The organism is Pseudomonas sp. LAMO17WK12:I1 (genome assembly GCF_900177315.1).
Lineage (GTDB): Bacteria > Pseudomonadota > Gammaproteobacteria > Pseudomonadales > Pseudomonadaceae > Aquipseudomonas > Aquipseudomonas marginalis.
The window spans coordinates 1-56,096 of the sequence record NZ_FWZV01000019.1 but is presented as its reverse complement, the minus strand read 5'-3'; the positions used below and the strand labels follow the sequence as shown (position 1 = coordinate 56,096).

The following is a 56,096-nucleotide window of genomic DNA, read 5'->3' as shown; positions in this document are numbered from 1 at the left end:
GCGTCGCCGTAAGCAAAGTGGGCAAGATCCTCGCTCGCGACGATCAGCAGGCCGAAGCCGTTCGTGCGCAGCGCGATGCGGTCGAGGAAAGCGAATGGCCGCAGTGGCAGGCGCGGCTGATGCAGGCCGTCAGCGACTTCGATGACCGTCAACTGGAGCGTGTGTATGGGCAGGTCCTGGCGACCTACCCACTCGACGTAGTGTTCCAGGACATTCTGATGCCCCTGTGGAATGAGCTGTTGCGTCATCAGGGGCGTTTCGGCCAGGCCAGCGAGTGGCTGTTCTTCGACAACTTCCTGCGAGTGCGTGCCCTGGAGCGCCTGCAACTGGCGTGTGCTTCAACCGTGCCGCGGGTATTGCTGGCGGCCATGGCGGGTGAGTGCCGCAAGTTGGAGTTGCTGGTGGCGGCGCTCTTGATGAGCCGGGATGACCTGGCCGTGAAGGTGCTGGGCATGGGACAGCCGTTTGACGAGTTGACGCTGGTCTGCGAGAAGACTCACCCACAGGCGCTGATCCTCTTCTCCAATTACTCGCATAACCATGATCTTGCCGGGCGTTTGAACCGCTTGGCGTTGACCCTGGATTGCCCGCTGCTGCTTGCAGGTGCGGCGTCGGATCTTGCCGAGGACGGCCTGGCCGGCACGTCCATCGGCTGCCTGGGCAATGAAGGTCGCTTGATGCGGCGGCGCTTGCAACAGTTTCTCAGCGGCGCGCTGGATACCTGATTTCAGGCATGCATGTGCGGGTGGACCAGGCGGTGCTGGTGCAGGATGAACTGACGCAGGCGCTCGGTTTCATCCACGTCGCTTTGGCTCAAGCGGTAGGCAAACAAACCTCGCGCCGTTTCCCGCTCGAACGAGCCGCGCAGCGCGATGCGTTCGTAGCCCGACGGGCTGAACCACAGGGAAAAGGTTTTTGGCGGCTTGATCCGGCTGCGAATCTCCACCAGCACACCCTTGAATGACACTTCATGCACCCGCAGGGCTCCAGCAGCACCGCGGATGTTCTCCAGCGCCACCGGCGTTTCAAGCGCCAGGCGCCACGGGCGTATCATCGGCCCGTCTTCGAAAATACTCGGCACGCCCAAACGCAGATGCACCGCATTGAACTCATCCTCTACCAGATGCAGGGGGAAGGTCAGTTGCTGGTTGTCGAACTGCGCCTGGATGGTGAGGTGGTCATGGGCGGCCAGGCGGGTGAGCAAGTCGCGAATCTGTGCACCGCCGTTGACGGTCAGGCTCGACGAAGCATCCCGCAGGTTGAGTTGCGGGTTGTGCTGCATGCTCTGAATGAAATCCAGCTCATCCTGGGTCAGAAGCGCATTGCGTTGCATCGTGCTTGCTCAATGGAGGGGTATTAAAGTGCCATTATCCGCTGTTACGGCCGCAGTTTCTAAATTTTGTTTAATCCGCTTGTCGCTTTGAGCGCCGCCAGCTCGGCCTTGACCTCGGCCAGTTCACTTTCCAGCTGCGCGACACGCTGCTGGGCCTTGACCTGGAGCGTGACGTCCTTTTGTACACCGACGAAATACGTCTGCTTGTCCGCGGCGTTGTAAACCGTTGAAAGGGACAGTTCGTTCCAGAAATGGCTGCCGTCCTTGCGGTAATTGCGCAGGGTTTCCCGGCAGGCACCGCCGTTCTCCAGCGCTTCACGGATGGCCATCAGGGCCGGCTGGTCACGGTCGCCGGATTGCAGGAAGCGGCAATCCTGATAGAGGATTTCGTCGAGGGTGTAGCCGGTCAGCCGTTCGAATGCAGGGTTCACGTAGATCAGCGGCTTGTCCTTGCCTTCTCTTTCAGCGACGACGATGCCGTCGTTGGAAGCGTTGATCACCATTTGCATCAGCTTGGCGTTAATCATTGAGCGGTCCATGGCTTGTGGTTGGAGTGGGCAGTTTAAGACATGCCTTGAATCTTGCACGGCGGGCGCCGAAATATTTGCGCCAGCTGCTAATATCCCAGGCTTTCGCTCAACTACAGGATCAGATTGATGAAAGTCGCCATCCTTTCCGGCTCGGTGTACGGCACGGCTGAAGAAGTCGCGCGCCACGCCGCCGACCTCCTCAACAAGGCCGGCTTTGAGGCCTGGCACAATCCCCGTGCGACCTTGGCGGATGTACTAGCCTTCAGTCCGCAAGCCTTTCTGGCGGTGACCTCCACCACCGGCATGGGCGAATTGCCCGACAACCTGCAACCCCTGTATTCAACCATTCGCGACCAACTGCCCGCCGCTTGGCGCGGCCTGCCCGGCGCAGTGATCGGCCTGGGCGATGCCAGCTACGGCGATACCTTCTGTGGCGGTGGCGAGCAAATGCGCGAGCTGTTCGGCGAGTTGGGTGTGCGTGAAGTGCTGCCGATGCTGCGCCTGGACGCCAGCGAAAGCGTCACCCCGGAAGCCGACGCCGAGCCATGGCTGGCCGAGCTGGTCACTGCACTGCGCGCTTGACCGGAAACTCGCGTAACAACGCCAGCCAGGCCTGGGCGGCTTTCGACAGGTAGGCGCCCTCACGCCAGATAAAGGCAATGTCCCAGCGCAGGTAGTCGGGCGCCTTCAACGTCAGGCGCACCACCCCAGGTCGCACCAGCCCACGGGCGACCACGCTGGGCAGCAGCACCACGCCTTGGCCGGCGGCCACCAAGGCGGCGAGGAAATCCGCTTGGCCGCTGCGGCCGATTTCCTTCGGGGTAAAACCCAACTGCTGACACGCCTGCATCAGGCGGTCGTTAAGCACAAAGCTGCGCTGGTACATCAGGAACGGTGTGTCCGCCAATTCCTCGAGGCGCACCTGGGCGTTGTCCGCCAGGGGATGGTCAATCGGCAGCAGTGCGTCCAGGGGTTCATCGCAAAAGGCTTGCCAGGCAAACGCCGGGTCATTGGGTTTCAAGCTGCCGCCCACTTCCAGCTCACCGCTCAGGATGGCCTGTTCGATATTGCGGCTACCGCCTTCCAGCAGTTGGATGGTGACGTTCGGGTAGCGCCGGCGGTACTCGGCAAACAACCCGGCGAACAGCGTGTCACCCGCCAGCAGCGGCAGGCCCAGGCGCAACTCGCCGCGGGTGAGCTGCTGCATATCGTCCAGCTCGCTCAGCAGTTCGGCTTGCAGGCGCAACATGGCTTCGGCGCGTTGCAGTACGACCTGGCCGGCGGCGGTCAGGCGGGTCTGCGAGCCGATGCGGTCGAGCAGCGGTGTGCCAAGGCTTTGCTCCAGTTGCGCCACCTGTTTGCTGACGGCGGACTGGCTGATATGCAGGGTTTTCCCCGCCTGGGTAAAGCCCCCTCGGTGGATCACTTCGACAAAGCTGCGCAGCTGTTTGAATTCCATCGGCCTGATTCCAGTTTGGAATGGCTGGCAGTCTAACAATTCGCTGTGGGGATGGAAGGCCGCACTCTAAAATGGGGGCCTGCGAGGACCCAAAGCCCATGAAACGTTTTCCCTTCAAACACCTTGGCCGTTTGCTGACTGAACTGGTCGTGCTGCTCGCGATTTATCTGCTGGGCACCCAGTTGGCGAGCTGGCTAGCTTGGCCCATTCCCGGTGGCGTGGTGGGCCTGGGCCTGTTGCTGGCAACGTTCGCCAGCGGCCTGGTCAAACCGGCGGCACTGCAATTGGGCGCCGGGGTGTTGATGGCCGAGATGCTGCTGTTCTTCATCCCGGCCCTGATGAGCCTGCTCGATTACGGTGGCCTGCTGCGCAACGATGGCTGGCGCATCCTGTTGGTGATCGGCTTGAGCACGCTGGCGGTGATGCTGGTCACGGCGTTTACGGTAGAAGCGGTGTGCCGCTGGAGGTTACGCCATGAAGCTTGAGCTGATGCCGGTGTTCTGGCTCGCCTTGACCCTGGGCGCCTACGTATTCAGCCGCTGGCTCTACCGACGTACCGGGCGCTACCTGCTGTCGCCGCTGATCCTGGTGCCGGCACTGTTGCTGGCGGTGGCCTTGCCGATGCACACCGCCTATGCCGAATACGCCACCGACACCCACTGGCTGATGCTGGTGCTGGGCCCGGTGACTGTGGCGTTTGCCGTGCCGATCTGGCAGCAGCGCCGCTTGCTGGCGCGGCACTGGCCAGCGTTGTTGCTGGGCATGATGGCGGGCAGCGTGGCGTCGATCGCGACCTCGTTCGGCCTGGCAAAAGCCCTGGCGTTGGACAGCGCCGTGACGATGTCGCTGGTGCCGCGCTCGATCACCACACCGTTCGCCATGCCGGTGTCTTCCGACCTGGGTGGCGTGCCGGAGCTGACGGCGGTGTTCGTGATGTTCACCGGTGTGTTCGGCGCCATGCTCGGTGGTGTCTTGCTCAAATGGCTGCCGCTGCGGACACCCCTGGCACGTGGCGCATTGTTTGGCGTGGGCGCCCACGGTGCGGGTGTCAGCCGCGCCCATGAAGTGGGTGGCGAAGAGGGCTCGGTCGCCGGCCTGGTGATGGTGTTGACGGGGTTGCTCAACCTGTTTGCCGTGCCTTTTCTGGCGGCGCTTCTCTGACGCGCTTTAAACAAACTTCAACTATTCTCTGAACTGACCCGCTCGGTCATCAAGCTGGCTGCCAAGGCAACTCCGGCGGCCATGAGGTCTGACTAGACTGGCCCATCACACAAAAAAACAACAATAAGACAGTGCGCCAAGGAGGTCATCGCCGTGAGCCTAGCCCCCGTTCTATCGCCGCAGAATGTCAAAGACCAGGTCAGCGCTGCCGAATGGCAGACCCGCGTCGACCTGGCGGCCTGCTATCGCCTGGTGGCGCTGCATGGCTGGGATGACCTGATCTTTACCCATATCTCGGCCAAGGTGCCGGGCACCGATGATTTCCTGATCAACCCCTACGGGCTGATGTTCCACGAGATCACCGCGTCGAGCCTGGTCAAGGTCGACCTGGCCGGCAACAAACTGATGGACAGCCCCTACGACATCAATCCGGCGGGCTACACCATCCACAGTGCCATCCATGAAGTTCGCCATGATGTGACGTGCGTGCTGCACACCCACACGGCCGCGGGTGTGGCCGTCGCTGCGCAGAAGCAGGGCGTGTTGCCCATCAGCCAGCAATCGCTCTTCGTGCTGTCGAGCCTGGCCTACCACGCCTACGAAGGCGTGGCCTTGAACCACGAAGAAAAAGCCCGCCTGCAGGCCGACCTCGGGGATAGCAATTTCCTGATGCTGCACAACCATGGCCTGCTGACCTGCGGCAGTACCATTGCCGACACCTTTCTGATGATGTTCACCTTCCAGCGCGCCTGCGATATTCAGGTGCTGGCGCAGAGCGGCGGCGCCGAATTGATCGCCATCGGGCCGCAGATTCTTGCCGGTGCCAAGGCGATGGTGGCGGCTGTCACAAAGAGCGCCCAAGGCATGGGCGGCGCGTTGGCCTGGCCGGCCTTGCTGCGCAAATTGGACCTGCAAGACCCAGGGTATAACCGCTGATGCCACTCGCCGAAATCCCGCTCAGAGTCTGGCGCAAGCGTGGCCAGGATTTCGTCTTTCGCGGCCGTACCCTTCGCTATTGGGTGGCCGGGCAGGGCGAACCGCTGCTGCTGATCCATGGCTTCCCCACGGCCAGTTGGGACTGGCATTACCTATGGCAACCCCTGGCCCAGCGGCACCTGGTGATCGCCTGCGACATGCTCGGCTTCGGTGACTCGGCCAAGCCGCTGGACCACGATTATTGCCTGCTGGAGCAGGCGGACTTGCAACAGGCCCTGCTCGAACACTTGCGAGTGGAACAGCCGGTGCATGTGTTGGCCCACGACTACGGTGATAGCGTCGCCCAGGAACTCCTGGCCCGGCACTACGAAGGCCGGTTTGAGATGGCCAGCTGTGTGTTCCTCAATGGCGGGTTGTTCCCCGAAACCCATCGCCTGGCGCTGGTGCAAAAACTCTTGCTCAGCCCCCTGGGCTGGATGATCGGCCGCGCCTTCGGGCGAAGTGCCCTGTCTGACAGCTTCGGCCAGATATTCGGCCCCGACACCCGCCCCAGTGAAAGTGCCCTGGATGATTTCTGGAGCCTGATCAATGCCAACGGCGGCACGCGCATCCTGCACAAACTGATCGCCTACGTCCCCCAGCGCCGTCGCCTGCGTGATCGCTGGGTCGGCGCGATGCAGCGCGGCGAAGTGCCGTTGCGGGTGATCGACGGCGAAGTGGACCCGATCTCCGGCGCGCATATGGTCGAGCGTTACCAGCAACTGGTGCCCGACGCCGACACGGTGTTGCTGGCCAATATCGGCCACTACCCGCAGATCGAGGCGCCGGTGCAGGTGCTCAGGCACTACCAGGCCTTTCGTGATCGGCTCGGGCAGCCGGCCTCGCAAGTGGCCTATTCCTGATCCCGAATCCTTTTCTGTAGGAGCGAGCTTGCTCGCGAAAATCGTCAACGATAACGTGGGAATCCTGACACCGCGCGGCGCTCTGGGATTTTTCGCGAGCAAGCTCGCTCCTACAGAGAGACGAGTCATCATCCCCCAGCCTTATCGAGCACCATTCAGCCTCCGCCGTATTTATTGTGACCGCAGGCGCGTTGCCGGACACTCGAACCATTCCCATTGTCGCCAGCGGAGTTTGGTATGAGTGAGTCAGTGCAGTTCCAGGATAAGGTCGTGATCGTCACCGGTGCCGGCGGCGGATTGGGCCGGGCCCATGCGCTGCTGTTCGCCAGGCACGGGGCCAAGGTCCTGGTCAACGACCTCGGCGGTTCTACCCAGGGCGAGGGCGCCAATGCCTCCGCCGCCGATCGGGTGGTCGCCGAGATTCGTGCTGCGGGCGGTGTCGCCGAGGCCAACCATGACTCTGTCACCGACGGTGACAAAATCGTCCAGAACGCCCTCGACGTTTTCGGTCGCGTCGACGTAGTGGTCAACAACGCCGGCATCCTGCGTGATAAAACCTTCCACAAAATGGACGACGCCGACTGGGACCTGGTTTACCGCGTGCATGTCGAAGGCGCCTACAAAGTCACCCGCGCCGCCTGGCCCCACCTGCGTGAGCAAGGCTACGGCCGGGTGATCTTCACCGCGTCCACCTCGGGCATCTACGGCAATTTCGGCCAGTCCAACTACGGCATGGCCAAGCTCGGGCTGTACGGCCTGACCCGCACCCTGGCCCTGGAAGGGCGCAAGAACAACATCCTGGTCAATGCGATCGCCCCTACCGGCGGTACGCGCATGACCGAAGGCCTGATCCCGCCGCAAGTGTTCGAGCGCCTCAAGCCGGAACTGGTCAGCCCGCTGGTGGTGTACCTGGGCAGCGAAGCGTGCCAGGAAACGTCCGGGCTGTTCGAGGTGGGTGGCGGCTGGATCGGCAAGACCCGCTGGGAACGCAGCCTGGGCGTAGGCTTCGACCCTGAAGCCGGGTTCTCCCCCGATGACGTGGCGGCGCATTGGGCGCAGATCTGCGACTTTGAAGGCGCAGCCCACCCCACCGACAACATCGAAGCGCTGAAGGAGATGATGGCGAACTTGCAGAAGTACAGCCTGTGATCGTTGCTTGAAAAAGCTTGAATCCCACGGGGCGCTGATGGCGCCCCGTTTTATTTCAGGCAAAAAAAAGCCGCTGCAAACGCAGCGGCTGAAGTCAGACGTTGGATCAAGGAGCGACAAATCAACGTCAGTGAACACAGGTAACAGATTGAAAAAAGGCATCAATCCATTCAAGTCTGGCTGTTCTTCCCGAGGGGGAAGCGGGCTGTTTGCCCTGAAAGCCAGGCAAGAATAGTCGGTTGTTACAAAATGAGTAATCCCGATTCATGACAAGGACTGTTACTGAAAGCGCAACAGTTTCAGGGCAAGCCATCCATTCCCCTGATAGCCCGCCATCCACCCAATCCATGGGGCTGCCCGCACCCCGGCCAGAGCGGCTTGTCATCCTTTCGAGCGATAGAGCGAATCCCTCCTTGGTGCGCTTATCGCTCCTGATGCGCGGCAGTAGGGTGAGGCCTTCTGTCACTCACCGGGGAAGACGCATGACAAAAACAACAATGCGCGCCATCTTCACGCCACAGGCGCTGGCCGCTGCGGTTGCGTTGGGTTGCTGTGCCCAGGCACAGGCTGTTTCCTTCAACATCGGCGAGATCGAAGGGCAATTCGACTCCTCGCTGTCGGTCGGCTCGAGCTGGGGCATGCGCGATGCCGATAAAAAGCTCGTGGGCACCGTCAATGGTGGCACGGGCCAGGCTTCCACGGGGGATGACGGGCGTCTCAACTTCAAGAAGGGTGAGACCTTCTCCAAGATCTTCAAAGGCCTGCATGACCTGGAGCTGAAGTACGGCGACACCGGTGTGTTCGTGCGCGGCAAGTACTGGTACGACTTCGAACTCAAGGACGAAGACCGCGAGTTCAAGCAGATCAGCGACCACAACCGCAAGGAAGGCGCCAAGTCCAGCGGTGCGCAGATCCTCGATGCGTTCGTCTACCACAACTACTCCCTGGGCGACCTGCCGGGCACCGTGCGTGCCGGCAAGCAGGTGGTCAGTTGGGGCGAAAGTACCTTCATCGGCAACTCCATCAACAGCATCAACCCGATTGACGTGTCGGCGTTCCGTCGGCCCGGTGCCGAGATCAAGGAAGGGCTGATCCCGGTCAACATGTTGTTTGCGTCCCAGAGCCTGACCAACCAACTGACCGTGGAAGGCTTCTACCAGCTGGAGTGGGACCAGACGGTGCTGGATAACTGCGGCACCTTCTTTGGCAATGACGTGGCGGCGGATGGCTGCACCGGCAACTACACGGTGGGTAGTCCGGCGATTGCACCGCTCCAACCGATCGCAGCGGCTCGCGGCCAAGGCTTTGTGGTGACCCGCGAAGGCGTGGTGGTGCAGCGTGCCGGTGACCGCGATGCACGGGACTCCGGCCAATTCGGTGCAGCCTTGCGCTGGCTGGGCGATGACACGGAGTACGGCCTGTACTTCATGAACTACCACAGCCGCACCCCGACTGTGGGCACGATTACCGCCAACACCAATCTGGCGACCATCGGTGGTATCGCGGCGGCCGCTCCGGCGGGCTTCGGTTCGGCCCTGGCCCAGAGCACCATGCTCGGCCGTGGCCAGTACTACCTCGACTATCCGGAAGACATCCGCCTGTTCGGCGCCAGTTTCTCCACCACCTTGCCCACCGGCACGGCGTGGACCGGCGAGATCAGCTACCGCCCGAATGCACCGGTGCAGCTCAACACCACTGACTTGACCCTGGCCCTGATCAACCCGATTGCCGGCAATGCGGCATCGCCGATCCGTTCCTCCTTCGGTGCCGACAACAAGGGCTACCGCCGCAAGGAAATCACCCAGATCCAAAGCACCATGACTCAGTTCTTCGACCAGGTGCTGGGCGCTGAACGCTTGACCCTGGTGGGCGAAGCGGCCGTGGTGCATGTGGCCGGCCTGGAGGATAAATCCAAGCTGCGTTACGGCCGCGACTCGGTGTACGGCGCCTATGGTTTCCAGGGTGACACCGACGGTTTCGTCACCTCCACCTCCTGGGGCTACCGCGCGCGGGCGATCCTCGACTACAACAATGCGATTGCCGGGGTGAACCTCAAGCCCAACCTGTCCTGGTCCCATGACGTGGCCGGCTACGGGCCCAACGGGATCTTCAATAAAGGCGCCAAGGCCATCAGCGTCGGCGTGGATGCGGACTATCGCAGCACCTACACCGCCAGCCTCAGCTACACCGACTTCTTTGGCGGCGACTACAACACCCTGACCGACCGCGACTTCCTCGCCCTCAGCTTCGGCGTGAACTTCTGATTTGGCTTAAAGAAGGACAAGAATCCATGCGTAAGACAATTGCAGTATTGGCCCTCAGCCTGTTGGCCTCCCACGTGATGGCGGCGGTGTCGCCGGAAGAGGCGGCCAAGCTGGGCACCACCCTGACACCGGTCGGCGCCGAAAAAGCCGGCAACGCCGATGGCTCGATCCCGGCGTGGACCGGCGGTATCCCGAAAAACGCCGGTGCGGTGGACAGCAAGGGCTTCCTCGCCGACCCGTTCGCCAATGAAAAACCGCTGTTCGTGATCACCGCCGCCACGGTGGACAAGTACAAGGACAAACTCTCCGACGGCCAGGTGGCGATGTTCAAGCGCTACCCCGAGACCTACAAGATCCCGGTGTACCCGAGCCACCGTACGGTCAACCTGCCACCGGACATCTACGAGTCGATCAAGCGCAGCGCGCTGAACGTCAAGACGATCAACGACGGCAACGGCCTGGAAAACTTCACCGGTAACCGGTACTACGCGTTCCCGATTCCCAAGAATGGCGTGGAAGTGCTGTGGAACCACATCACCCGCTACCACGGTGGCAACCTGCGCCGCATCATCACCCAGGCCACCCCGCAGACCAATGGCAGCTACACGCCGATCCGCTTCGAGGAGGAAGTGGCGGTGCCCCAGGCGATTCCCGATATCGACCAGGCCAAGGCGGCCAACGTGCTGAGCTATTTCAAGCAATCGGTGACCGCCCCGGCGCGCCTGGCGGGCAACGTGCTGCTGGTGCACGAGACCCTCGACCAGGTGAAGGAGCCGCGCCTGGCCTGGATCTACAACGCCGGCCAGCGCCGCGTGCGCCGCGCGCCGCAAGTGTCCTATGACGGCCCGGGCACCGCGTCCGACGGCCTGCGCACCACCGACAACTTCGACATGTTCTCCGGCGCCCCCGACCGCTATGACTGGAAGCTGGTGGGCAAGAAAGAGATGTACATCCCCTACAACAGCTACAAGCTCGATTCGCCGTCGCTCAAGTACGACGACATCATCAAGGCCGGTCATATCAACCAGGACCTGACCCGTTACGAACTGCACCGCGTGTGGGAAGTGGTCGGCACGGTCAAGCCGAGCGAGCGGCACATCTACGCCAAGCGCCACATGTACATCGACGAAGACAGCTGGCAAGTCGCGCTGGTGGATCACTACGACGGTCGTGGCCAACTGTGGCGCGTCGCCGAAGGCCATGCGCAGTTCTACTACGACCACCAGGTGCCGGCCTACACCGTCGAGACCCTGTACGACATCATTGCCGGGCGCTACATCGCACTGGGCATGAAGAACGAGGAGAAGAGCAGCTTCGTGTTCGGCTTTGCGGCCAAGGCAGCGGACTACACCCCGGCGGCGTTGAGGGCTGAAGGCGTGCGCTGATCCCAATATGAAATGCAATCAAATGTGGGAGGGGGCTTGCCCCCGATGGCGGTGTATCAGTCAACCAATCCAGTGACTGACAGTCCCTCATCGGGGGCAAGCCCCCTCCCACAGTGGGTTTTGTACACATGGGGTTCTGTGCATGGCCCTCAATCACCCTGCTGAATACTTCTTCAACAACCACCCGCCACAGGACTAGGGTAAGCACCAGGTTGCATAACAATAAAAAAGCAGGATGCAGCAATGACTGCCATGACACGCTGCCTGGACCGTCCTGGATTCATGCCCCGGCTGTCCGCTCACCATTTGCTGCGCCCACGCCTGGCCGAGCCGTTGCTGACGGACCAGGCCAGGGTCAAATTACTCTGCGCCCCCGGCGGCAGTGGCAAGAGCGCGCTGCTCGCCGAATGTGCGTTGCAGGCGCCTGCGGGTTGCCAGGTGTACTGGTTGCCCCTCAATGGCGCGGTGCTCAGCCCCCTCGACCTGTGCCTGCGGCTGGCGCAAAACCTGGGCCTGACGTTTACCGATGAAACCACCTTGCTGCTCGACCTCAGCCGCTGGCAGGCCTCGGCGTGGCTGTTCCTCGATGATTTTTGCCGCTTGCCCACGCCCGACACCGACGCCTTGCTCGACCGCCTGCTCACCGCCAGCAGCCCGGCCCTGAGCTGGTGGTTGGGCGCACGACGGCGACCGGCGTGCAACTGGCCGCGCCTGCTGCTCGACGATGAGTTGCTCGAATGTGGCGCCGAACTGGCCTTCAGCCCTGGGGAAATCCAGCAGCTGCTCAGCCATGCCCCCGGGCATTCGGTCGACAGCGTGCAGCAGTTCAGCGCCGGTTGGTGCGCGGGCGTGCGCATCGCCCTGCTGGGGGATGGGCACCCCGACAAGACCTTGCTCGACTACCTGCAACACGAACTGTTCAGCACATTGCCGCCGGAGCTGGCGGAGGCCTGGCGCGTGCTGGCCCATCTGCCGCGCTTCAACGCCGGCCTGTGCGAGCACTTGTTCGGCGCGGGGGACGGTGACCAGTACCTGAGGGATCTGCAGGTGCTCGGCGCCTTTATCCAGCCGTGGGAAGACACCGACTGGCTGCAGGTTTTTCCGCCCCTGGCGCAGCTGATGCAAAACGAACCCTGGCCGGCCAAACGCTCCTGGCATCGCCGCGCCTGCCAATGGTTCTGCGCCGAGCAGGACTGGCAGGCCGCCTTCGAACAGGCGCTGCTGGCCGAAGAATATGAAATGGCGGTGAGCCTGTTGCAGCATTTCAGTTTCGAGGACCTGTTCCGCCAGCAGAACGCCGTCTTGCTGTTGCACCTGCATGAGCAGCATGGCGATGAATTGATGCTCGGCTCGGCACAACTGGTGGGGCTGGTGACGGCGGCGTTGCTGTTTGCCGGGCGCTTCGAACAGGCGGCGGTGTGCATCGATCAACTGGCCCGGTTTGCCCCGCAACCGACGGCGGCGCAGCAGCGGTATTTGTTGGCGCGCTGGCAGGCGCAATGGGGCTGGCTGCTGCATCTGAGCGGCGATGCCGAGGGCTCGCGCCTGCATTTTCTGGAGGCGCTGCAAGCCTTGCCCGACAGCGCGTGGACCTCGCGGCTGATGTGCCTGTCGGGCCTGACCCAGCAGGCCTTGTTGCGCGGCGAACTGGACGTGGCCCAACGCCTGAACCGCGAAGCGCTGTGCCTGGCGCGCGCCCAGGGTTCGTTGCTGCTGGAGGCGCTGCTTGAACTGGATCACGCTCAACTGCTGGAACAGCGCGGGGCACCGTACCGGGCCCAGAGCCTGCTGGAAAATGTACAGGTCATGTTGCTTGAACAGCGGCTCAAGGCCGGCCCCTTGGTGGGGCGTATCGCCTTGCGACGCGGGCACCTGGCCTTGCGCCAGGGCCAGGACAGCCTGGCCGCCGAGTGTTTCGACACGGGCTTGAAGATGTGCCTGCACAGCCAGGACAAGCGCGTGCTCTACGGCTTTCTCGGCCTGGCGCTGTTGGCTGCCAACCGTGGCGATTACGCCCAGGCTTTTGTCCAGTTGCGTGAGGCTGAGCGGCTGATGCAGCAACGCCAGGTGCCGGACACGGTGTACCGCGCGGTGCTGCTGTTGGTCAGCGGGCACTTCTGGTTGCAGCAGGGGCGCGCCGAATTGACCGTGGAAGCGGTGCGCCGCGTGCTGCGTCACTTCCGTGGGCCCCAGGCCAAACAAGCACCGCCGGCCACCCTGGAACTGATCCCGCGTCTTGAATACCTGTTGGTGCTGGCGGAGGTGAAGCTGGGCTGCGCCGAGCAACCGCTGGAACGGCTCCACGCGTTGCTGCAAGCCACCCATCAGCGCGGCATGCTGTGCCTGGAAATCGAACTGCACCTGGTGCTGGGCGAAGTCGCCTGGCAGTTGGGTGATCCGGCCTTGGCGCGCCGCTCGCTGCAAGCCGGCCTGGAGCTGGCGGCGCGTTGCCAGGTGCAGCAAGCGATTCGCGAATTGCGTCTGCGCGCGCCGGGACTGCTGAGTGAGCTGGGCCTGGAGCCTCAGGCATCAACCCCGGGCACGGTGGAAAACCCCTTGAGCCAGCGCGAACTGGAAGTGCTGCAACTGATCGCCCTCGGCAGTTCCAACCTGGAGATTGCCGACCGCCTGTTTATCTCCCTGCACACCGTCAAGACCCACGCACGGCGCATTCACAGCAAGCTCGGCGTGGAGCGGCGCACCCAGGCGGTGGCCAAGGCCAAGACCTTGGGCCTGATGGTTTAGATGAACGCCTGACGGTATTCGCCGGGCGTGGCGCCCATGGCCTGGCGGAAGCGATGGGTAAAGTGGCTGGCGCTGGAGAAACCACACAGCAGGGCAATCTCGCCCAACGGCAGGGCGCCGCCACGCAGCAGGTTTTGCGCGCGGGTCAGCCGGCGCGCCAGCAGGTACTGATGGGGCGGCAGGCCGAAACTCTGGCGAAACATCCGGGCGAAATGGTACTCCGACAACGCGCACAACCCAGCCAGTTGCCCAAGGCTGATGGGGTCTTCCAGGTGCTGGTCGATGTAGTCCACCAGCAACCGTCGTTGGTAGGCGGCCAGCCCGCCTTTCAACCGCAGGCCTTCGCGGGCGCCCACCTGGCTGAGCAGGGTGTGGCTGAGCATTTCATGGGCGAGGCTGCTGGTGAGCAGGCGTTCGGCGGGTTCGTCCCAGTTGAGGGCGATCAACTGGTGGAAGCGTCGGGCCAGGCGCTGGTCTTCCAGGAAGGTACTTTCCCGCAGTTCCAGCGCGCGCGGTTCGCGATCAAGCAGGGTAACGCAGCCCAGGGCAAATTGTTCCGGGCTGAAATACACGTGGGCCAGGCGGATTTCACCGTTGATCACCCAGGCCGATTGGTGCTCGGCAGGCAGTATGCACAGCTTGTCGGGGCCGCCCTTGGTGCCCGGCCGGTCGCGCCGAAACGTGCCGGTGCCGCCACCGACATAGCAGGACAAGGTGTGATGGCTGGGCGCCTGGTAGTCCTGGGAATCGTGATGGTTGCTCCACAAGGCCGCGGACAAGCCGTCACCGAGCTCGGCGCAGGCTTCCAGGCGTGCGTTGGGCGAGCGGTTAAGGGCTTGGAAGACTTGCAGGGATTCCAGGTCTGGCATGGTGTGTGTTCTCCGACGCCTTGCATCCTACTCCGCGAGGCTGGCGCTGTGATCCCATCGCCCGACAAAAGCGCAAGATTGTGCAAGAGCCTTGCCCGGGTTGAAGGCGACACTGTGGCTCAATCGATGGAGCCCGCTATGAACCTTTCCCTGTATCTACTTACCGTGCTGATCTGGGGCACCACCTGGATCGCCCTCAAATGGCAGCTTGGCGTGGTGGCGATTCCCGTGTCCATCGTCTACCGCTTCGGCCTGGCGGCCCTGGTGTTGTTTGCGTTGCTGCTGGTCAGTCGCAAGTTGCAGGTGATGAACCGGCGCGGGCACCTCATCTGCCTGGCCCAGGGGTTGTGCCTGTTTTGTGTCAACTTCATGTGCTTTCTCACGGCCAGCCAATGGATCCCCAGCGGCCTGGTGGCGGTGGTGTTTTCCACGGCCACGCTGTGGAATGCGCTGAACGCCCGGGTGTTTTTCGGCCAGCGGGTGGCACGCAATGTGTTGATGGGCGGTAGCCTGGGCTTGGCCGGCTTGGGCCTGCTGTTCTGGCCGGAACTGGTGGGGCATACCGCCAGCCCGCAGACCTTGCTGGGGTTGGGGTTGGCGTTGCTGGGGACGATGTGTTTCTCGGCGGGCAATATGCTCTCGAGCCTGCAGCAGAAGGCCGGTCTGAGGCCGCTGACCACGAATGCCTGGGGCATGTTGTATGGTTCGTTGATGCTGGCGACCTACTGCGTGGTGCGCGGTATTCCGTTTGAGATGGACTGGAGCGCACGGTACATCGGTGCGTTGTGGTACCTGGTGATTCCGGGGTCGGTGATCGGTTTTACCGCTTACCTGACGTTGGTCGGGCGCATGGGGCCGGAGCGTGCGGCGTATTGCACGGTGCTGTTCCCGGTGGTGGCGCTGAATGTGTCGGCGTTTGCCGAAGGCTACCAGTGGACCGCGCCGGCGTTGGCGGGGTTGGTACTGGTGATGCTGGGGAATGTGTTGGTGTTTCGTAAGCCCAAGGTGGCTCAGCCGGTGAATCCGATCCTTCAGGCAAAGCAGGTCTAGTGTGGGAGGGGGCAAGCTCCCTCCCACATTTTCTGCATTTCTCACATTTGACCGAGTTGTCTGGTTTATTTGAGCCCTAAACGCTTGGCCATCCGGCCGAGGTTGGCGCGGTCCAGGCCCAGTTCGCGGGCGGCGCTGGCCCAGTTGTGCTGGTGGCGTTCCAAGCAGGCGTTGATGACTTGGCGCTGGTAGTCCTCGGTGGCCTGGCGCAGGTCACCGGTGACGGCCAGGGCTGCTTCTGCCGGTGCTTCGATCATTGGCGTGCTGACGTCGGGCAAATCCAGGTCCTGGGCACTCAGGCTCAGAATCTTCGGGCGTTCGCGACAGTTACCCAGGGCTTTCAGCGCGCTGCGGCCGATCAAATGTTCCAGCTCCCGCACATTGCCCGGCCAGTTATAGGCCAGCAGCGCCGCCTGGGCATCGCTGGTCAGGCGCAGGCTGCCCAGGCCCATGCGTGAGCGGTTCTGCTCGAGGAAGAAGCCGGCCAGCAGCAACACATCACGCCCGCGCTCGCGCAGGGCCGGCACTTGCAGCGGGTACACGCTCAGGCGATGGTAGAAGTCGGCGCGGTAGCGGCCGTTGCGCACTTCATCGGCGAGGTCGCGGTTGGTGGCGGCGATCAGGCGCACGTCCACCTGGTGTTCCTTGTCCGAGCCCAGGCGCTGCAACTGGCCGCTTTGCAGCACCCGAAGCAGCTTGGCCTGCACGCTCAGGGACAGTTCGCCCACTTCGTCCAGAAACAGCGTGCCGCCATTGGCCAGCTCGAACTTGCCGCGCCGTTCATTCAGCGCGCCCGTAAAGGCGCCACGCACATGGCCGAACAACTCGCTTTCCACCAGGGTTTCCGGCAGGGCCGCGCAGTTGAGGCTGATCAGCGGTTTGTCCGCCCGGGACGACGCCGCGTGAATGGCCTGGGCCACCAGTTCCTTGCCCACCCCGGTTTCGCCGGTGATCAGCACCGTGAGGTCGCTGCCACCCACCAGCTTGATTTCCTCCACCAGGCGCTTGTGGGTTTTGCTCTGGCCGATCATTTCCTTGTGCTGCTGGCCGCTGGCCTGGCGGTAGATTTCGGCGCGCTGGTGTTCGTCTTCGGCGCGCAACGCCAGGCGTTCGATACGTTCGGCCACGTTGACCGTGGCGGCGGCGAGGCTGGCGAAGGCTTGCAGGGCGTCCAGTTCCACCCGTTCGAAGCGTTCGGTGTCCAGCGCGTCCAGGGTCAACAGGCCCCAGGGCAGATCGTCGACAAACAGCGGGCAGCCCATGCAGTCGTGGACTTCCAGGTGGCCGTGCACGCCATCGACCAGGCCGTCGTAGGGATCGGGCAATTCGCTGTCACTGTCAAAGCGTGTGGGCCCAGGGCTGCTGAGCAACACGGCGAAGCGCGGATGTTCGCTGACCTTGAAGCGGCGGCCCAGGGTGTCCGCGCTCAAGCCATCCACCGCCAGCGGCACCAGCGACTCGCCGTCCAGGCGCAGCAGGGCGGCCGCATCACACGGCAACAGGGCGCGCATGGCTTGCAGCAGGCGTCGATAGCGTTCGCCTTCGGGCAGTTCCCGCGACAGGTCGGCGACCAGCGGCAGCAGGGTGGTGAGCAGCGAGTGTGCAGTCATAATGACTCCTTGTAGTCCATATGACTATAAGGTGTAGGAGGTCATACTGACTACATAATTTTCAACTTATTGAAATTAAAGGATTTATAAGTTGGCATGAATACTGAGTAGCTAAGGGCAATCAGTAAAGAAGCCCAGGAGGCTCCCATGCTTAGTGCCCAAGACCGTGCCATCGTCAAATCCACCGTGCCCCTGCTGGAAAGCGGCGGCGAAGCGCTGATCACCCATTTCTACCGCATGATGCTCTCCGAGTACCCTGAGGTTCGCCCGCTGTTCAACCAGGCTCACCAGGCCAGCGGTGACCAGCCCCGCGCCTTGGCCAATGGCGTATTGATGTACGCGCGGCATATCGACCAGCTCGACCAACTGGGCGACCTGGTGGCGAAGATCATCAACAAGCACGTCGCCTTGCAGATCCTGCCGGAGCATTACCCGATCGTGGGCGCTTGCTTGCTGCGGGCGATTTCCGAGGTGCTGGGCAGTGAGATCGCCACCCCTGAGGTGATGAATGCCTGGGGCGCCGCGTACGGCCAACTGGCGGACATCCTGATCGGTGCCGAAGCCGCTATTTACGCAGAGAAAGCCCAGGCCCCCGGCGGCTGGCGCGGTGCGCGGGCGTTCACTGTGGTCAAGCGCGTAGAGGAGAGCGCCGAGATCACTTCCTTCTATTTCGCGCCGGCGGACAACGGGGCGATCCTCGCGGCCGCGCCGGGCCAATACATCGGCATGAGGCTGGTGCTCGACGGTGAGGAAGTGCGCCGCAACTACTCACTGTCGGCGTTGAGTGATGGGGGTGAATACCGCATCAGCGTCAAGCGCGAGGCCGGCGGGCGGGTTTCCAATCACCTGCATGACCAGTTGCAGGTCGGTGCGACGATTGACCTGTTTCCGCCGTCGGGCGAGTTCACCCTGGCGGCCAGCGATAAGCCGCTGGTGCTGATCAGCGGCGGGGTAGGGATCACCCCAACCTTGCCAATGCTGGAGGCCGCACTGGCCACCCAGCGTCCGGTGCACTTTATCCACTGCGCGCGCAATGGCGGGGTGCATGCGTTCCGTGACTGGGTCGACGGCCTGGCAGCCAAGCACCCGCAGCTCAAGCGCTTTTATTGCTATGCCGAGGACGATGGCGTGAGCCCGGCGGCGGATAAAGTCGGTCTGTTGAGCCAGGAGCAACTGGCCGCATGGTTGCCGGAGCAGCGTGACCTGGACGCGTACTTCCTGGGACCTAAAGGCTTCATGGCGGCGATCAAGCGCCACCTCAAGGCCCTGGGCGTACCCGAGAAACAAAGCCGCTACGAATTCTTCGGCCCGGCGGCTGCCTTGGAATAGGACCTGAAGGTTCACACTGTTCAAAATAATGTGGGCGGGGGCTCGCCTCTCCCACATTTGGATCTCTGTTCCTCTCGATTAATCCCCTGTTAACCCCTCTCTGTTTAAACCACTCTCTGTGTGTAAACTTGCGGCCATTGGCACAACCAAACAAAGGGATACGGGGATGAGTGACGAATTGCGTTTAGGCAGGGAGCGGCGCTTTCTGGTGTTGCTGGGCATCATCTGCCTGGCGCTGATCGGTGGGGCGTTGTACATGCAGGTGGTGTTGGGCGAGGCGCCGTGCCCGTTGTGCATCCTGCAACGCTATGCCTTGCTGTTGATTGCGATCTTCGCGTTCATCGGTGCCGCCATGCGCACCAAGGGCGCCCTCACGCTGTTCGAAGGCCTGGTGGTACTCAGCGCTCTCGGTGGGGTGGCTGCGGCCGGTCACCATGTGTACACCCAGTTCTTCCCGCAGGTGAGCTGCGGCGTCGATGTACTGCAACCTATCGTCGACGACCTGCCCCTGGCCAAGGTCTTCCCACTGGGCTTCCAGGTCGACGGTTTCTGCAGCACCCCATACCCGCCGGTGCTGGGCCTGTCCCTGGCGCAATGGGCGCTGGTGGCGTTCGTGCTGACGGTCATCCTGGTGCCTCTGGGCATCTATCGTAATCGCCGCCACAAAGGCTGAACCCATCAGTGAAACGCCCCGGTCTTTCCTCAAGGTAGGCCGGGGCGTTTTTGCATGTAGGCTTTTGTGAACAGAGCGTGACGCCGGACAATTTTGGCTGCGCGCAGTGTGCGACATGTTGTCACACGGAAGCCGCCGCAGGACGTTTCTGACCCGCCAAACCAACGCTTAAATTTGCAAAAAGCCTCCCGGATGTGCTGTCAGTTCGTGGTTTGGACGCCGCCACGTACCTCACGTCGTACAAGGCTTTGAGTGATGTCCGAATGCCTTGTTTTATGGGGGGTTGCATAGGTTTTGCAGGGCCTTACGGGGTGTAAGGGCTGTGACGGTTTGCCCTATAACACGGCAATTTTTGTGGTTTTTGTTGAGAATCGAACGCGATAAGATCGCGAACCATTGCAATATTGGTGAAGGATTATTGCTGTAATCGATAAAAATTATTTCTTTATAAGACATGGTTTATACATCGCTAGCTAACTACAATCGCCCGCACTGAATGTCCGGTGCTGCTCAATCTTTGAGCACTGGAGCGGTCGAGGGGCAGATGGACGGCTCTGTGCGACCCCAAGGTTCCGGCAGCCTTTCAACTATCCGCACCAAAGGGAATTGGTCTGTAACAAGGCCTTTAACCACGAAATCGAATAAGAACTCACCGCAGGTCCGTGAAACGCTCCGTTATATGGCGTGCCGGGCAGGCTCTTATTCAATCGAAGAGAAATGCCAACCCTTGGCAGGGTGAAGTGTTGGCGATCAAAACCCAACTGCATTGCGCAAGCTGCTTTAGAGGTCGTGAGATGAGTAAAAACAGGTACCCCCGATTACTAGGCTTTTTGCCGCTGCTTGGCATGATGTTAATGCTGGGAGGCTGCAAGTGGACCTTGATGGACCCAAAAGGACAGATCGGTCTGGATCAACGAAACCTGATCATCACTGCCACCCTGCTGATGCTGTTGGTCGTGGTGCCTGTGATCATCATGACCTTTGCCTTCGCCTGGAAATACCGCGCGTCGAACACCAGCGCGACCTACGCGCCTAAGTGGTCGCACTCCACCAAGATCGAAATCGCGGTGTGGCTGGTCCCGATCCTCATCATCATCGCCCTGGGTTACATCACCTATAAGTCGACCCACGAGCTGGACCCGTACCGTCCGCTGGAGTCCGACGTCAAGCCGATCAACATCGAAGTGGTCGCGCTGGACTGGAAGTGGCTGTTCATCTACCCGGACCTGGGTATCGCCACGGTTAACCAGATTCGCTTCCCTGAGAACACCCCGCTTAACTTCCGGATCACCTCCGACGCCGTGATGAACTCGTTCTTCATCCCTGCCCTGGGCGGTCAGATCTACGCGATGGCAGGCATGCAGACCCGACTGCACCTGATCGCCAACGAAAAAGCTGAAATGGAAGGCATCTCCGCGAACTACAGCGGCGCTGGCTTCACCGGCATGAAATTCAAAGCGATCTCGACGAGCCAGGAAGATTTCAACGCCTGGGTAGCCGAAGTCAAGGCCGCACCTAAACAGCTTGATCAAGCTGAATACGACGCCCTGACCAAACCAAGCCAGAACAACCCAGTCGCCCTGTACTCCGCGTATGAGCCGAACCTGTTTCAGAAAATCGTCGACAAGTACGAAGGTATGAAGCCAGGCAAGCCGGTCAAGCACGAGAAGAAAGAAGTGGCCGCGGTTGAAGGTTCTGACACGGGCTCGCATTCAACTGCTGGGGCAGAGGAGTAAACGATGTTTGGTAAATTAAGTTGGGATGCGGTCCCGTTCCACGAGCCGATTGTGATGATTACCATCGCCATGATCGCGCTGGGTGGTCTGGCACTGTTTGCAGCAATCACTTATTTCAAGAAGTGGACCTACCTGTGGACCGAGTGGCTGACGTCGGTCGACCACAAGAAAATCGGCGTGATGTACATCATCGTTGCCATGGTCATGCTGCTGCGTGGTTTTGCCGACGCCATCATGATGCGTACCCAGTTGGCCATGGCCACCGAAGGTTCGCCTGGCTACCTGCCGCCTGAACACTATGACCAGATCTTCACCGCCCACGGTGTGATCATGATCATCTTCATGGCGATGCCTTTCTTCACCGGCCTGATGAACCTTGCAGTGCCGCTGCAGATCGGTGCGCGTGACGTTGCCTACCCGTTCCTGAACTCCCTGAGCTTCTGGCTGCTGGTTTCCGGCGTGGTGCTGATCAACGTTTCCCTGGGGGTCGGCGAATTCGCCAAGACCGGTTGGGTTGCGTATCCGCCATTGTCGGGCATCCAGTACAGCCCTGGCGTGGGTGTGGACTACTACATCTGGGCGCTACAGTTATCAGGACTCGGGACGACGCTGACGGGGGTCAACTTCCTGGCCACCGTCCTGAAAATGCGCGCCCCTGGCATGAAACTGATGGACATGCCGATCTTCACCTGGACCTGCACCTGGGCCAACGTCCTGATCGTGGCGTCGTTCCCGATCCTGGCCGCTACCATGGCGCTGCTGTCGCTTGACCGTTACCTGGATTTCCACATTTTCACCAATGAACTTGGTGGCAATCCAATGATGTACGTGAACCTGTTCTGGGCATGGGGTCACCCTGAGGTGTACATCCTGATCCTGCCAGCGTTCGGTATCTTCTCCGAAGTGATCTCGACCTTTACCGGCAAGCGCCTGTTCGGTCACCACTCGATGGTCTACGCATCGGGCGCAATCTCCGTACTGGGCTTCATGGTGTGGCTGCACCACTTCTTCACCATGGGTTCGGGGGCCAGCGTCAACGCCTTCTTCGGCCTGGCGACGATGCTGATTTCCATCCCGACGGGGGTGAAGCTATTCAACTGGCTGTTCACCATCTACCACGGCCGTCTGCGCATCACCAGCCAGGTCCTGTGGACCCTGGGCTTCATGGTGACCTTCGCCATCGGCGGCATGACCGGCGTACTGCTGGCCATCCCGGGTGCTGACTTCGTGCTGCACAACAGCCTGTTCGTGATCGCGCACTTCCACAACGTGATCATCGGTGGTGCGGTATTCGGCTACATCGCTGGTTTCAGCTTCTACTTCCCGAAAGCGTTCGGCTTCAAGCTGCACGAAGGCTGGGGCAAGGCTGCGTTCTGGTTCTGGATCTCGGGCTTCTTCGTTGCGTTCATGCCGCTCTATGCACTGGGCTTCATGGGCATGACCCGTCGTCTGAACGCCACTACCAACCCTGAGTGGGTGCCGTACCTGTACGTCGCCATGTTCGGTGCACTCATGATCGCTGTGGGTATCGCCTGCCAGTTGATCCAACTGTACGTGAGCATCCGTGACCGTAAGCAGAACGCTTGCGAATCCGGCGACCCATGGAATGGCCACACCCTGGAATGGTCGACCTCGTCGCCACCTCCGTTCTACAACTTCGCCGTGATCCCGACTGCGAACACCATTGATGCGTTCACCGAAGCCAAGGAAGACGGTACTGCGTACCAGCAACCTAAGCACTACGAACCGATCCACATGCCAAGCAACACCGCTACTGGCGTGGTGATGGGTGCGCTGTTGACCGTGTTCGGTTTCGCGATGATCTGGCACATCTGGTGGCTGGCAATCGTGAGCCTGGTGGGCACCATCGGCTACTTCATTGTCCACGCAGCACGTGATGATCAAGGCTACATGGTGCCGGTCGAAACGATCGAGCGCATCGAAGCCGAGCAGCACGCTCGCCTGGTCGCCGAGAAGAAAATCCCGGCCAACCGTGTAGAAACCTCGTTGGAACAGGCTTAAACCATGTCGAACTTAGTGACCAATGCTGGACACGCCCATGTCGATGACCATGGGCACGATGACCATCACCACGACTCGGGGCCGATGACCGTTTTCGGTTTCTGGCTCTACCTGATGACCGACTGCATCTTGTTTGCGTCGATCTTCGCGGTGTACGCGGTACTGGTAAACAACGTTGCGGGTGGCCCGTCGGGCCACGACATCTTCGAACTGCCTTACGTGCTCGGCGAAACCGCCTTGCTGTTGTTCAGTTCGATCACCTACGGCTTCGCCATGTTGGCCTTCTACAAGGGCAACAAGAAAGGCGTCCTGAGCTGGTTGGCACTGACCTTCCTGTTCGGCCTGGGCTTCATCGGCATGGAGATCAACGAGTTCCACCTGCTGATCTCCGAAGGCTACGGCCCGCACCGTTCCGGCTTCCTGTCGGCTTTCTTCACGCTGGTTGGTACCCACGGTCTGCACGTGACGGCCGGCCTGCTGTGGATGGCGGTGATGATGTATCAGGTCAATAAACACGGCCTGACCAACACCAACAAGACTCGCCTGAGCTGCCTGAGCCTGTTCTGGCACTTCCTGGACGTGGTCTGGATCTGCGTCTTCACCGTTGTTTACCTGATGGGGACTCTGTAATGGCTAATGCACACTCCCATGACCATGACAGCCATGATGCGAGCCACGGCAGCGTTAAGTCGTACGCCATCGGCTTCATCCTGTCGGTAATCCTGACGCTCATCCCGTTCGGTCTGGTGATGTACCCGACCCTGCCGAAGTCGATCACTTTGATGATCGTACTGGCGTTCGCGGTGATTCAGGTTCTGGTTCACCTGGTGTACTTCCTGCACCTGGATCGCTCTAAAGAGCAGCGCGATAACGTGATTGCGTTCGTGTTCGCAGGCTTAGTAATCCTGCTGCTGGTTGGCCTGTCGATATGGATCATGTTCAGCATCCATACGTTCATGATGGCGAAGTGAGGTAAGACCCGATGTCGCTTAAGCACTTTATCCAAATCACCAAACCGGGGATCATTTTCGGTAACGTGCTTTCTGTGGCGGGCGGTTTCTTCCTGGCCTCCAAGGGACATGTCGATCTGGCCATCTTCCTGGCTGCGATGATCGGTACGTCCCTGGTGGTGGCTTCCGGCTGTGTGTTCAACAACTGCATCGACCGTGACATCGACATCAAGATGGAGCGCACCAAGAATCGCGTGCTGGTCCAGGGCCTGATTTCCCTGAAACTGGCGCTGATCTTCGCGACCGTCCTGGGTGTTGCCGGTGTGGCCCTGTTGTACCAGGTGGCCAACCCGCTGGCGGCGTTGTTTGCCGTGATCGGTTTTGTCATCTACGTCGGTCTCTACAGCCTGTACCTCAAGCGCAAGTCGGTGCACGGCACGCTGGTGGGCAGTCTGTCGGGGGCGATGCCGCCGGTGATTGGTTATGTGGCTGTGACCAATAGCTTCGACATGGCTGCGCTGGTGCTGCTGGTGATGTTCAGCCTGTGGCAGATGCCGCATTCCTACGCCATCGCGATCTTCCGCTTCAACGACTACCTGGCTGCTTCGATTCCGGTCCTGCCGGTCAAGCGTGGCATCCAGGTCGCCAAGAAACACATCCTGCTCTACATCCTGGCCTTCCTCGTGGCGACCTTGATGTTGACCTTCAGTGGCTACGCCGGCATGAGCTACCTTGCCGTCGCCGCCGCCATGGGCATGTACTGGTTGTACATGGCCTGGACCGGCTACAAGGCGGTGGACGACACCGTCTGGGCGCGCAAGCTGTTCGTGTTCTCGATCTTCACCATCACCGCGCTCAGCGTGATGATGTCCCTGGATTTCCAAGTGCCGAAAGAGCTGTTGCTGACCTACGCCCACTGAGTGTCTGAGTAATAAAAAGGCCCCGCCTTCGAAAGAAGCGCGGGGTTTTTTATTGAGTGACCTTTAAACTACGACCAAACCCTACCCCTGCAGGAAGCAAAGTGATGAGTAAAAAAGCCGTTATGGTGTTCAGTGGCGGTCAGGATTCGACCACCTGCCTGATCCAGGCGCTGCCGCTGTATGACGAAGTGCACTGCATCACCTTCGATTACGGTCAGCGCCATGTGGCGGAAATCGAAGTCGCCCGGCAGTTGGCCAAGCAACTGGGGGCCACCGTTCACAAAGTGATGGACGTGTCGCTGCTCAACGAACTGGCGATCAGCAGCCTGACCCGCGACAACATCCCGGTGCCTACCGTGAACAGCTCCGGCGAAAGCCTGCCGAGCACCTTTGTGCCGGGCCGCAATATTCTGTTTTTAACCCTGGCGGCCATCTACGCGTATCAGGTCAAGGCCGAGACGGTCATCACCGGCGTGTGTGAAACCGACTTCTCCGGCTACCCCGATTGCCGCGATGAGTTCGTCAAGGCCTTGAACCAGGCGCTCAAGCTGGGCATGGAGTACGACGTACGCCTGGAAACCCCGTTGATGTGGCTGAACAAGGCCGAGACCTGGGCATTGGCGGATTACCACCAGCAACTGGACCTGGTCCGCGAGCAGACCCTGACCTGCTACAACGGCATTATCGGCACCGGCTGCGGCGAGTGCGATGCGTGCAACCTGCGTGCACGTGGCTTGAATGACTACCTGCAGAACAAGGCAGCGGTCATGCAGAGCCTTAAGCAGAAATTGCAGCTGAACTGACCTCCAGCACGCAGCTGTCGAGCCTCGACAAGGCTCGACAGCTGCTACGCATCAGGCAGTGGCGGCGGTCAGGTAGCGCTTGAACAACGAGCGCGCACCGTAGGCCGGCAGGATATTGAAGAACGCAAAACCGACTTTGATCGCGATCTGTACATAGATCATGCTCAGGATGTCGCTGGTCTGCATGGCACCGTAGAACGCGATGAAGCAGAACAGGAAGCTGTCGATAATCACTGCAAAGAACGTACTGAGGAAAATGCGCAGGTACAGGTATTTGGAGTTGGTCAGCTCTTTGATCTTGCACAGTAAATACGAGTTGATATTTTCCGACACCAGGAACGACACCGAAGAGGCGATCAATACCGACGATACCTGGACGATCACATCGTTGTAAGGACCGTCGAGCTTCCAACCTGGCAGGCCGGGCAGGAAGGTCGAGCCGTAGAGCAGGATGATGATCATCGCGTTGCTGGCAAAGGCAAACAGAATGGCCTTTCTGGCGAGTCTCAGGCCGAAGTTTTCGTTGAGCAGGTCCACGATCAAAAAGGTCAACGGATACAGGAAAGTGCCGGGTGTGACGATGATGTCGAGTGACTCGATGTAGATCGGTTTGGTCGCGGCGATGCTGGTGAAAATATAAAAAGTGAAGAGCAGCAGGTTCAGGATGATGTAGATCATCCATGAGTTTTCATTACGGTCATTGAGGTCGTACGCGGTCACCGAGCCGCCTTGGGAATAGAACTTCTTGTACAGGTTTTTAACTTCCATTTTATTTAAGTTGTCCATGATTTCGCTGTTGATGACTTCGCTCAACTTGACCCGGATGATCTTGCCCGTGGCGATGATCATGATCACGGCCAGGCTCTTGTCATTTTCGAAGCCAAGCAGTTTGTACTTGCTGTTTTCTATCTCGCTTTCATGCGTGGTCATTGAAGCGCTCCTCAATGATATCGCCCAGTACACACAGGCGTTCTGAGTTGGCGCAGGCCTCACGGCTGATCAACAGCGCCTGAGTGACCTTGTCGAACACCAGCTTTTCCTTGGCATCGCTCGATGAGCCCTTCTGGATGATCAGCAGGTCACCTGGCTCGTTCACACCCGCGATGGGATGCTCCAACTGCACGCCGATCAGGTTATGGGACGCGCCGAAGTAGTACGTGAGCGGGAAGAGGGTGGCCAGTTCGCCGATGCGCTTGTCCAGGTGTTGCATGACCTGGCTTTGCTTGAGCACAGGCACGGCTGCCGGGTTCATATTGCCCTGGGGCGACACACTGCTCTCGATGATTTCCTTGGCTTCAAAATCGATGGTCTCGATTTCTTCGTAAGACACGCCGAAAAAATCGGAAATCTTGCGCAGGGTCGACTGTTGAACGTTGACGACCTTGCCTTCGAGGATGTTGTAGATCGTGGTGCGGGTCAGGCCGGCCGCGCTGCACAACGACAGTTGGGTCTCGCCGCGGCTCTTGATCAAGTACTTGATGTTGCTCTTCAAGTGCTCGGCTTTTTCTCGTCTGTGCATCACGTGCTCACCACTTCCCTTTAGTAAAAACCGTTGATCCTTGAAGACGCCACGCAGGCTGTTTCAGCACTGAAGTACCCATCCAGGGCGTTCAGGCTTTGCGGCGGGCGCAAGTGTTGCACGCGCGTGGCTTAACAATAAAGCCCAAGATGCTCGACCCTGTCAGGCGGAAAGGCAAATGGCCAGTTACTCGGCAAAGGGGGACAAAAGCGAACATTTAATTTGGAAAATGTTTAATTTCCTGTTTAATTGAGCGCCACGGTTCAGGACGAACCGCTACGCAGCGACCAAGGAAAGGACACTCCCCATGGCAGTCAATACCGTACACCTGCAGGATCAGGCTGACCTGTTGCGCCGAGGCATGGCGGATCTGCACGCCGAGGACATGGAGTTGGCGATGCTGCTGGACGCGGAAGTGGCGCGCCAGCACCGCACACTGTCACTGGTCGCGTCCTCCTGTGCGGTCGAACCCCGCACCCTGGTGGCCTCCGCGTCTGCATTGGTGAACATCACCGCCGAGGGCGCGCCTGGCCGACGCCATCGGGCGGGCTGCGAGAATGTCGATCTGGTCGAGTCCCTGGCTATCCGCAGGGCGCGTGAATTGTTCGATGCCCACTACGCCGGCGTGCAGTCGCACTCGGCTTCCAACGCCAACGCCCAAGTGCTGTCCGCCCTGCTTGAACCGGGGGATACCCTGCTGGGCATGGCCCACGATCACGGTGGGCACCTTACCCATGGCAGCCCCGCTGTATTTACCGGTGCCTACTACAAGGCCATTCGCTACGGCACCACCGCCGACGGACTGATCGATTACGCGCAGGTGCGTAGTCTGGCGCTTGCCCATCGCCCACGCATCATCATCTGCGGTGCATCGGCTTATTCGCGGGTTGTGGATTTCGAGCGGTTTCGCGCCATAGCCGATGAAGCGGGTGCGATCCTGCTCGCCGACATTTCTCATATTGCCGGGCTGGTCGTGACGGGGCGGCACCCGAGTCCGATCAACGCCGCGCATGTCACCACCACCTGTACCCACAAGCAGCTGGGTGGGCCGCGCGGAGGCTTGATCCTGTCCGGCCGCGATGCCCATACCAAGGTGCCCGGCTTGAGGGCGACCTTCAGCCGTGTACTTGATCAAGCCGTGTTCCCACGCATGCAGGGCGCGCCGGCGGTCAATATGATCGCCGCCAAAGCCGCTGCGCTGGGCTACGCGATGACGCCGGAGTTCGACGCGTGCATGGGGCGGATTCGCGCCCTGGCCGATGAAGTGGCCAGCGCGTTTCAGGCCCATGACTATGAAGTGGTCGGCGGGCGCAGTGAAAACCATACCGTGCTGATTCGCTTGCGCGGCGGCGTTACCGGCGCTATCGCCGAGTCGGCGTTGGAAAGCTGCGGTGTCGTGGTGGATAAAAACCGCATACCGGGTGAGACGCGTTCGTCTGCCGTTGCCAGTGGCTTGTGTATCGGCACGGGCTCCATGGCGCAACGCGGTGTTGATGCCGAGGGCTGTCGACACATCATCGATCTGGTGTGCCGGGTATTGGACAATGTCACCCCGCTGGGGGAGCACGCGTACCGCCTCGAACCGATTCTGCAGCAACAACTGCGTACAGAACTCGAAGCCTTGTGTGCGAAATATCCCATCGCCGGCTACTGGGAACGCTGAAGCGCCCTGCTCGAAAAAAGCCCCGTCTTCGCACGTTGTACGGGGCTTTTTCATGGTGGCTCGGTTAAATCCTTCGTTCCTTGTCTCGTCATACCCTTCTATACGAGCTGTGCGAATTCCTCACCCGTCTACAAGGAGTAGTCACCATGGTCAGCGTTAGTCGTCGATCCCTTCTCGCTCTTGGCGCCGCCCTGCCTTTGCTCGGGCGCCTGGATTGGGCGCTCGCCGCACCTGCGCCGACCAAGACTGACAAGGTACTGCTCAACTACAACGAAAGCCCCTACGGGCCTTCGACGGCGGCCCGCGAAGCGATGCAGCGCGGCATCGCGACAGCCGGCCGGTATCCGTACAAACATATGTACGCCTTGGCCGGCCTGTTTGCCCAGCAGCACGGGATTGCCGAAGAGCAGGTGGCGGTGTTCGCCGGCTCCATGGCCGCGCTGCGCTACGCGGTGCTGGCGTTCACCAGCGAAACCCGCGGCCTGGTGATGGCCACGCCTTCCTACGAAGTACCGCGCCAGGCCGCCGAGTCCCGTAAGGCGCCGGTGCGCGAAGTGGACCTTGACGCCGACCACGCCCACGACGTTCCCGCCATGCTCGCCGCCGATCCCCAGGCGGGGATGCTCTATGTCTGCAATCCCAATAATCCGACGGGCACCTTCACCTCTACCGAGGCTATTCGCCAGGCGTTGGCGAACAAGCCCAAAGGCAGCGTATTGGTGGTGGACGAGGCCTACATCGACTTCGCCGACACCCCAAGCGTGGTGAGCTGGGTCAAGGACCATGACGACCTGTTGGTGTTGCGCACCTTCTCGAAAATCTATGGCATGGCCGGCGCCCGCCTGGGCCTGGCGATCGGCCACCCGGCGCTGCTGGAACGGCTGGCGGTATTCGGCGGTGACAATGTCCCGGCGGGTTCTTCCCTGCTCGGCGGCCTCGCCAGCCTGGAAGACGTAAAGTTGCTGCCACAACGCAAGGCACTCAATGCCCAGCTGCGCGATGAAACAATCACCTGGCTCAAGGGCCGTGGCTTCACCTGCACGGCCTCCCAGGCCAACTGCTTCATGATCGACGTGAAGCAACCGGCCGAGCAGGTCATCGACAAGCTTGCCGCACAGGGCGTGTTCATCGGGCGGGTGTGGAAAAACTGGCCGCAGTGGGTGCGCGTGACGGTGGGGAACAAGCGGGAGATGGAGCGGTTTCGCGAGGTGTTTGCGGCGACGGTCTAGCGCCGATGTGGGAGGGGGCTTTCTCCCTCCCACATTCGGTGTCACTGCTGCGCGATGCTGTAGCCCTCAAACGCCGTCTGCTGTTGCAGCGCAGTAATCACGCTCTTGCGGCTCAGGGGCTGCTCGACGCCGGCGTTATCCACAAAGCTTTCAACCTCCAGCTCGGCTTCGTCGCCTTCGCCTACAAAGCTGAAGCCCAGGAACTCAAACGCCTCACGGTCGACGTTCAACCGCGAGCGTGGCGTGCGCAGCGGCAGGGTGACGCTGGTGCCGTCCTTGCTGATCACAAACACTTCGGCTTCTTTCTTGGGGCGGGCGGCCTTGCCTTTGCCGGCGCTTGGGTTGCTGATGGCCTGGTGAGACTGGTTCAGCACTTTGAGGGCCAGCCCGTAGACCAGCTCCTGAAACTCAGGATCATCCTTGAAGCTCGACAGGATGCGGCTGATGGAGAACTTACTGCTCAGGTCTTCAAGGGCGAGGTTGTCAGCGGCTTCGGCGTCCTTGAGCTGCTTGAGCTGGCCCATCAGGTCGTAGGCCTTGTCGTCGTCGAAGGCGTCCTGGGCCTGGCGGATGGCCACGCGCAGTTCGCGGATCTGGTCGCTTTCCTTGGAGGTGTGAAAGGCGTCCAGCACCATCTCGCTGATGATCTTGGCGGCTGGCACATGCTGTGAAAGATTGATGGCGTTTTCGTATTCAGCCTTGGCGTGCAAGGCGACTACGGATTCTTCGGCGGAGTGTTCGGTGTAAGAATCGGACATTGAAATTTCACTACTTCAGTAAACGGAAGACAAAAAAGCGTCGCGCATTTTCAGCGGGGAGGGGGATCAGGTCAAGGCTGCCGACCGGCGAATGCAGGGCGTCAAACCAACTGCTTCAGGCACGCCTGGAGAATATCCAGTCCTTCTTCCAGCACCGCAGGCTCGATGGTCAGCGGTGCCAGCAAGCGCACGATGTGCCGCGACTTGCCGCTGGGCATCAACAACAGCCCGGCGTCTCGCGCCAGGCTCAGCAATTGGGTCAGTTGCCGGGGCGCGGGCGTGCCGTCGGCGTTGGCCAGTTCGATGCCGCGCATGGCACCGACGCCGGTCAGGCGGCCCAGGTACGGCGACAGGTGCTGCGAACGCCAGGCGGCATAGCGGCCGACGATCGCTGCTTCCTGTTGCGAGCCCCAGGCCTGCAAGTGTTCGTCCGTCATCGCATCGAGGGTAGCCAATGCTGCCGCGCAAGCGATGGGGTTACCCGAGTAAGTACCACCGAGGCCGCCTTTGGGCAGGTTATCCATCAAGGCCTTGCGCCCGACCACCGCACCCAGCGGCACGCCGCCGGCGATGCTTTTGCCCAGCAGGATCAGATCCGGTTCGATGCCCAGGCGTGAGAAGGCGAAACGCCGGCCGGTGCGCCCGAAGCCCGATTGGATCTCATCGGCAATCAACAGGATATTGTGTTCATCGCAAAAGCGCCGCAGGGCGTGGGCAAACTCGATATCCAGCGCCAGGAAACCGCCTTCGCCCTGCACCGGCTCGATGATGAAACAGGCGACGTCACCGACGTCGATTTCCACGCTGAACAAGCGGTCCATGGCTTTCAGCGCTTCAGCGCAGCTCACGCCGTTATCGGCGCTGGGGTAGGGCAGGTGATACACCGGGCCGGGCAGGACGCCGACCTTTTGTTTGTAGGGCGCCACCTTGCCATTGAGGTTGAGGGTGGCCAGGGTGCGGCCGTGGAAAGCACCGTCAAAGGCGATCACCGCCGTGCGGCCGGTGGCGCCGCGCACGATCTTCAAGGCGTTTTCTGCCGCTTCCGCACCGCTGTTGGTAAGCATGCCGCTGACGGGGTAGTCCACCGGGATAAACCCGGTCAGGCGATCCATCAGTTCGATGTAGGGCGTGTGCGGTGCCGCGTTGAACGCATAGTGGGTCAACTTCGTCGCCTGTTCCCGAATCGCCGCCACCACGCCCGGGTGGCAATGGCCAAGGTTGAGCACGCCGATCCCGCCGACAAAATCGATATAGCGTTTGCCCGTGGTGTCCCAGACCTCGGCGTTGCTGCCATGGCTGAGGCTGATGGGATGAACGATGGAAATCGACTGGCTGATGGTTTCGCGGCTCATGAATCTCGAACTCGGCAGTGGCGGGCGTGCTTTTATCTAAGCCGTGGGCCAGGCCCTGCCGCAAACGAAATAAAGTCGCCGGGTCATTCCAAATCGGAAGAGCTGTTGCCAAAAGCTCGTTTTTGGCAACGCCGTAGCCCCGTCGATGCTACGCCGACACCCCATCCTTGCCCGCCGCCTTGGCGCGATACAGCGCCTGATCGGCACGCGCCATAAGCGCGCTGGGGGATTCATCCATACGGCGCTCGGCCACGCCCACGCTCAGGGTAACGTGGAGGCCGCCGCGCATCGGGATCTTGCGCATCTTTTGGCAGATTTTCTCGGCCAGCTCCCTGGCGGTTTCCAGTGCGCTTTTGGGCAGGACCGCGATGAACTCATCGCCACCCCAGCGCGCGAGCAGGTCGCCTGGGCGCAGGCAGCTTTCCAGGCATTCCACTACCTGCAAAAGGGTTTGGTCGCCCACGCCGTGACCATGCTGGTCATTGATCGGCTTGAAATCATCGATATCCATCGCGATCAATGCCAGCGGCAGGCGAAAACGCTGGGCGCGGTCGCACTCTTCCAGCAGGACTTTTTCCAGGCGATAGCGGTTGGCGACGAGGGTCAGGGCATCCCGTTCGGCCAGGGAGCGGTTTTCGTCCAGCTGCAATTGCAACTGCTGGTTGACCCGTGACAATTCGCGCGTGCGCTCGGCCACCAGCGCCTCAAGGGATTGGTTGCGCCGCTCCAGCTGTTCGACGGAGCACTTGCGTATATGAATATCGCGATGGGCGCCGACCATCCGCGCCACCGAGCCATCGGGGTTACGGGCAATCACGTAGCCCCGGTCTTCAATCCACAGGTAGCTGCCATCTTTTTTGCGGCAACGGTATTCGATTTGATAATGGGGAGCGCGACGGTGGATGTAGTCATCGAACAGCGTCATCACGTGGGGGTAGTCTTCCGGGTGGATGACGGTCTCCCAGGTGAACACGCTGTTTTCCAGGGAGTGGCGGGGGTAGCCCAGCATTTCGTACCAGCCTGGGTTGCGGTAGACGAACCCGGTATTGGCGTTCCAGTCCCAGATCCCGTCGCTGACCAGCTCCAGCACGGTATGCAGCATGTCGGCATTGAGGTGGGAGAAATTACCGTTGTCGGAGGTATCGTCCATCTGTGCGCTCCTTGCATGGGCTGGCGTCCAAGGCCAGTCATATTGATGCCGATACTCCGTGGCTGGAGCTACTGTACAACGGAGCTTGTGCGCTTTGAATAGGGCGGATGGACGGCTACAGGAGGGTGGCCATGGGCTATTGCTTCGGCGCGATCATCCTCGTACGCGCCTTCCCATCGGCGTTGTGCTGGTAGATCGTGTCAGGTTGCCCCCGCTCGTTGAAAAACACTTGGCCGATGCCTGCCGAATTCCATAACCGTTCACCGGCCTCGGCATGCTCCGGGATGTGCGGCACCACCTGCATGGTGCGGCGGCGAGTGAACCAGTTGAGAGGCGAGCGCGGCGAGTACAGCCAGCGGTTGAGGCGGTCGAACCATTCCAGCAAGCGCGGCGGGAATTCGTTCTTGATGCCGCTGCTGGTGATCTGCCAGATTCTGGGGCCGGCGTTGCGATGGCGGATCAGCACTTCATAGACGAACGAGTAGTGCACATCCCCCGAGAGGATCACGTAGTTACCCGGTGTGCGCGAGTGGCGAAAGATGTTGAGGATCACCTGGGCCGCACCGCGATGGGCCATCCAGTTTTCTGCGTCCACCAGCAACGGGTGGCCGCACCAGCTGAAGATTTTCTGCACGGTCTCGATCAGCTTGACGCCGAAGATCGGCGCGGGGGAGACGATGATGGCCGAGGGATGGTCGAGCAGTTCCTGTTGCAGTTCGCTCAAGGCTTCCCAGTCCAGCAGGCCGGACGGTTGCTTGAGGGTGAATTCGCTGCGCCAGCGCCGGGTGCGGGTGTCGAGCACCACCAGGGCCGGGGTGGTGGGCAGTACGTAGTGCCACTGCTGGAACTTCAGCAGCGCCGCGAGCAAATCATCCTGTGCCTGGGCGTCCAAGTGATTGTCCTGCGCCTGGGTGGCCAGTGCCTGGGTGTGGCCCACCAGCTCATCAAAGGCGTCCGGGTTATTGCCCCAGCCCTGGCACAGCAGGTACGCCAGCAGGGCGTTACCGATGATGCGTCTGGAGAACGGATGGCCGTAGGCGGTTTCTTCCCATTGCGCGCTGAGGTTCCAGTCGTCGGTGATGTCGTGATCGTCAAAGATCATCAAGGTGGGCAGATGGGCGAATACCCGCGCCACGCCCGGCAAGCCGTCGCGAAATTTATCCACCTGCACCTGTTCGCGGGCATAGCGTGCAGCTTCATCGGCGTTCAGTTGCGGTGGCTGTACGGTGATCAGGGACCAGGGGGTGGGCGACCACACCAGCAGGTACATCGCCATGACTTCGGCGAACGTCACCAGGTGATTGTCGGCGGTGCTGCTGGTGAAAATCGGCTTTTTCACGCCGCCAAAGAAACGTTCGCGCAGGGTCTCATTGCTGTCCAGCGCGGGTAGCAGGTCAGCGCGGTGGTAGTAGCTGGCGTGATGCCCGTAGAGGCTGGCGCTGTCGTCTACCACCGCGCCTTCCAGGTACTCATCGAACAGGCCCAGGCGCGCAATCAGCCCATGGATCGCCCGCAACATCGGCCCGGCCACATCGTCGGCGTACACCTGGTCGCCACTCATCATCAGCAAGGCTGGGCGGTCGGCCGGGGTAGGCGCATCCGCCAGCAGCCGATCGACGCAGAGCAGGCCTTCGTCGGCGCTGTGGTGAGGTTTGCGGCAGGAGCCGTGTACCAGTTGATGGATGTGGCTGTGCAGTACGAAACTTGGGCAGTGTGTGTCGGCGTACAGCAGGTGCGATGCCCATTCGGCAATGCCGGCGTCGTCGACCAGCAGGTCATAGTGGATGACTATGTCCTGGGGCAGCGCCTCGTCCAACCGTACATCAATCAGATGGATGTACGCCTGGCGCCCCACCGGCACGACCTGGCACCGGTCCTGGCCCAGCGGCATGTCCAGGCACTGGTCGGCACAGTGCAGTTTCAGGCTCAGGGGCAATGCCCGGCTCCCCACCAGCCACAGCACCAGGCGCCGGGGTTCCAGGCGCCGCAGCAGAGGGCCGGCGAGTACGGCGGGCAAGGTGTCGGGATGTGGCATGCGGTAACAGGCTCCGGCCAGGGTTGAACCGGCAAGGTTAGCGCAACGGATGTCAGTGTTTTGTTAAAGCGGAGCGGTCTGTAAAAAAGAAGAAGGGCAATACGCTGCCCTTCTTCCTGCGGTTCAGAGCAAGTTCCCCTTGCCCAGGCTATCCAGGCCGCCACTTCTGGGGCGGTTGCGCGATGAACCGTCAGCCTCCTGAGGCTCCAGTTGCGGCTGAGGGTCTTCAATGCTGCGTTTCTTGCGTTGCAGGGCTGTGTCGTCCTGCGGCGTAGTGGGGGGAGGAGGGGGGAGCGGTGTGGCGTTGATAGAGCTGAGCATGGCAGTGTCCTTTTATCTATTAGTCGAGTGTTACTTCACCCCTTGGAGCGAAGTGCCGCCAAACTTATAGAGCAGGGCGCTGGCGAGCTATAAACGTCCTGCTGCAAGATATGACGACCTTTGGCTACTCGGCTCAGAAGTCATCAGCGGCGCCGTCCGCGCAACCCCCGGTCGCGGGAGTGGTCGCGCCGTCCTTGCCATCCAGCACAAAGGCCGCACGGTTTTGTGCCACGACATTACGTATTGCGCTGTAATAGTCCGGCAATTTTTGCAGGCTGTCGGTGAGCGGCAACAGTGATGCCCGGGTATCCACGGTGCCACCTACCAGGCTGAGGGTGCCCAGGGTCTGCACGGTGTCACTGTCTCCCAACGGCGAGACCAGGAAACTCAAGACCTTGCCTGCCGCATCGCGGCTGTTGCCGGTGCCCAGCAGTGGCAGTTCGACAATCGGCCCGTTGCCGATGCCCCACACGCCGAATGTCTGGCCGAAGTCGGCGCTATGGCGCGGGATGCCCACGCGGTCTGATACATCGATCAGCCCCACCACGCCCACTGTGGTATTCAGCGCAAAACGGCCAAGGGTATTGACCGAGCGCCTTGGGTTGCCTTGCAACAGGTCATTGATAAACACCTTCGGCTCGCTGAAGTTGCTCGCAAAGTTATGCACACCCTGCTGGAAAAAATCCGGCAGGTAGCGGTAGCCACGTGCTACCGGCGCCAGGGCGTAGTTATCCACCGTCCGGTTGAAGGCAAACACCCCGCGATTGAGCGGTTCGGCCGGGTCGTACACCGGGTAATTCACCTGTGCGCAGCGGGTGGTGGTGCCCGAGGGGGCCGGGCTGGCGCAGCCCGTGAGGTAAGACACGGTCAACAACAGCACGACCTGGTGAGCCAGGTGCCGGGGATAGGTCAGCGAGCGCATAAGCACGGTCTCCGCAAAAGGGAGGCCGATGCTGGCAGCCGTCCCTTGCGCAAAGATGTCTGGTTTATTGCGGCGCTGACGCTTTATTGCACGATTGAAATATATGACGGGCTGCGTCGAATGGTTTTAGATGGCGCATCGACAACACCCAGTGATGCCCGCCTGTGAGCAACCTTTTGATCGTGGACGATGACCTTGAAGTCCTCGCGCTGCTGAAGAAATTTTTTATGCAACATGGCTATGCGGTCGAGACCGTCGCCGGTGGCACCGAGCTGTGGGCCGCCATGGAGCGTCATCCTGCCGACCTGATCATTCTTGACCTGATGCTGCCGGGGGAGAACGGCCTGTTGCTGTGCCAGCGCCTGCGCCAGCAGTACGCAACACCGGTGATCATGCTCACCGCCATGGGCGAACTCAGCGACCGCGTGGTAGGCCTGGAAATGGGCGCCGACGATTACCTGAGCAAACCCTTCGACGCCCGTGAACTGCTGGCGCGGGTGCGTGCGGTATTGCGTCGGGCAGGCGAGGGGCGGCCAGTGTTGGGCGGGTCTGCCCGTCCCTTGATTCGCTTTGCGGGCTGGCAACTGGACGTTACGCGCCGTGAACTGCGCTCCCCCGACGAGGTGATGATCCCGCTGTCATCCGGCGAATTCGACCTGCTGCTGGTCTTCGTCGAACACCCCCAGCGCGTGCTGACCCGCGAACAACTGCTGAACCTGGCGCGGGGCCATAGCCATGACGCGTTCGACCGCAGCATCGACGTGCAGGTCAGCCGCCTGCGCCGCAAGCTGGAGTTCGATACCAAGCGTTCGGCCATGATCCGCACCGTGCGCAACGGCGGTTACCAGTTCACCGCCAGTGTGAGCCGTTCATGAGCCGCCGTCCACGTGACACCGTAGCGCGCTGGATTGCCCTGACCATCCTGGTTGCGATGTTTACCGCGCTGGCGCTTAACGCCCTGTTCGTACAATTGGCGGGCGTGTGGGCACGACCACCGTTGACCGAAATCGGCTTGCTGGAAAAGATCGCCGTGGTGGTGCGCGCGGTCGAGGCGTCGCAGCCTGCCCAGCGAGCACACCTGGCTCAGGTGATGGGCGATGAGTCCTTCAGCGTGACGTGGGTAGCGCAGCGCGCGGCCTTTGATTTGCCCGTGCTGAACGACCCGGACTTTGATTCGGGGGAGCAAGCGTTCAAGCACCTGCTTCAGGGACCGACCCGGCCCATGGAAGCCTACGAACCGTCCGACTGGCCAGGTGGCAACGGGCAGTATGTGCTCCTGATGCAACTGGCCGATCAGTCCTGGCTGATGTTCAGCGCCCGTGCCCGCAGTTGGGGGCTGGACGAGGGCGTGCGCAGCGTGATCGTAGTGCTGCTGGTGCTGATCTCGACTGCGCTGGTCACCCTGGTCGCGACCCGTCGCCTGGCTCGCCCCCTGCAACACTTCGCCCAGGGCGCGCGGCGCTTTGGCGCCGACTTCCGCGCGCCGCCCATCGAGCCGGTCGGGCCCCACGAAATCCGCCAGGCGATCCTCGCGTTCAACGGCATGCAGGCGCAGTTGCGGCACTTTATCCAGGATCGCACGCAAATGCTCGCGGCCATCTCCCACGACCTGCGTGCGCCCCTGACCCGCCTGCGCCTGCGCGGTGAATTCATCGAAGATGCCGACCAGCAACGCCGGCTGTTCAATGATGTCGATGAAATGCAGGCCATGATCAACACGGCCCTGGCGTTCTTCCGCGACGACGCACGCCTGGAGCAGGCCACCCAGCTGGACCTGGCGGAACTGCTGCAAACCCTGATCGACGACTACCGCGACCAGGCGATCGAACTGGCTTTCAGCGGACCGCCGCGCCTGGTGTACTTTGGCCGGCCCTTGGGCCTCAAGCGGGTGATGACCAACCTGATGGACAATGCCATCCACTACGGCCGGGCGCCTGAAATCGAACTGCAACAAGGGCCGGCCGAAGTGGTGATCCGCGTGCTGGATCGCGGCCCGGGGATTGCGGCGCAGTATCGCGAACAGGTGTTCCTGCCGTTCTACCGCCTCGAAAATTCACGCAACAAAAGCACCGGCGGCGTCGGACTTGGGCTGTCTACCGCCCGGGCGATTGTGCTGGAACACGGCGGCACACTCACCCTGTCGGAGCGCCAGGGTGGTGGGTTGGAGGCGGTGGTGGTGTTGCCGGTGTAACCGGTGCTCGCCACAGGGGCGGTCAGGTATGGGAGTCCTCAATCACCTTCGGCACCGTAAACCGGAACTCACTGCCACGGCCCACTTCACTTTCAGCCATGATCTTGCCGCCATGGGCCTGGACAATCCCCTGGGTGATATACAGCCCCAGGCCGGTGCCGGTGGGATTGTTTTCCGACTGGGTCCAGTAGCGATCAAACACGTGGGGCAGTTGATCAGGCGCAATCCCTTCGCCTGAGTCACGCACCGAAAACACGATCTCTTCACCATTGGTCATCGCACTGATGCCGATATTGCCCTGGCGCGGAGTGAACTTGATGGCATTGCCGATCAGGTTCGACAGCACCTGGAACAGCCGCTCCGGGTCGCCGTTGATCTGCAGGCCAGGCTCTGCGTTGAACGACAGGTCGATGCCTTTTTCCATCGCCAACGGCGCGAGCAGGGAGTAGGCCTCTTCGAACATTTGGCTGACGTCCAGGGCCACGGGTTTGACCACGTAGCGCCCGGCCTCGATTTTCGAGGTGTCGAGCAAGTCTTCCAGCAAGACGTTCATGCGTCCGGCAGCCTGTTGCATGGTGTCGATGGCCGAGGAAATGCGTCGCGAGGTATGCGGGCCGTCGGAGCTGAAGGCCTTTTGCATCATGCCGCAGAGCATGGAGATCACCGTCATCGGGTTGCGCAGGTCGTGGGACACCACCGCCACCAGGTCATCGCGGGCGCGCACGGCCTGTTGCTCGCGCAGCACCTGGCGAGCCAGGTCGTTTTCCAGGGCCGAGCGGCGCAGGTCGTTGGCGGCGAACAGGTCGCCATGGCTCCACTTGGTGGAAATACCGGCCATCTCCACCTTCCAGATTTCAAACGAGGTACGCGGGCGAAGGCGCAGGCCGGCGTCGGAGTTTTCCAGGTCGAGCGGCTTTTTCGGGTCACCACTCCAGTTAATGTTTTCTTTCACTTCCGGGCGGAACCACAGCACGCCGTTATCCACAGGCTTTGGCAGGCTCATGGCCAGGACACCGCTGGCCACCTGTTGGAACTCGGCGCCTGGCGGATAGATCGACACCAGATTATGGCTGGAGAACACCGGCTCGCCGCTGTCCTGCAGCCACTTGTGCAAGGCCCGGATCTGCGCCGGTTCCGGGCAGTTGCCGTAGCGGTGCAATTGCTTGTCTTCGATGATCGCCACGCCGCCGGACAAGGTCAGGTCCATCAGCACCTGGCCTCGCTGGGCCAGGCCGTCGAACACGTTTTCTTCGGAGGCCTTCATGGCTTTATCCAGCAACGCCAGGGCCTCGACTTTTTCTTCCCGCTGACGGCTCAGGTCCAGGGCTTCCATGGCGCTGATCTGCAATGACAGCACCTGGCCGATGGTCTGGCAGGTGATGCGCAAATCATTGGGTACCAGCAGCGGCTCGCGATTGCCGCAACTGATCAGGCCCCAGAGCTTGTCGCCCTTCATCAGCGAAATGCTCATGGACGACAGCACGCCCATGTTTTGCATGTACTGGCAGTGAATCGGCGACACGCTGCGCAGGGTGGCAAAGCTCAAATCCAGCGGTTCGCCGGTATCCGGGCGCAGCTTGGGCAGCAATGGCACCGGCTCGTAGGCCGCATTCGGGATGATGCGCAACCAGTTGGTGCGATACAGCTCGCGGGCCTGTTCCGGGATATCGGACGCGGGGAAGAACAGCCCGTTGAACAGCTCCATGGACGGTGCCGACGCTTCCGCGATCACCTGGCCATGGCCTTCTTCTTCGAAGCGGTAGATCAACACCCGGTCGTAACCGGTCATGGCCTGGATTTCAGTCACGCTGATTTCGTACAGCGCTTGCAGGGTTTTCGCTGATTGCAAACGTTGCAGCATCTTGCCCAAGTCACTGCTGCGGCCTTTCAGGGCCCGCGGCCGGAAGTCCTTGAGCCGCGGTTCGAATTCCAGCACCAGCACGTCCTGATGGCGGTGCAACAGGCCTTCGAACTCGGCGCCGTTGAGGGTGACGTGCAAAGGCGGCGCATCAAGGAAGCTGTTGTGTTCGGCCATGGCCTGCACGGCCTGGGCATGCTCGGCACCGATCAGCGTGTGCAGTGGCTGGCCCAGCAACGACTCGGGGGCGCGGTTGAACAGGCTGGCGACGTTAGTGCTGACTTGAATGATGTTCAGGTCGGGCTCCGACAACGTCAGCAGCACACCGTGGGGTTGGATCGCCCCTGGAAAGCGGATGGGCTCGTCGGCACAGTTGGCAAGCAGCTCTTCAAAGTCTTCGGGTTTCATAGCAGTACCTCCTGGCTGTCGAGCCATTGCTCAAAGCAGCTGAATGTCGAGCGGGCCGCGTGCACCGCGCGCTGTTTGGCTGGCGTGTCCAGCGGCAGGCGGCCCAGGTAGTCGAGAAAATCTTTCCAGAGCCGACCGGTTTCGGCACCGTACACATCGAGGAACGCCCCTCCGTTGTCGGCGTCCAGCGCCAGGCGTCGAGCCATTTCCCGACGCAGTACCTGGCCGCCCAGGGTTGCGCCTTCAAGCACATACAAGGCGCCGAGGCAGGCGGCGGGGGTGTCGAAAGCGGGCAATTGCCCACAATGCGGCAAGGCGTTGATCGCGCAGGCGTCCAGGCCAAGGGCGTGAAGATCGTCGATCAGCGTCGGCGTTTTCATACGCAACGCAGGGTCGAAGCCTTCAGGGATAAACTCACAGCTGTACAGCGCTGCTTCAATCGGCCGGTAAAACCCGTAATACGCCTGGATCAGGCGCCGATACCAGTCGGCATCCAGCTCTTCGGAAAAAAACGGCAGGCGTTCTTCCAAGGCTACGTGCAATAGGCCGGTGCCTGCGCGCAACGCGTCCAGCAATGAGGGCGCACCACCATCATGGGCCTGTGAATGCATGCAATGAGCTCGAACTGTGGGCCTTCCGGCCATGAATGACGCGTTGTAAAAGGCGACAATTCTACACAACAGGTGAGCATCAGCTGAACGCACAAGACGAAAAGGCTGACCAGCGGATCAGAAAAGTCGCTCCCTGCTGATGCAAGTGACCACAAGGCAGGCTGTGAAGTTCGGCAAAAGTGATATCGCGAAGCTATCAATGCATGGATGAGCCCTGCTGAGTCAGCGCCGTTTGCACACACTCAAGCAAATGTTCGGTGCTCCACGGCTTGGGCAGAAACCGCACGGAGCCGCCCAATTGCTGTGCAAGTTTGGCATTGCCGGAGGTGAGCAGTACCGGCACCGACGGCCAGCGATGAGCCACTACCCGGCTCAAGTCATAGCCGTTGAGCAACCCCGGCATCTGCACATCGCTGACAATCAAGTCCACCGGATCATCGCCGCGTTCCAGGTAAATCATTCCTTCATCGGCTGAAGGAAAAGACGTCACAACCGCGCCGAAATCCTCCAGTACATCCACCATCAACGACCGAATGATCTCGTCGTCTTCCAATACCAAAATCGATGGCTGAGCCATGATCCTTACTCCACCATCAGGGTTCAGTAAGGTGGAGTGGAACGGGGCCGGTTAGGTTCGATTGGATGCGTATGGGGCGATGGGTGGTCAGTTTCGAGGGTCTAGGTTGCGCATTTGCGCGGAGGTACGGCAGGATACCGGCGCTCTGCAATCAGGATCGGCCCGAATCCCGTGGGCCCTCGCACAAGGTCGTCAACCGTGAACGCTTCCGCAGCCCCCTTGATCGACCCGGACCTGGGCAATCGCATGATCAAAGTCGATCACGCCGGCGAGCATGGCGCGATCTGTATCTACAGCGGCCAGCTGTTTATGGCGCGATTGTTTGTACCCGGCATGGTGGGTGAGCTCGAGGAATTCCTGTCCCACGAACGTCGCCATCGCGCGGTGTTCCAGGCCGAGTTGCAACGACGGGGTTACCGACGCTGCCGCAGCTACTGGCTGTGCGGCCTTGGCGGGCTGGTGCTGGGCCTGCTCACCGGGGTGTGCGGGCGCAAGGCTATTGTTGCCACCACCGTCGCGGTGGAAAGCGTGGTGCTCAAGCACCTGGCTCATCAGCTTCATGCGTTACGCGAAATCGACCCACTGGCAGTGGCGGCCATTGCTTCCATCGTTGAAGAAGAGCAACACCACCACGACCACTCGGCTGCGCAGATCGATGTGCAGGATCCCTGGTTTCGTGCGCTGACGCCGGTGGTTACGGCGTGGACCGAAGCGGTGATCTGGATGGGCATGCGCTCCTGACAAACAGGCATAATCGCCGCCAACACCGATGTGGAGTCACCCATGAAGTACGTCCTGCTGACCCTCGCGCTGATCCTCAACACCGGCGCCGCCAATGCCGCCGGCGATGCCGAGGCCGGCGGCAAACTCTTCACCAAGACCTGCGGCGGCTGCCACAGCGTCGGCGAAGGCGCTCGCGGTGGCTTTGGCCCGGAGCTCAACGGCATCATCGGCCGACCTGCCGGTACCACCACCGACTATCAATATTCGGACGCGATGAAAAACTCCGGTGTGGTCTGGACCCGCGACAAGCTCGCGGCCTACATCGAAGCGCCCAAAAAGGTGGTGAGTGGTACGCGCATGATTTTCTGGGGCATCAGCGACCCGGAAAAAATCGACAATATCCTGGCGTACCTTGAGACGTTCCAGCCCAAGTAATCACTCACGCACATTCCTGAACAGCATCAACCGCGCACTTTCGTGCAGCCCACGGGTCAGTGCCTGCAGGCGCTGGAATTCCTCGGGGTGCTGCGCGGCCACATCGTCACGCGGGGTGAGTGATGCCAGGTCATGCAAGGTGGGTGAGCTGCCGTCGTGCTGCATCTGCAGCAAAAAGTGCCGGGTCACGCCGCCGATGATCGGGAAGGTGCCTTCGCGCAATACCAGCGGCACCACGCGCTCGCCCTCGGGCGCCGGTTGCTGGATGTCCCGGCCCATCGCACCGTTGCGGAACGGTACGCCTGCCATGCCGGCCACGGTGGGCAGCAGGTCGGCCAGCCCCACCGCTTCTTCGATCACACGCGGTGCAAGGCCGGGAGCGTGGATCAGCAGCGGCACGTTGTTACTTTCCAGGCCCAGCTGCTCGAAGGCCGGCGCCATGTGCGGGATCTGGCTGATGCGGGTGTTGTGGTCGCCGAAGAACACAAAGATGCTGTTGTCGTAGTAGCCACCGGCCTTGGCGATGTCCATCAGCCGGCCGATGTTGTAGTCCAGCAGACGCACGGCGTTGTACTGCTCGACACTGCGGGACCCCGCGGCCTGGGCCTGTTCCAGCGTCACGTGGCTGAGCTGGAAGCCATCGTTGTGTTTGGGGATGGTGAAGGGGCGATGGTTGCCGGAGGTTTGCAGGTAGGCAAAGAACGGTTGGTCCTTGGGAAGCGTGCTCAGCAGATCGTCAGCTTCCTTGAACAGGTCCAGGTCGGAAATCCCCCACACGTCTACCCGTGGCGACTGCCAGTCGCTCTCCTCGAACAGTTGCACATCGTCGATGCTCTGGCGGATCAGTGCATTGATATTCGCCCAGCCGGCGTTGCCGCCGATCATGTAGAACTTCTGGTAGCCCTCGAATGCATTGATCAATGTGTGTTGCCGCGTGATCAGCGGGTTGCGCGTGGCGGTCTCCTGGCGGGTGACGTCGGGCACGCCGGTGATGCTGGCCCACACGGTTTTCGCGGTGCCGGTCACAGGCACGTAGAAGTGTTTGAAGAACCAGCTTTGCGTCGCCAGTTTGTCCAGGTTCGGCGTGGGGTTGAGCGGGTTGCCATAGGCGCCCACGGCGCTGGTGCCGAGGGATTCGAGCATCACGAAAATCACGTTGGGCGGGCGCTCGCCGGCCAGTCGATAGGGCTGCACGCCTTGTTCGCGGATGAAGTCCAGGGACTGGGCATCGGGCTGGGTCACGCCCAGGTATTGGGCAACTTGCGGGTAATACTGGCGGACCTGGGCCTCATCGAACTGCGATTGGCCGACCTTGAGGGTGTCATACAAAAACAGCACCGGGTTCAGGCCCACGGCGGCCAGTTGGCTGTTGCCGGCGAAGAAGGCATCGCTCCAGCGCAGGGGCACCGGGTTTTCCAGGTTGAGATGGGCGACACGGCCGAGCAGGGCCAGCAGCACCGCGACGACGCCCATCACACTCACCACTGCCAGTGCCGGTTTGCCGATAAGGGCGGGCGCTCGATCCAGGGTCAACCGCTCCAGGCAGACCAACGCCCAGACCCAAAGCGCCACCGCCGCGAGCCAGCAGGCGGTTATCCACAGTACCGGGTAGGTTTCCCACACCATCTGCTGGGAAATCTGCGCATCCTGCAGGTAGCGCAGCACCGTCGCATTGATACGCACGCCGAGGTAGGCGTAGTGGCCGAAGTCGATGATGTACACCAGCCCCACCACGGCCAGTGCGATGACCAGGTAAGCGCGCGCCAGCCAGCGCAGGGCCGGCAGGGTGGTGAGGTTCCAGCGCGGCAGCCACGCCAGCACGGCCAGCGGCAGCAGGATCAACACCGCCAGGCGCAGGTCGAAACGCAGGCCGATTCCCAGGGTTTCCAGCAGCGCCGGGGTGTTCAAGTCCAGGCCGGAAAAACCCAGCACAAACACCAGCCGCAACGCAGCCAGCAACACAAATACCAACCCGATCGCGCCCAGGCCGTAGCGCAGGCGGCGTGATTGCAACGCACTCATCATTGACCCCGGTGCCATTTCAAAAGAGGGCGCCAGGCGGCGCTGATCAGCAGCCCCGCGCCGGCGATCAGGCAGTAACCGGTCAGCAACGGATCGACCAGATAATCCCAATAGTTTTCCGACGCCTTGAGCCGTAACGCAAAGGCCAACGTGCCCACCGCCAGCATCCACGCCGCCAGCGTATTACGCAGCCACAGCATCAACAGTGCGGCTGCCGCCACCAGGACGATCATCGGCCGCGGGTTGAAGCCCCAGCGGTACGGGTCGAAGTAGGTCAGGCCCAACGTGGCCGGGTACAGCACCAGGCTCAGCAGGCCAAACAGCAGCAACGTCTGCACTTGATGCCGACGAGCTAGCGGTTGCACTAAGCCCAGGCGGCTGAGCACGACCCACGCCAACAGCACCAATGTGCTGATCGCCAGGTCATCGGTAAAACTGCGCACATACGCCGCCAGCGGCAGCGCGTTGACCGGGATAAAACTGACCGCCACCAGCACCGGCAGCAGCCATGGCCGCCAGGGAGCGGTAAACCTGAGCGCGCTCAACAGCACAAACCCCAGCAGCACAAAACTCAAATGGGCCTGCCACACAGAAACCATCACAGACGCTCCGCCAGCCAGGCTTCGTTGAAGCTGACATGTTTGATAAAGGTGTTATTCCACGAGTACACCACGTGGTACATGCCGTCCGGGCTGCGGCTGAAGTACGGGTACTCGTATTCGAAATCGCAGCCTTGGGGTTTGCATACGCGGTAATCGAGGTTGCTGAGAAAGCGCTGTTCCAGCGGCAGGCGTTTGGCGCCGCTGGAGGCGCGGAAGCCTTCGCCGATGATTGCTTTATAGGCCTCGGGGGAGAACGGTTGGCCGAGCGGGTCGGGTGACTCATCCAGTTGCACCACGGTGCGCCATTGGCTGAGCTGGGCGTCGGTGCCGTAGAGACTGAGCTTGAAGCGGCCGTCCTGCAGGTCGTTGAGGGCCACGAGCAGCCCGTCATCCTCGGTACCCACCGCCGCCAACGATGAATTGGGATTTGCCGGTTCCAGTGGGTACGGCTCGCTCCAGGTTTGCCCCGCATCTTCGGTGCGGCTGGCCAGGACGCGGTGGTGGGTGTCGCCGGCGTAGCGCAACATCGCCACGGCACGCTTGTCATCCAGCGGCACGATAGTGGGCTGCAGGGAATTCTTGCCGCGGCTGATGCGGAATTTGTCGATTACCGCGCCGTCGGCGCTCAAGTACAGGTACTCGGCAAACTTGCCCATGAACTCGTGGTACACCGGCAGGCCGATGGAGCCGTCGGCGTGGAACACCGGTGCGGCGCGTACCAGGGTACTGATGTTGAAAAACGGTGAGGTCACCAACTGTCGGGGCGCGGACCAGTTGGCGCCGAGGTCGTCGGACACCATCAGGTTGATCGCACTGGTGGCCCAGCCACCGACCGACACCGACACATAAAACATCCACAGGCGTTTATCCGGCCCCAGGGCAATAACCGGATTGCCGAGCTTGCGGATATAACGCTGGGTGCCGGCGCGGGTGCTTTCCCGCGTGGCCAGTACCTGCTCGGCACCCCATTCGCCGCTGCGCGCATCGAAGCGTGCGGTGCGCACCTGTACATCGGCGGCGCCTTCACGGGAGCCGGCAAACCACACGGCTATCAAGTCGCCACCGGGCAGGGCGGTGACCGAGGACGCGTGGACAAAGTCAGTGAGCTGCGAGGACACAAAACGGCTGGTGTATTGCGGCGGCGCCGCCACCTTCGAGGTGTTTGGCGTCACTTGGGCAAAGGGGGCCAGCACATGGGGCGGATGGCTTAGCCACGCGGCCACGAAGACGGCGAGCAGGCTGCAGATCAGTAAGGCGGAGCGCATAGAGGACCTGTCGAGAAAAGGATTACTGCGCACGCTCATCCGGCAGGCGCTTCCTGCGACCGGTGAGCATGGATAACGGCAGGTTGTCCCGCACCTGGATACTTTCAAACACCGCGGCCAGCACATGGATGCACACCAGGCCCAGCAGCACATTGGCGGCGGTCTCATGGATTTGCAGGGGCCAATCGGCGCCCCACAGGGCATCCACTTCCTGCATCAAAAAGCCGCTGATGCCGACGACCAGCAACGCGAGCAACATCAACAGCATCACCAGCGCACCGATGGGCGAATGGCCCAGGCGGTGTTGCGGGCGGCGGTTGAGCAGCGAGCGCAGATGGGTGTTCAAGCGTTTCGGGGTCGGCCAGAAGTCCGCCCAGCGTGCACTGCGCGGCCCGATGAACCCCCACACCGTTCGTACCAGCAGCCAGGCCATGGCGTAGTAGCCCAGCCAGACATGCCAGTCGTCGCCCGCTTCGTTAAAGAAGTAATTGGCGACGAATACCCCGGCGATCGACAGATGAAACAGCCTCACCAGTGGGTCCCACAGGCGCAGGGATTCGCCTGGCATCAGCCTTTGATCTCAGTCTTCACGGCCCTGCCGGTGACCGGGTCGTGGTAGATCTCCACCTTGCGCTTGTCCTTGTCGAAGCCGTAGATCTCGTAGCAGTTGCCATCGGTGACCTTGAACTTGCTGATCTCGTAGCCTTCGGCCTTGAGCTTGTCCTGGAAGGCTTTTTCGTCTTGCCATTGCGAGCGTTCGGCGGTGGTGCATTGCGGACCGGCAACGGCCAGGGGGCTGGCGATAATCAGGGACAGCAGGAGAATTTTGCGCATGGAAAAGCTCTCAGCAGATGTGGGAGATTTAACAGTGCAAAACCAACCTTAGGGCAACCTTAGTTGGCAACGCGCCGTAACATCTTTGCTGGAATAGCCCCGCCCAGAACCCGGCATGATGCCGCCGATTCCTACAGAGACTTTGCTATGCGCCTACTCCTTGTCGAAGATGATCGTGCCCTTGGCCAAGGGATTCGCGTGGCATTGGGCGTTGAGGGCTACACCCTGGATTGGTTGCAGGATGGCGTTGCGGCCCTGCATGCCCTGCGCACGGAAAGCTTCGATCTGTTGCTGCTCGACTTAGGTCTACCGCGCCTCGATGGCCTGGACCTGCTGCAGCAACTGCGTGCCGAGCAGCACGACCTGCCGGTGCTGATCCTCACCGCCCGCGACGGCACCGCCGAGCGCATCGCCGGTCTGGATGCCGGTGCCGATGATTACCTGGTCAAGCCGTTCGATGTGGAAGAACTCAAGGCCCGCGTGCGTGCCCTGCTGCGCCGCAGCCAGGGGCGCGCGCAACCGATGCTGGAACATGCCGGCGTCAGCCTCGACCCGGCCACCCAGCAGGTGCGGTACCTGGACGCGGACATCATCGTGACGCCGATGGAGTACCAACTGCTGCACCAACTGATGGTGCGCCCCGGCAAAGTGGTGACCCGCGAGCGCCTGTCCCGCGCGTTGTATGGCTGGCAGGACCGGGTCGAGAGCAACACCTTGGAAGTGTTGATCCACAACCTGCGTAAAAAGTTATCCACCGAGCTGATCCGCACCGTGCGCGGCGTTGGCTATGTACTGGCGCTCAAACCATGACCTCCGTGCGTGCTCGTATCCTCATCCCTGTCCTGGTGCTGATCCTGTTGGGCGACGCCCTGATCAGCTGGCTGGTGCTGCGCGACAGCCACCACGAAATCGAAGAAGTCTACGACGCCCAACTCGCCCAAAGCGCGCGCCTGTTGCAAGGCGTGCTACGCCAACGCGACCCCGGCGAGGCTGATTGGGACCGCCTGTACCAGGCCTTCGACCAGGCCATGAGCCGTGTCGGCGAAGACGGCGTCGCTCACCCTTATGAAACCCGGTTGACCTTCCAGGTGTGGCGCAGCGACGGCCAATTACTCGTACGCTCCGCCGAAGCGCCGGTGTTGGTCGCACCGCCGGCTACCCTCGGGTCCCACGACATCATGGACAACGGCAACGACTGGTGCGCCTTTCTCCTCGCCGATCCGCAACAGGGCCTGCTGATCTGGGTGGGCGAGCGCGACGACATTCGTCAGGACGTGATCCAGCGCATCATGCGCCACACCCTCTGGCCCACCTTGATCGGCGTGCCGCTGCTCACGGTGTTGATCTGGCTGGTGATCGGCTGGGGCCTCAAGCCCTTGCGCGCCATGGCCCGCAAGATTCGCGGGCGAACCGCCGAGACCCTGCAACCGCTGCACCTCAAGCCGCTGCCTACCGACCTGGAGCCGATGCAAACCGCGCTCAACCGGCTGTTGGTCCAGGTGGATGATCTATTGGAACGCGAACGCCGTTTTATCGCCGACGCCGCCCACGAACTGCGCACACCCCTGGCGATCCTGCGCATCCATGCGCAAAACGCCCAAAGCGCCGGCACCGAGGCCCAGCGGCGAGAAGCGTTGGACTTCCTGGTCAACGGCGTCGATCGCGCCACCCGTATTGGCAGCCAACTGCTGACCATGGCGCGTATCGAACCGCAGTTGAACAATCCCAAGCGCAGCCGCGTACAACTCACCGAGCTGGTGCGCGAAGAACTCGCCGAACTGACACCGCTGGCCATGGAGAAAGGCGTGGAGTTGGTGCTGGAAGGGGATGAAGACTGCTGGATCGAAACCGAACCGGTGGCACTGGCCATCGCCCTGCAAAACCTGGTGACCAACGCCCTCAACTTCTCCCCGCCGGGCAGCGAAGTGAAAGTGGTGATTGGCGCCCATTGCCTGAGCGTGGAGGACCAGGGGCCGGGCATTGATGAGGCGGAAATGGGGCGTTTGTTCGAGCGGTTCTACAGCCGTGGCAATGCCAATGGCGCTGGGCTGGGGCTGGCGATTGTGGAGATGATCGTGGGTAAGATCGGCAGCCGGTTGGCGTTGCATAACCGGGAGCAGGGCGGGTTGTGTGCGCGGTTGGTGTTTAACGAGACCTGAGGCGATCATGGCGGAACATTCTGTTTAATCGCAGGTCCAGTCATCATCGTTCACCTTGATAAGATAAGGACATCCTCCCGTGAAGCGAATCGCACTGCTCTCCCTGGCCCTGGCGCTATGTGCCTGCCAATCCAACCAACGCGACTCATCGCCCAGCCTGTTCAAGGACGGCATCCAGCTGCGCCAGAAAGCCGTGGCCGTCGATGCTGAGCATGCCAAAGTCATCATGAAAGCCTACGGCGGCACCGCTCCCGTCGAGTTCTCGGTACGCCGCGAAGGCGACCCCGATGAACGCATGGAAACCCTGGGCACGGTGATGGATACAGGTGAAGGCCGCGTCTTCAACTGGATTGCAAAGCTCAACCAGACGGTGGCCAGCGCTGGGTTCAAGCGCTTCCCGCAGTTGGAGATCCAGGCAGAACCTGGCAAGAAGCTGATCGTTGCCAGTTCGTCCACCGACTCACGCCCTGGCATCTACGCCATTTGCGGGCCTCTGTTAAGTAGCTTCCAGCCTGAAAAGGGCAAGGTGTATCTGGTGGAGTTCCAGTTCAAACCTTCGGCGTGTGCGCAGCAGGTGTTTGATATTACGGATCCGGGGAAACGGGTTCTGATTGGGGGGGAGGGGAGTGAGGCGAAAGAGGGTTAGGTGGACGGCCGAACAAATGCGGATGATGCGCTTGGAAGGACCTGAAGGTTTGATACTTCCAGCGCTCTCCGCCAGGGTCTTCATCGGTTGTGCTGACTTCGCCGAAGTACCAATGCTCTGATTCGAAAACGTTTCCTTTTTCGTCCTCGTGGATGAAGTGAAAGCCAACTTCTTGGAGGCCTGCCTGAACGACAGTCTGCGCATGAAGATGAATTCTCTAAGTCTGTGTTATTCGTTTGCACCTTCGTAATCAAACGCGATGAAGTAGTCGCTTTCTGAGAGAGCAATTTCATGAGAGAAGTGTGTCTGTATCAGTGATAGCCATTCACGCCGCAGTTCAAACATACCGTTATTGACGTCCTCGTCTATCGACCCATCACTTGCAAGATAAACTTCCAACTCTCCATGTTGGGAATCCCATTCATAAACTTTCCTGCCTTTTTCCTCAATCCAACGCTCTCTCAGCCCGGCACCGCCCTGTCTGGGAGCCATGGGTTTTGCTTTTATCAGGTTTCCAAAGCCAGTTATTTGTTCAGTATTTGGAGCCTTGTGGTACTTGTGATCCCCCGCCTTGACACTAACCACCACATACAGCGGTCGAATCCCCGACTCCACCGGGAACACCAGAATAAAATCCCGATACGACGGCGGATAAATCGGGTTCACCAGAATCTGCGCCGCTTTATCCGTCGGCGGGTAAATCCAGATCACCGGTGCTTGTGGCGCAGCCTCCAGGGTCGGAATACCCAGCGTGCCACTTGGATCAACGGCGGGTGTCCAGATCAGCTCGACACCCTCACCCAAATCCGCCACAAACTGATCGCCACGGCTTTGGAACTGCACCACATCAATCATTTGCCAATCAGGATTATTGCCGGTGTAAACCCATACCCCTTGAGCGTGCCGTCCTCGCGTTGCTCGATATGCAAGCGCATCTGCGAACGCGGGGATGGCTCGTAAAAATCAACAGATGGCGAATACGGCGCCCGCGACGGCTGTGGGGTCAGGATTCGCTGTTTGAGTAACTCTTCTTCGGTGGGGGGATAAAAGCGTTCTGACATGGATGGCTCACTTCCTTGTGCTAGGGAGTGAGGCTACGAGGGGGACGGGGGGGCAGGTAAGGCACGCGGCGATTTGCTCGCCGCGTGTTTCAACGTTACATCGGCGCGAAATCGAACGACCACAGGCCGCTGGCACGGCTTACCGTCACGTTCACCTCAGTGGCGGTGATGGGCGCGATGAACTGGGTCATGTCCGAGAAGTTCTGCACGATATAGGTTTGCCCGACCATCGGAGGCGTTGCCACCATGAAGTAAAAATTGGGCTCGTATTCAAAGCTTACGGTCATGCTCGAGTCCACTTTCGGCATGGTCACTACAGGCCGACCGTTGACGTACCAGTTGCTGTCGAACTGCAGGTACGGGTTGGTTTTGTTGATGATGCCGCACTGCTGCGGTGTGAGTTTCTCCTTGGCCAGTGAAAGCGCCGCCGGCTCAAGGTACGGTGACAATCCGTTAGGGCTGACCGCCTGAAGCAAGGTGCCAGGGTTAAGCGTGCGACGGCCCGAGATGATGGTATTGCTGTCTTTTTCACCAAGGGTGGTGACATCGGTTTCGATGATGGCCTCGTAGTCGAACGACTCAGTGGCACCGGCAGAGCCGGTCAGGATCTGCCAGGCGTGAATCCGATAATCGCGCTGAGGCTGTTGGGGTTTGAGAAATACCAGAACGGTCTTGCCTTCCATATCATCGACAGCGAAGTTCACATTGAATGTGGTCATTGTCCTTCTCCTTGTTCCCTGTTCAAGCCGGAGCAACATGCCTTGGCTTATCCCTCCTGACGTACCGCGTCACCGCTTGTGAAGATCTGTTTCAACTTCTTCCTCGCTGTGCAAGAAAGCCGTGCAGACGCGGTCATGTACGCTTCACAACTGGTAGTCGCGTTGCGTCCTGACGAAGGGGCATTCCGTCCCGATTGTCAGAAAGGAGTCTTGTCATGCACGCACTTACCGTCGTTGCCATGGGTGTGGCCAGCGCACTACTGAGCCTGTCGGCTGCTGCGCAGATGGACTGCGCTGCGGCTTCAGCCGCGGTGATCCCGCTACCGGTGCAGGTCAGCAACGTGGCTATCCCTAACAGCCGGAGCAACCCGCAGATAAACCAACGGCATATCTTCTGTGGCGAGATCAACGCCGCTGGCAATGCGGTGGGGTTTCACTCTCGGCCCGGTAACCATGATCCGCTGGTGGGGCCGCTGGCGCTTGACCCGGTTGCCGCGCGTACCATCGGTCCTCGTACATACATGGTGCCTTACGGGCTTAATCAACCTAACGATTACCGCTATGCAAACGCCAACGTAGAAGTGTTTAACGTGGCGACGGGGACGTGGGTGGCCAAGGCAGGGCCTTCCACGTTCTTCCCCGACAGTTGCACGCAACAGCAGGTTGTCGCGTCGATTCGCTATGCCTTCATGCACTTGAGCTCTGGCCTGGTGATGGGTGGGGGAAACAGCCAGATTTTCTTCGGGCCTTCCGCGCCGACGGTGATCGCCGTCGTTCCCAATCCTTATTGTGTTGATGAGCAAGGGCTGGCATTTACGGTTGGCGGCTATCTCAACGGTATTCCCCCTGCGCCTGGTGCTGCCTTGGTTTGGTGGGTGAGTTCAGCCTTCCCGATCGCGGCTTTCTGAGTATGGAAAAGCCTGCCCCAATGATTTGGGGCAGGCTTGTTCTTGCGGGGCTTGCCAATGAATCAAGTGCCGCAAATCGGACCGAGTAAACCCCGTAATTGCTGCCGTGCCAGTTGCACACGCTTTCGGGCGTTGGACTCACTGATCAGCAACGTGCCTGCCATACCTTCGTATTCCAGGCCATCGATGCAACGCAGCGCCAACGCCTGCGAAAGTGTCGCCGGCAACCGGCCGATGGCCAGGTTAAGGGCCTGCAAGGCTTCTTGTCCGCACGCATTGCGTTCCGGGTCATCATGCGGAGGTTGCCAGGTGACGCTTTCATACAGATCGTGATCAAGCCATTCAAGGCTGCAGGTGACCGGCGTTTTGCGCAGGCGGTCGATACAAAAGTTGTGCGCCACCCGCTTGAGCCAGGCGGGCACATTCTCCACGCTATTCAAGCGTTCGGGGGCCTTGCTCAACAGGTTGAACAAATGCAGGCGCACCTCGCTCAAGGCGTCCTCTGCATCCTGGGGGCGGCGCAGCAACCGTCGACAGCGCTGACGAATGATTGCGTCGTGATGGATCAAGAACAGCCAAATTTCATTCGGCGCACAGCCGTGCTCGACACCGTGCGGCTTCGCATCCCTGTCACTCGCCATAATCATTCCCTGATCAACTGCGGCGCCAGGCCCGACAGGCTTTTTTTGCAAAGCGTGTGGGGCACTGGCCGGAGCAAGCAGGACGGAATAACGACAGGGTTTGTGAACGTGGGCTAGTGAAATAAGGGGCGACGGTGTAGGAAATGCAGATTGGGGGGCGGTAGCCTCATGCTTCTGAGTTCTGGCTTGGTGAATGTGGGTAGCGTCAGCTGTTGACTGGGGGCTCCACTTATTTGATGAGGTTGCGTGTCGTCAGCCTCGGTTTACTTTTAGGTGATCGGGCTCGGTTCAACAGCGTGGGTGACGATCAATAGGCGTCATCGGTGATGTTCTGAAGCATGCCTGCTGATCAGCTCAGCAAGTGCTTGGAGATCAAGCGCGAGATTTCAACAATCGAGGTCTTGCCGGTGAATTCAAATTTCACTTTCCCCAACGACGAAAAGTAAATCTCCAGTTCCGAATCCAGGTCAAACGTCCCGGACGTTTCCACCGAGTACGCGACGATGTTTTTGTACGGCAGCGAGGTGAAGTCCTTCTTGCTGCCTGTTATGCCTTGTACGTTCACTGCGATGATGCGTTTGGTGGTGAAGACCACGCCGTCGCGCATGGCTTTGTAGGCGTCGATGACTTCTTCGCCGTCCAGCAGCAGGGCCGCGACGCGTTCGGCGTATTCGTTGTTTTGCTTGAGTTTGAAGAAGCCTTTGTTATTGAAGTCGATCATGTGAAGGTCCTTGTGGTGAGTCCGTTATTGAATGGCTTTAAGGTAGTCCTTCAGTGTCGCGAGCAGTGGCTTGAGTTCCTCCAGCGTGGAGGCTTGCTGTACGTCGGTAGACAACCGCTGCAGCTCACGTCCCAATACCGTATCGGCCCCACCCAAAGCGACCAGCGCCTGCGCCATACACTCGTCTATCTTCAGCAGAACTCCAGGCAGATCCCCCTGTCGCACCAGCAATCCGAACACCTCCCGCTCATACCGATCCATCACCAGGTCGTCCCTCAACACCGGGCTGCCGCCGTCCTCCTCATGCACGAGCTTGAGTGCAAAGAGCGCAACAGCTTCCAGCGTCAATTCCATGGTGTCGGTTCCTCTGGGGTTGGGGGAGGGCGATGATCCCTGTTCTGGGCGTGAAAACAAAGACCCGATGCGTACCGGGCTCTCCTGCGGTATTAAAGAGTCGCCTGACTTCACGGGGACACCGGAGTCATCCTTGGCAGTCGCATCCCCTATTGGCCAAGTACACCTTCTATCTATATAGACGCAACGACGCGCTTCTTTTAAAGGAGGGCGTCGTTGCGTCGCGGTGTGGGCTCCTTGCTAAGGAAAAGATTTTTCAGGGCGGGGGTTGACCATGTAATTCAATGCTGTACTATTCGCCTCCCGCTGACGAGAGATCGGAAGCGCAAGTGGTTGAAGTTGTTGAAGAAATCTTCGAAAGCTTCTGAAAATAATCACTTGACAGCAAATGAGGCTGCTGTAGAATGCGCGCCTCGGTTGAGACGAAAGCTCTTAACCAACCGCTCTTTAACAACTGAATCAAGCAATTCGTGTGGGTGCTTGTGGAGTCAGACTGATAGTCAACAAGATTATCAGCATCACAAGTTACTCCGCGAGAAATCAAAGATGTAACCAACGATTGCTGAGCCAAGTTTAGGGTTTCTTA

The 56,096-nt window shown here is 60.8% G+C and carries 55 protein-coding genes and 2 pseudogenes (1 of these 57 running past the window's edge); 30 read left to right on the top strand and 27 right to left on the bottom strand.

Features of this window, described 5'->3' with window-relative positions; genetic code table 11:
- On the top strand, positions 1–725 hold the 3' portion of the coding sequence (locus B9N88_RS28910; protein ID WP_043293776.1) for a MerR family transcriptional regulator. Its footprint begins 235 nt before the window's first position; 725 of the gene's 960 nt are visible here — the last part of the coding sequence; its start codon lies beyond the left edge, outside the window; its stop codon occupies positions 723–725.
- Between the two features lie 2 nt (positions 726–727).
- On the opposite strand, the gene B9N88_RS28905 is transcribed toward B9N88_RS28910, so the two are convergent.
- Both B9N88_RS28905 and B9N88_RS28900 read right to left on the bottom strand, forming a co-directional pair.
- Positions 728–1,333: a hypothetical protein gene (locus tag B9N88_RS28905; RefSeq protein WP_027607639.1), complete on the bottom strand. Its 606-nt coding sequence runs from the start codon at positions 1,331–1,333 to the stop codon at positions 728–730.
- 59 nt (positions 1,334–1,392) lie between these two features.
- A complete protein-coding gene (locus tag B9N88_RS28900; RefSeq protein ID WP_027607638.1) occupies positions 1,393–1,860 on the bottom strand; it encodes a PAS domain-containing protein in 468 nt (155 codons plus the stop codon).
- A gap of 129 nt (positions 1,861–1,989) precedes the next feature.
- On the opposite strand from B9N88_RS28900, the gene B9N88_RS28895 reads away from it, so the two are divergent.
- The gene (locus tag B9N88_RS28895) at positions 1,990–2,445 is read left to right on the top strand and encodes a flavodoxin (protein ID WP_027607637.1); all 456 of its coding nucleotides are present in this window, start codon (positions 1,990–1,992) and stop codon (positions 2,443–2,445) included.
- On the opposite strand, the gene B9N88_RS28890 is transcribed toward B9N88_RS28895, so the two are convergent.
- A complete protein-coding gene (locus B9N88_RS28890; RefSeq protein ID WP_027607636.1) occupies positions 2,426–3,322 on the bottom strand; it encodes a LysR family transcriptional regulator in 897 nt (298 codons plus the stop codon). The two genes, B9N88_RS28895 and B9N88_RS28890, sit on opposite strands and share 20 nt — an antisense overlap.
- A 98-nt stretch (positions 3,323–3,420) precedes the next feature.
- On the opposite strand from B9N88_RS28890, the gene B9N88_RS28885 reads away from it, so the two are divergent.
- The 9 genes and pseudogenes from B9N88_RS28885 (at position 3,421) to B9N88_RS28845 (ending at position 13,864) form a co-directional block, all read left to right on the top strand.
- Positions 3,421–3,807: a CidA/LrgA family protein gene (locus B9N88_RS28885; RefSeq protein ID WP_027607635.1), complete on the top strand. Its 387-nt coding sequence runs from the start codon at positions 3,421–3,423 to the stop codon at positions 3,805–3,807.
- Entirely contained in the window at positions 3,797–4,483 is a 687-nt protein-coding gene (locus B9N88_RS28880; protein WP_027607634.1) for an LrgB family protein, read from the top strand. The genes B9N88_RS28885 and B9N88_RS28880 overlap by 11 nt, the downstream gene beginning before the upstream one ends.
- Positions 4,484–4,636: 153 nt before the next feature.
- Positions 4,637–5,419 carry a class II aldolase/adducin family protein gene (locus tag B9N88_RS28875; protein ID WP_027607633.1) on the top strand — a complete coding sequence of 261 codons (783 nt, stop codon included), beginning with the start codon at positions 4,637–4,639 and terminating at the stop codon, positions 5,417–5,419.
- A complete protein-coding gene (locus tag B9N88_RS28870; RefSeq protein ID WP_027607632.1) occupies positions 5,419–6,321 on the top strand; it encodes an alpha/beta fold hydrolase in 903 nt (300 codons plus the stop codon). The genes B9N88_RS28875 and B9N88_RS28870 overlap by 1 nt, the downstream gene beginning before the upstream one ends.
- Before the next feature lie 28 nt (positions 6,322–6,349).
- Positions 6,350–6,463, top strand: a pseudogene (locus tag B9N88_RS33410) (outer membrane lipoprotein carrier protein LolA); the annotation flags it as partial.
- A gap of 95 nt (positions 6,464–6,558) precedes the next feature.
- A complete protein-coding gene (locus B9N88_RS28860) occupies positions 6,559–7,470 on the top strand; it encodes an SDR family oxidoreductase (protein ID WP_027607631.1) in 912 nt (303 codons plus the stop codon).
- A 482-nt stretch (positions 7,471–7,952) separates the two neighbouring features.
- Positions 7,953–9,734: a DUF1302 domain-containing protein gene (locus tag B9N88_RS28855; protein WP_081744486.1), complete on the top strand. Its 1,782-nt coding sequence runs from the start codon at positions 7,953–7,955 to the stop codon at positions 9,732–9,734.
- Between the two features lie 26 nt (positions 9,735–9,760).
- Positions 9,761–11,119 carry a DUF1329 domain-containing protein gene (locus B9N88_RS28850; RefSeq protein ID WP_027607629.1) on the top strand — a complete coding sequence of 453 codons (1,359 nt, stop codon included), beginning with the start codon at positions 9,761–9,763 and terminating at the stop codon, positions 11,117–11,119.
- 243 nt (positions 11,120–11,362) lie between these two features.
- Complete coding sequence (locus tag B9N88_RS28845) at positions 11,363–13,864, top strand: LuxR C-terminal-related transcriptional regulator (protein ID WP_027607628.1); 2,502 nt, start codon at positions 11,363–11,365, stop codon at positions 13,862–13,864.
- Here B9N88_RS28845 and B9N88_RS28840 read toward each other — a convergent pair.
- Positions 13,861–14,733, bottom strand: a complete 873-nt coding sequence (locus tag B9N88_RS28840) for a helix-turn-helix domain-containing protein (RefSeq protein ID WP_027607627.1) — start codon at positions 14,731–14,733, stop codon at positions 13,861–13,863. The two genes, B9N88_RS28845 and B9N88_RS28840, sit on opposite strands and share 4 nt — an antisense overlap.
- 138 nt (positions 14,734–14,871) lie before the next feature.
- Between B9N88_RS28840 and B9N88_RS28835 the strand changes: the two genes are divergently transcribed.
- Positions 14,872–15,783, top strand: a complete 912-nt coding sequence (locus B9N88_RS28835) for a DMT family transporter (RefSeq protein ID WP_027607626.1) — start codon at positions 14,872–14,874, stop codon at positions 15,781–15,783.
- Between the two features lie 65 nt (positions 15,784–15,848).
- Here the strand turns inward: B9N88_RS28835 and norR are convergent, their stop codons facing one another.
- Positions 15,849–17,393, bottom strand: coding sequence for a nitric oxide reductase transcriptional regulator NorR (gene norR / locus B9N88_RS28830; protein WP_027607625.1), 1,545 nt, complete (start codon positions 17,391–17,393; stop codon positions 15,849–15,851).
- A gap of 147 nt (positions 17,394–17,540) precedes the next feature.
- Between norR and hmpA the strand changes: the two genes are divergently transcribed.
- The 8 genes from hmpA to queC all read left to right on the top strand — a co-directional run bounded on the left by hmpA (position 17,541) and on the right by queC (position 25,826).
- A complete protein-coding gene (gene hmpA, locus B9N88_RS28825; protein WP_027607624.1) occupies positions 17,541–18,722 on the top strand; it encodes an NO-inducible flavohemoprotein in 1,182 nt (393 codons plus the stop codon).
- A 166-nt stretch (positions 18,723–18,888) separates the two neighbouring features.
- Entirely contained in the window at positions 18,889–19,395 is a 507-nt protein-coding gene (locus B9N88_RS28820; RefSeq protein WP_027607623.1) for a disulfide bond formation protein B, read from the top strand.
- Between the two features lie 794 nt (positions 19,396–20,189).
- On the top strand, positions 20,190–21,131 hold the full coding sequence (cyoA, locus tag B9N88_RS28810) for a ubiquinol oxidase subunit II (protein WP_027607622.1): 942 nt from the start codon (positions 20,190–20,192) through the stop codon (positions 21,129–21,131).
- 3 nt (positions 21,132–21,134) lie between these two features.
- Positions 21,135–23,153, top strand: a complete 2,019-nt coding sequence (gene cyoB, locus B9N88_RS28805; protein ID WP_027607621.1) for a cytochrome o ubiquinol oxidase subunit I — start codon at positions 21,135–21,137, stop codon at positions 23,151–23,153.
- Between the two features lie 3 nt (positions 23,154–23,156).
- Positions 23,157–23,783 carry a cytochrome o ubiquinol oxidase subunit III gene (locus B9N88_RS28800; RefSeq protein ID WP_010206435.1) on the top strand — a complete coding sequence of 209 codons (627 nt, stop codon included), beginning with the start codon at positions 23,157–23,159 and terminating at the stop codon, positions 23,781–23,783.
- Entirely contained in the window at positions 23,783–24,124 is a 342-nt protein-coding gene (cyoD, locus tag B9N88_RS28795) for a cytochrome o ubiquinol oxidase subunit IV (RefSeq protein ID WP_010206434.1), read from the top strand. Before B9N88_RS28800 ends, cyoD begins: the two co-directional genes overlap by 1 nt.
- Before the next feature lie 11 nt (positions 24,125–24,135).
- Positions 24,136–25,023 (top strand): heme o synthase, encoded by an 888-nt coding sequence (gene cyoE / locus B9N88_RS28790; RefSeq protein ID WP_027607620.1) that lies wholly within the window; start codon positions 24,136–24,138, stop codon positions 25,021–25,023.
- A 104-nt stretch (positions 25,024–25,127) separates the two neighbouring features.
- Positions 25,128–25,826 carry a 7-cyano-7-deazaguanine synthase QueC gene (gene queC, locus B9N88_RS28785; RefSeq protein WP_027607619.1) on the top strand — a complete coding sequence of 233 codons (699 nt, stop codon included), beginning with the start codon at positions 25,128–25,130 and terminating at the stop codon, positions 25,824–25,826.
- 51 nt (positions 25,827–25,877) lie between these two features.
- Here queC and B9N88_RS28780 read toward each other — a convergent pair whose 3' ends face one another.
- Positions 25,878–26,756, bottom strand: coding sequence for a queuosine precursor transporter (locus B9N88_RS28780; protein ID WP_027607618.1), 879 nt, complete (start codon positions 26,754–26,756; stop codon positions 25,878–25,880).
- Complete coding sequence (locus B9N88_RS28775; protein WP_027607617.1) at positions 26,743–27,348, bottom strand: helix-turn-helix transcriptional regulator; 606 nt, start codon at positions 27,346–27,348, stop codon at positions 26,743–26,745. The genes B9N88_RS28780 and B9N88_RS28775 overlap by 14 nt, the downstream gene beginning before the upstream one ends.
- A 304-nt stretch (positions 27,349–27,652) precedes the next feature.
- Between B9N88_RS28775 and glyA the strand changes: the two genes are divergently transcribed.
- Entirely contained in the window at positions 27,653–29,008 is a 1,356-nt protein-coding gene (gene glyA / locus B9N88_RS28770) for a serine hydroxymethyltransferase (RefSeq protein WP_027607616.1), read from the top strand.
- Positions 29,009–29,154: 146 nt separating this feature from the next.
- Positions 29,155–30,237: a pyoverdine biosynthesis transaminase PtaA gene (locus tag B9N88_RS28765; protein WP_027607615.1), complete on the top strand. Its 1,083-nt coding sequence runs from the start codon at positions 29,155–29,157 to the stop codon at positions 30,235–30,237.
- Positions 30,238–30,278: 41 nt separating this feature from the next.
- Here the strand turns inward: B9N88_RS28765 and B9N88_RS28760 are convergent, their stop codons facing one another.
- The 6 genes from B9N88_RS28760 to B9N88_RS28735 form a co-directional block, all read right to left on the bottom strand.
- A complete protein-coding gene (locus B9N88_RS28760; protein ID WP_027607614.1) occupies positions 30,279–30,995 on the bottom strand; it encodes a hypothetical protein in 717 nt (238 codons plus the stop codon).
- A gap of 101 nt (positions 30,996–31,096) precedes the next feature.
- The gene (locus B9N88_RS28755; RefSeq protein ID WP_027607613.1) at positions 31,097–32,347 is read right to left on the bottom strand and encodes a 2-aminoadipate transaminase; all 1,251 of its coding nucleotides are present in this window, start codon (positions 32,345–32,347) and stop codon (positions 31,097–31,099) included.
- Positions 32,348–32,495: 148 nt separating this feature from the next.
- Positions 32,496–33,497 carry a diguanylate cyclase domain-containing protein gene (locus tag B9N88_RS28750; protein ID WP_027607612.1) on the bottom strand — a complete coding sequence of 334 codons (1,002 nt, stop codon included), beginning with the start codon at positions 33,495–33,497 and terminating at the stop codon, positions 32,496–32,498.
- A gap of 136 nt (positions 33,498–33,633) precedes the next feature.
- Entirely contained in the window at positions 33,634–35,532 is a 1,899-nt protein-coding gene (locus B9N88_RS28745; RefSeq protein WP_027607611.1) for an alkaline phosphatase D family protein, read from the bottom strand.
- A gap of 123 nt (positions 35,533–35,655) precedes the next feature.
- Complete coding sequence (locus tag B9N88_RS28740; protein WP_027607610.1) at positions 35,656–35,853, bottom strand: hypothetical protein; 198 nt, start codon at positions 35,851–35,853, stop codon at positions 35,656–35,658.
- A 133-nt stretch (positions 35,854–35,986) separates the two neighbouring features.
- Entirely contained in the window at positions 35,987–36,775 is a 789-nt protein-coding gene (locus B9N88_RS28735; RefSeq protein ID WP_051429400.1) for an MlaA family lipoprotein, read from the bottom strand.
- 164 nt (positions 36,776–36,939) lie between these two features.
- Between B9N88_RS28735 and B9N88_RS28730 the strand changes: the two genes are divergently transcribed.
- Together B9N88_RS28730 and B9N88_RS28725 are read left to right on the top strand one after the other, a co-directional pair.
- Positions 36,940–37,650 carry a response regulator gene (locus tag B9N88_RS28730; RefSeq protein ID WP_027607608.1) on the top strand — a complete coding sequence of 237 codons (711 nt, stop codon included), beginning with the start codon at positions 36,940–36,942 and terminating at the stop codon, positions 37,648–37,650.
- The gene (locus tag B9N88_RS28725) at positions 37,647–38,966 is read left to right on the top strand and encodes an ATP-binding protein (RefSeq protein WP_027607607.1); all 1,320 of its coding nucleotides are present in this window, start codon (positions 37,647–37,649) and stop codon (positions 38,964–38,966) included. Before B9N88_RS28730 ends, B9N88_RS28725 begins: the two co-directional genes overlap by 4 nt.
- A 22-nt stretch (positions 38,967–38,988) precedes the next feature.
- On the opposite strand, the gene B9N88_RS28720 is transcribed toward B9N88_RS28725, so the two are convergent.
- The 3 genes from B9N88_RS28720 to B9N88_RS28710 form a co-directional block, all read right to left on the bottom strand.
- Positions 38,989–41,232, bottom strand: a complete 2,244-nt coding sequence (locus tag B9N88_RS28720; RefSeq protein WP_027607606.1) for an ATP-binding protein — start codon at positions 41,230–41,232, stop codon at positions 38,989–38,991.
- Complete coding sequence (locus tag B9N88_RS28715) at positions 41,229–41,843, bottom strand: biliverdin-producing heme oxygenase (RefSeq protein ID WP_027607605.1); 615 nt, start codon at positions 41,841–41,843, stop codon at positions 41,229–41,231. Before B9N88_RS28715 ends, B9N88_RS28720 begins: the two co-directional genes overlap by 4 nt.
- 196 nt (positions 41,844–42,039) lie before the next feature.
- A complete protein-coding gene (locus B9N88_RS28710; RefSeq protein ID WP_027607604.1) occupies positions 42,040–42,420 on the bottom strand; it encodes a response regulator in 381 nt (126 codons plus the stop codon).
- Between the two features lie 198 nt (positions 42,421–42,618).
- Between B9N88_RS28710 and B9N88_RS28705 the strand changes: the two genes are divergently transcribed.
- Positions 42,619–43,161 carry a demethoxyubiquinone hydroxylase family protein gene (locus B9N88_RS28705; RefSeq protein WP_223841625.1) on the top strand — a complete coding sequence of 181 codons (543 nt, stop codon included), beginning with the start codon at positions 42,619–42,621 and terminating at the stop codon, positions 43,159–43,161.
- 42 nt (positions 43,162–43,203) lie between these two features.
- On the top strand, positions 43,204–43,578 hold the full coding sequence (locus B9N88_RS28700) for a c-type cytochrome (protein ID WP_027607602.1): 375 nt from the start codon (positions 43,204–43,206) through the stop codon (positions 43,576–43,578).
- Here B9N88_RS28700 and B9N88_RS28695 read toward each other — a convergent pair whose 3' ends face one another.
- The 5 genes from B9N88_RS28695 to B9N88_RS28675 are packed head-to-tail and all read right to left on the bottom strand — an operon-like array spanning position 43,579 to position 48,301.
- On the bottom strand, positions 43,579–45,600 hold the full coding sequence (locus tag B9N88_RS28695) for an LTA synthase family protein (RefSeq protein WP_027607601.1): 2,022 nt from the start codon (positions 45,598–45,600) through the stop codon (positions 43,579–43,581).
- Positions 45,600–46,199: a hypothetical protein gene (locus B9N88_RS28690; protein WP_027607600.1), complete on the bottom strand. Its 600-nt coding sequence runs from the start codon at positions 46,197–46,199 to the stop codon at positions 45,600–45,602. Before B9N88_RS28690 ends, B9N88_RS28695 begins: the two co-directional genes overlap by 1 nt.
- Complete coding sequence (locus B9N88_RS28685; RefSeq protein ID WP_027607599.1) at positions 46,199–47,467, bottom strand: sialidase family protein; 1,269 nt, start codon at positions 47,465–47,467, stop codon at positions 46,199–46,201. Before B9N88_RS28685 ends, B9N88_RS28690 begins: the two co-directional genes overlap by 1 nt.
- A gap of 22 nt (positions 47,468–47,489) precedes the next feature.
- Positions 47,490–48,035, bottom strand: coding sequence for a cytochrome b/b6 domain-containing protein (locus tag B9N88_RS28680; protein WP_027607598.1), 546 nt, complete (start codon positions 48,033–48,035; stop codon positions 47,490–47,492).
- A complete protein-coding gene (locus B9N88_RS28675) occupies positions 48,035–48,301 on the bottom strand; it encodes a PepSY domain-containing protein (protein WP_027607597.1) in 267 nt (88 codons plus the stop codon). Before B9N88_RS28675 ends, B9N88_RS28680 begins: the two co-directional genes overlap by 1 nt.
- A 147-nt stretch (positions 48,302–48,448) precedes the next feature.
- On the opposite strand from B9N88_RS28675, the gene B9N88_RS28670 reads away from it, so the two are divergent.
- The 3 genes from B9N88_RS28670 to B9N88_RS28660 all read left to right on the top strand — a co-directional run bounded on the left by B9N88_RS28670 (position 48,449) and on the right by B9N88_RS28660 (position 51,106).
- On the top strand, positions 48,449–49,111 hold the full coding sequence (locus B9N88_RS28670; RefSeq protein WP_027607596.1) for a response regulator: 663 nt from the start codon (positions 48,449–48,451) through the stop codon (positions 49,109–49,111).
- On the top strand, positions 49,108–50,460 hold the full coding sequence (locus tag B9N88_RS28665) for a sensor histidine kinase (protein ID WP_027607595.1): 1,353 nt from the start codon (positions 49,108–49,110) through the stop codon (positions 50,458–50,460). Before B9N88_RS28670 ends, B9N88_RS28665 begins: the two co-directional genes overlap by 4 nt.
- Positions 50,461–50,539: 79 nt before the next feature.
- Entirely contained in the window at positions 50,540–51,106 is a 567-nt protein-coding gene (locus B9N88_RS28660; RefSeq protein WP_027607594.1) for a hypothetical protein, read from the top strand.
- 228 nt (positions 51,107–51,334) lie between these two features.
- On the opposite strand, the gene B9N88_RS32725 is transcribed toward B9N88_RS28660, so the two are convergent.
- The 3 genes and pseudogenes from B9N88_RS32725 to B9N88_RS28645 all read right to left on the bottom strand — a co-directional run bounded on the left by B9N88_RS32725 (position 51,335) and on the right by B9N88_RS28645 (position 52,886).
- Positions 51,335–51,451, bottom strand: a complete 117-nt coding sequence (locus B9N88_RS32725; RefSeq protein ID WP_175472335.1) for a colicin E3-like toxin immunity protein — start codon at positions 51,449–51,451, stop codon at positions 51,335–51,337.
- A gap of 24 nt (positions 51,452–51,475) precedes the next feature.
- Positions 51,476–52,167 (bottom strand): annotated as a pseudogene (locus B9N88_RS28650) (S-type pyocin domain-containing protein); the annotation flags it as partial.
- A 95-nt stretch (positions 52,168–52,262) separates the two neighbouring features.
- The gene (locus B9N88_RS28645; RefSeq protein WP_027607593.1) at positions 52,263–52,886 is read right to left on the bottom strand and encodes a hypothetical protein; all 624 of its coding nucleotides are present in this window, start codon (positions 52,884–52,886) and stop codon (positions 52,263–52,265) included.
- Between the two features lie 215 nt (positions 52,887–53,101).
- Between B9N88_RS28645 and B9N88_RS28640 the strand changes: the two genes are divergently transcribed.
- On the top strand, positions 53,102–53,794 hold the full coding sequence (locus B9N88_RS28640) for an EndoU domain-containing protein (protein ID WP_027607592.1): 693 nt from the start codon (positions 53,102–53,104) through the stop codon (positions 53,792–53,794).
- A 62-nt stretch (positions 53,795–53,856) separates the two neighbouring features.
- Here the strand turns inward: B9N88_RS28640 and B9N88_RS28635 are convergent, their stop codons facing one another.
- From B9N88_RS28635 to B9N88_RS28625, 3 genes are all read right to left on the bottom strand, one after another.
- Complete coding sequence (locus tag B9N88_RS28635) at positions 53,857–54,435, bottom strand: RNA polymerase sigma factor (RefSeq protein WP_065926019.1); 579 nt, start codon at positions 54,433–54,435, stop codon at positions 53,857–53,859.
- A 349-nt stretch (positions 54,436–54,784) separates the two neighbouring features.
- The gene (locus B9N88_RS28630; protein ID WP_027607590.1) at positions 54,785–55,156 is read right to left on the bottom strand and encodes a PH domain-containing protein; all 372 of its coding nucleotides are present in this window, start codon (positions 55,154–55,156) and stop codon (positions 54,785–54,787) included.
- A 24-nt stretch (positions 55,157–55,180) separates the two neighbouring features.
- Positions 55,181–55,510, bottom strand: coding sequence for a hypothetical protein (locus B9N88_RS28625; protein ID WP_027607589.1), 330 nt, complete (start codon positions 55,508–55,510; stop codon positions 55,181–55,183).
- Positions 55,511–56,096: the final 586 nt, after the last annotated feature.

Coding starts and splice junctions, on each gene's coding strand:
- B9N88_RS28715 (WP_027607605.1), bottom strand. CDS start 41,843: ATGCATTCACAGGCCCATGATGGTGGTGCGCCCTCATTGCTGGACGCG.
- B9N88_RS28740 (WP_027607610.1), bottom strand. CDS start 35,853: ATGCTCAGCTCTATCAACGCCACACCGCTCCCCCCTCCTCCCCCCACT.
- B9N88_RS28840 (WP_027607627.1), bottom strand. CDS start 14,733: ATGCCAGACCTGGAATCCCTGCAAGTCTTCCAAGCCCTTAACCGCTCG.
- cyoA (WP_027607622.1), top strand. CDS start 20,190: ATGAGTAAAAACAGGTACCCCCGATTACTAGGCTTTTTGCCGCTGCTT.
- B9N88_RS28720 (WP_027607606.1), bottom strand. CDS start 41,232: ATGAAACCCGAAGACTTTGAAGAGCTGCTTGCCAACTGTGCCGACGAG.
- B9N88_RS28630 (WP_027607590.1), bottom strand. CDS start 55,156: ATGATCGACTTCAATAACAAAGGCTTCTTCAAACTCAAGCAAAACAAC.
- norR (WP_027607625.1), bottom strand. CDS start 17,393: ATGACTGCACACTCGCTGCTCACCACCCTGCTGCCGCTGGTCGCCGAC.
- B9N88_RS28880 (WP_027607634.1), top strand. CDS start 3,797: ATGAAGCTTGAGCTGATGCCGGTGTTCTGGCTCGCCTTGACCCTGGGC.
- cyoE (WP_027607620.1), top strand. CDS start 24,136: ATGTCGCTTAAGCACTTTATCCAAATCACCAAACCGGGGATCATTTTC.
- B9N88_RS28855 (WP_081744486.1), top strand. CDS start 7,953: ATGACAAAAACAACAATGCGCGCCATCTTCACGCCACAGGCGCTGGCC.
- B9N88_RS28820 (WP_027607623.1), top strand. CDS start 18,889: ATGAGTGACGAATTGCGTTTAGGCAGGGAGCGGCGCTTTCTGGTGTTG.
- cyoB (WP_027607621.1), top strand. CDS start 21,135: ATGTTTGGTAAATTAAGTTGGGATGCGGTCCCGTTCCACGAGCCGATT.
- glyA (WP_027607616.1), top strand. CDS start 27,653: ATGGCAGTCAATACCGTACACCTGCAGGATCAGGCTGACCTGTTGCGC.
- B9N88_RS28625 (WP_027607589.1), bottom strand. CDS start 55,510: ATGGAATTGACGCTGGAAGCTGTTGCGCTCTTTGCACTCAAGCTCGTG.
- B9N88_RS28695 (WP_027607601.1), bottom strand. CDS start 45,600: ATGAGTGCGTTGCAATCACGCCGCCTGCGCTACGGCCTGGGCGCGATC.
- B9N88_RS28735 (WP_051429400.1), bottom strand. CDS start 36,775: ATGCGCTCGCTGACCTATCCCCGGCACCTGGCTCACCAGGTCGTGCTG.
- hmpA (WP_027607624.1), top strand. CDS start 17,541: ATGCTTAGTGCCCAAGACCGTGCCATCGTCAAATCCACCGTGCCCCTG.
- B9N88_RS28760 (WP_027607614.1), bottom strand. CDS start 30,995: ATGTCCGATTCTTACACCGAACACTCCGCCGAAGAATCCGTAGTCGCC.
- queC (WP_027607619.1), top strand. CDS start 25,128: ATGAGTAAAAAAGCCGTTATGGTGTTCAGTGGCGGTCAGGATTCGACC.
- B9N88_RS28635 (WP_065926019.1), bottom strand. CDS start 54,435: ATGGCGAGTGACAGGGATGCGAAGCCGCACGGTGTCGAGCACGGCTGT.
- B9N88_RS28640 (WP_027607592.1), top strand. CDS start 53,102: ATGCACGCACTTACCGTCGTTGCCATGGGTGTGGCCAGCGCACTACTG.
- B9N88_RS28665 (WP_027607595.1), top strand. CDS start 49,108: ATGACCTCCGTGCGTGCTCGTATCCTCATCCCTGTCCTGGTGCTGATC.
- B9N88_RS28745 (WP_027607611.1), bottom strand. CDS start 35,532: ATGCCACATCCCGACACCTTGCCCGCCGTACTCGCCGGCCCTCTGCTG.
- B9N88_RS28670 (WP_027607596.1), top strand. CDS start 48,449: ATGCGCCTACTCCTTGTCGAAGATGATCGTGCCCTTGGCCAAGGGATT.
- B9N88_RS32725 (WP_175472335.1), bottom strand. CDS start 51,451: ATGTTTGAACTGCGGCGTGAATGGCTATCACTGATACAGACACACTTC.
- B9N88_RS28870 (WP_027607632.1), top strand. CDS start 5,419: ATGCCACTCGCCGAAATCCCGCTCAGAGTCTGGCGCAAGCGTGGCCAG.
- B9N88_RS28725 (WP_027607607.1), top strand. CDS start 37,647: ATGAGCCGCCGTCCACGTGACACCGTAGCGCGCTGGATTGCCCTGACC.
- B9N88_RS28765 (WP_027607615.1), top strand. CDS start 29,155: ATGGTCAGCGTTAGTCGTCGATCCCTTCTCGCTCTTGGCGCCGCCCTG.
- B9N88_RS28890 (WP_027607636.1), bottom strand. CDS start 3,322: ATGGAATTCAAACAGCTGCGCAGCTTTGTCGAAGTGATCCACCGAGGG.
- B9N88_RS28750 (WP_027607612.1), bottom strand. CDS start 33,497: ATGGACGATACCTCCGACAACGGTAATTTCTCCCACCTCAATGCCGAC.
- B9N88_RS28895 (WP_027607637.1), top strand. CDS start 1,990: ATGAAAGTCGCCATCCTTTCCGGCTCGGTGTACGGCACGGCTGAAGAA.
- B9N88_RS28835 (WP_027607626.1), top strand. CDS start 14,872: ATGAACCTTTCCCTGTATCTACTTACCGTGCTGATCTGGGGCACCACC.
- B9N88_RS28780 (WP_027607618.1), bottom strand. CDS start 26,756: ATGACCACGCATGAAAGCGAGATAGAAAACAGCAAGTACAAACTGCTT.
- cyoD (WP_010206434.1), top strand. CDS start 23,783: ATGGCTAATGCACACTCCCATGACCATGACAGCCATGATGCGAGCCAC.
- B9N88_RS28680 (WP_027607598.1), bottom strand. CDS start 48,035: ATGCCAGGCGAATCCCTGCGCCTGTGGGACCCACTGGTGAGGCTGTTT.
- B9N88_RS28685 (WP_027607599.1), bottom strand. CDS start 47,467: ATGCGCTCCGCCTTACTGATCTGCAGCCTGCTCGCCGTCTTCGTGGCC.
- B9N88_RS28710 (WP_027607604.1), bottom strand. CDS start 42,420: ATGGCTCAGCCATCGATTTTGGTATTGGAAGACGACGAGATCATTCGG.
- B9N88_RS28900 (WP_027607638.1), bottom strand. CDS start 1,860: ATGATTAACGCCAAGCTGATGCAAATGGTGATCAACGCTTCCAACGAC.
- B9N88_RS28690 (WP_027607600.1), bottom strand. CDS start 46,199: ATGGTTTCTGTGTGGCAGGCCCATTTGAGTTTTGTGCTGCTGGGGTTT.
- B9N88_RS28860 (WP_027607631.1), top strand. CDS start 6,559: ATGAGTGAGTCAGTGCAGTTCCAGGATAAGGTCGTGATCGTCACCGGT.
- B9N88_RS28850 (WP_027607629.1), top strand. CDS start 9,761: ATGCGTAAGACAATTGCAGTATTGGCCCTCAGCCTGTTGGCCTCCCAC.
- B9N88_RS28700 (WP_027607602.1), top strand. CDS start 43,204: ATGAAGTACGTCCTGCTGACCCTCGCGCTGATCCTCAACACCGGCGCC.
- B9N88_RS28675 (WP_027607597.1), bottom strand. CDS start 48,301: ATGCGCAAAATTCTCCTGCTGTCCCTGATTATCGCCAGCCCCCTGGCC.
- B9N88_RS28905 (WP_027607639.1), bottom strand. CDS start 1,333: ATGCAACGCAATGCGCTTCTGACCCAGGATGAGCTGGATTTCATTCAG.
- B9N88_RS28800 (WP_010206435.1), top strand. CDS start 23,157: ATGTCGAACTTAGTGACCAATGCTGGACACGCCCATGTCGATGACCAT.
- B9N88_RS28645 (WP_027607593.1), bottom strand. CDS start 52,886: ATGACCACATTCAATGTGAACTTCGCTGTCGATGATATGGAAGGCAAG.
- B9N88_RS28885 (WP_027607635.1), top strand. CDS start 3,421: ATGAAACGTTTTCCCTTCAAACACCTTGGCCGTTTGCTGACTGAACTG.
- B9N88_RS28845 (WP_027607628.1), top strand. CDS start 11,363: ATGACTGCCATGACACGCTGCCTGGACCGTCCTGGATTCATGCCCCGG.
- B9N88_RS28755 (WP_027607613.1), bottom strand. CDS start 32,347: ATGAGCCGCGAAACCATCAGCCAGTCGATTTCCATCGTTCATCCCATC.